General features: G+C 58.8%; 57 protein-coding genes, 1 tRNA gene and 1 pseudogene (1 of these 59 cut by a window edge). 42 read left to right on the top strand and 17 right to left on the bottom strand.

Translation table 11 applies throughout. The features are described from left to right. Window positions 1–174: the final stretch of an enoyl-CoA hydratase-related protein gene (locus AACY36_RS05515; protein ID WP_339417240.1), read on the top strand. The gene continues 576 nt to the left of window position 1, outside the view; the window shows 174 of its 750 coding nt (coding positions 577–750); its start codon lies off the left edge, out of view; its stop codon occupies window positions 172–174. Between the two features lie 99 nt (window positions 175–273). Here AACY36_RS05515 and pyk read toward each other — a convergent pair whose 3' ends face one another. Next, entirely contained in the window at window positions 274–1,725 is a 1,452-nt protein-coding gene (pyk, locus tag AACY36_RS05510; RefSeq protein ID WP_339417239.1) for a pyruvate kinase, read from the bottom strand. Between the two features lie 173 nt (window positions 1,726–1,898). Here pyk and AACY36_RS05505 point away from each other — a divergent pair, with 173 nt between their 5' ends. Further along, a complete protein-coding gene (locus AACY36_RS05505) occupies window positions 1,899–2,273 on the top strand; it encodes a tetratricopeptide repeat protein (protein ID WP_339417237.1) in 375 nt (124 codons plus the stop codon). A 223-nt stretch (window positions 2,274–2,496) separates the two neighbouring features. Then, a complete protein-coding gene (locus AACY36_RS05500; RefSeq protein ID WP_339417236.1) occupies window positions 2,497–2,856 on the top strand; it encodes a PilZ domain-containing protein in 360 nt (119 codons plus the stop codon). Window positions 2,857–2,916: 60 nt separating this feature from the next. Here AACY36_RS05500 and AACY36_RS05495 read toward each other — a convergent pair whose 3' ends face one another. The 6 genes from AACY36_RS05495 to AACY36_RS05470 are packed head-to-tail and all read right to left on the bottom strand — an operon-like array spanning window position 2,917 to window position 9,599. Continuing rightward, a complete protein-coding gene (locus AACY36_RS05495; protein WP_339417235.1) occupies window positions 2,917–4,248 on the bottom strand; it encodes a DUF58 domain-containing protein in 1,332 nt (443 codons plus the stop codon). Between the two features lie 7 nt (window positions 4,249–4,255). Then, window positions 4,256–5,251, bottom strand: a complete 996-nt coding sequence (locus tag AACY36_RS05490; RefSeq protein WP_339417233.1) for an AAA family ATPase — start codon at window positions 5,249–5,251, stop codon at window positions 4,256–4,258. Beyond that, complete coding sequence (locus AACY36_RS05485; protein ID WP_339417232.1) at window positions 5,248–6,417, bottom strand: DUF4350 domain-containing protein; 1,170 nt, start codon at window positions 6,415–6,417, stop codon at window positions 5,248–5,250. Before AACY36_RS05485 ends, AACY36_RS05490 begins: the two co-directional genes overlap by 4 nt. Further along, window positions 6,414–7,943, bottom strand: a complete 1,530-nt coding sequence (locus tag AACY36_RS05480) for a DUF4129 domain-containing protein (protein WP_339417231.1) — start codon at window positions 7,941–7,943, stop codon at window positions 6,414–6,416. The genes AACY36_RS05485 and AACY36_RS05480 overlap by 4 nt, the downstream gene beginning before the upstream one ends. Further along, window positions 7,930–8,910: a stage II sporulation protein M gene (locus AACY36_RS05475; RefSeq protein ID WP_339417230.1), complete on the bottom strand. Its 981-nt coding sequence runs from the start codon at window positions 8,908–8,910 to the stop codon at window positions 7,930–7,932. The genes AACY36_RS05480 and AACY36_RS05475 overlap by 14 nt, the downstream gene beginning before the upstream one ends. Next, window positions 8,907–9,599: an RDD family protein gene (locus tag AACY36_RS05470; protein ID WP_339417229.1), complete on the bottom strand. Its 693-nt coding sequence runs from the start codon at window positions 9,597–9,599 to the stop codon at window positions 8,907–8,909. The genes AACY36_RS05475 and AACY36_RS05470 overlap by 4 nt, the downstream gene beginning before the upstream one ends. Window positions 9,600–9,766: 167 nt before the next feature. Between AACY36_RS05470 and sbcB the strand changes: the two genes are divergently transcribed. Beyond that, window positions 9,767–11,194: an exodeoxyribonuclease I gene (sbcB, locus tag AACY36_RS05465; RefSeq protein ID WP_339417228.1), complete on the top strand. Its 1,428-nt coding sequence runs from the start codon at window positions 9,767–9,769 to the stop codon at window positions 11,192–11,194. A gap of 89 nt (window positions 11,195–11,283) precedes the next feature. On the opposite strand, the gene mvaT is transcribed toward sbcB, so the two are convergent. Beyond that, the gene (mvaT, locus tag AACY36_RS05460) at window positions 11,284–11,658 is read right to left on the bottom strand and encodes a histone-like nucleoid-structuring protein MvaT (RefSeq protein WP_005790963.1); all 375 of its coding nucleotides are present in this window, start codon (window positions 11,656–11,658) and stop codon (window positions 11,284–11,286) included. A 350-nt stretch (window positions 11,659–12,008) separates the two neighbouring features. Between mvaT and purU the strand changes: the two genes are divergently transcribed. Both purU and AACY36_RS05450 read left to right on the top strand, forming a co-directional pair. Further along, window positions 12,009–12,857, top strand: coding sequence for a formyltetrahydrofolate deformylase (gene purU / locus AACY36_RS05455; RefSeq protein WP_339417226.1), 849 nt, complete (start codon window positions 12,009–12,011; stop codon window positions 12,855–12,857). Between the two features lie 88 nt (window positions 12,858–12,945). Continuing rightward, the gene (locus tag AACY36_RS05450; RefSeq protein WP_339417225.1) at window positions 12,946–13,116 is read left to right on the top strand and encodes a hypothetical protein; all 171 of its coding nucleotides are present in this window, start codon (window positions 12,946–12,948) and stop codon (window positions 13,114–13,116) included. Window positions 13,117–13,129: 13 nt separating this feature from the next. Here the strand turns inward: AACY36_RS05450 and AACY36_RS28185 are convergent, their stop codons facing one another. Together AACY36_RS28185 and AACY36_RS28180 are read right to left on the bottom strand one after the other, a co-directional pair. Beyond that, on the bottom strand, window positions 13,130–13,894 hold the full coding sequence (locus AACY36_RS28185; protein ID WP_370467841.1) for a methyl-accepting chemotaxis protein: 765 nt from the start codon (window positions 13,892–13,894) through the stop codon (window positions 13,130–13,132). A gap of 93 nt (window positions 13,895–13,987) precedes the next feature. Further along, window positions 13,988–15,019, bottom strand: a pseudogene (locus tag AACY36_RS28180) (HAMP domain-containing protein); the annotation flags it as partial. Window positions 15,020–15,223: 204 nt separating this feature from the next. On the opposite strand from AACY36_RS28180, the gene AACY36_RS05440 reads away from it, so the two are divergent. Continuing rightward, window positions 15,224–16,702: a helicase HerA-like domain-containing protein gene (locus tag AACY36_RS05440; RefSeq protein ID WP_339496813.1), complete on the top strand. Its 1,479-nt coding sequence runs from the start codon at window positions 15,224–15,226 to the stop codon at window positions 16,700–16,702. A gap of 4 nt (window positions 16,703–16,706) precedes the next feature. Here AACY36_RS05440 and AACY36_RS05435 read toward each other — a convergent pair whose 3' ends face one another. Further along, complete coding sequence (locus AACY36_RS05435) at window positions 16,707–17,162, bottom strand: DUF721 domain-containing protein (RefSeq protein WP_339417222.1); 456 nt, start codon at window positions 17,160–17,162, stop codon at window positions 16,707–16,709. Window positions 17,163–17,466: 304 nt separating this feature from the next. On the opposite strand from AACY36_RS05435, the gene secA reads away from it, so the two are divergent. The 3 genes from secA to AACY36_RS05420 all read left to right on the top strand — a co-directional run bounded on the left by secA (window position 17,467) and on the right by AACY36_RS05420 (window position 22,510). Beyond that, a complete protein-coding gene (secA, locus tag AACY36_RS05430; protein ID WP_339417221.1) occupies window positions 17,467–20,202 on the top strand; it encodes a preprotein translocase subunit SecA in 2,736 nt (911 codons plus the stop codon). A gap of 123 nt (window positions 20,203–20,325) precedes the next feature. Beyond that, window positions 20,326–21,543 carry a bifunctional glutamate N-acetyltransferase/amino-acid acetyltransferase ArgJ gene (gene argJ, locus AACY36_RS05425; RefSeq protein ID WP_065889944.1) on the top strand — a complete coding sequence of 406 codons (1,218 nt, stop codon included), beginning with the start codon at window positions 20,326–20,328 and terminating at the stop codon, window positions 21,541–21,543. 22 nt (window positions 21,544–21,565) lie between these two features. Then, window positions 21,566–22,510 (top strand): Nudix family hydrolase, encoded by a 945-nt coding sequence (locus AACY36_RS05420; RefSeq protein ID WP_339427474.1) that lies wholly within the window; start codon window positions 21,566–21,568, stop codon window positions 22,508–22,510. A gap of 56 nt (window positions 22,511–22,566) precedes the next feature. Here AACY36_RS05420 and AACY36_RS05415 read toward each other — a convergent pair whose 3' ends face one another. From AACY36_RS05415 to AACY36_RS05405, 3 genes are read right to left on the bottom strand one after another with little or no spacing between them, the layout of a single operon-like run. Beyond that, the gene (locus AACY36_RS05415) at window positions 22,567–23,145 is read right to left on the bottom strand and encodes a cob(I)yrinic acid a,c-diamide adenosyltransferase (protein ID WP_339417218.1); all 579 of its coding nucleotides are present in this window, start codon (window positions 23,143–23,145) and stop codon (window positions 22,567–22,569) included. Window positions 23,146–23,164: 19 nt separating this feature from the next. Further along, window positions 23,165–25,183 carry a sensor histidine kinase gene (locus AACY36_RS05410; protein ID WP_339496811.1) on the bottom strand — a complete coding sequence of 673 codons (2,019 nt, stop codon included), beginning with the start codon at window positions 25,181–25,183 and terminating at the stop codon, window positions 23,165–23,167. Window positions 25,184–25,229: 46 nt separating this feature from the next. Beyond that, entirely contained in the window at window positions 25,230–26,147 is a 918-nt protein-coding gene (locus AACY36_RS05405; protein ID WP_339417215.1) for a putative 2-dehydropantoate 2-reductase, read from the bottom strand. Between the two features lie 123 nt (window positions 26,148–26,270). Between AACY36_RS05405 and AACY36_RS05400 the strand changes: the two genes are divergently transcribed. Together AACY36_RS05400 and AACY36_RS05395 are read left to right on the top strand one after the other, a co-directional pair. Beyond that, a complete protein-coding gene (locus AACY36_RS05400) occupies window positions 26,271–26,756 on the top strand; it encodes a YajQ family cyclic di-GMP-binding protein (RefSeq protein WP_159955504.1) in 486 nt (161 codons plus the stop codon). 136 nt (window positions 26,757–26,892) lie between these two features. Continuing rightward, complete coding sequence (locus tag AACY36_RS05395) at window positions 26,893–27,735, top strand: mechanosensitive ion channel family protein (RefSeq protein ID WP_339417212.1); 843 nt, start codon at window positions 26,893–26,895, stop codon at window positions 27,733–27,735. Between the two features lie 176 nt (window positions 27,736–27,911). On the opposite strand, the gene AACY36_RS05390 is transcribed toward AACY36_RS05395, so the two are convergent. Continuing rightward, window positions 27,912–29,234 carry an OprD family porin gene (locus tag AACY36_RS05390; RefSeq protein WP_339417210.1) on the bottom strand — a complete coding sequence of 441 codons (1,323 nt, stop codon included), beginning with the start codon at window positions 29,232–29,234 and terminating at the stop codon, window positions 27,912–27,914. Between the two features lie 879 nt (window positions 29,235–30,113). Between AACY36_RS05390 and AACY36_RS05385 the strand changes: the two genes are divergently transcribed. Beyond that, window positions 30,114–30,539: an HIT domain-containing protein gene (locus AACY36_RS05385; RefSeq protein WP_339417207.1), complete on the top strand. Its 426-nt coding sequence runs from the start codon at window positions 30,114–30,116 to the stop codon at window positions 30,537–30,539. A 3-nt stretch (window positions 30,540–30,542) separates the two neighbouring features. Then, complete coding sequence (locus AACY36_RS05380) at window positions 30,543–30,749, top strand: SlyX family protein (protein WP_015885618.1); 207 nt, start codon at window positions 30,543–30,545, stop codon at window positions 30,747–30,749. A gap of 69 nt (window positions 30,750–30,818) precedes the next feature. Here the strand turns inward: AACY36_RS05380 and AACY36_RS05375 are convergent, their stop codons facing one another. Continuing rightward, entirely contained in the window at window positions 30,819–31,421 is a 603-nt protein-coding gene (locus AACY36_RS05375) for a cold-shock protein (protein ID WP_339417205.1), read from the bottom strand. A 413-nt stretch (window positions 31,422–31,834) separates the two neighbouring features. On the opposite strand from AACY36_RS05375, the gene AACY36_RS05370 reads away from it, so the two are divergent. The 28 genes from AACY36_RS05370 (at window position 31,835) to nadA (ending at window position 55,879) form a co-directional block, all read left to right on the top strand. Further along, the gene (locus AACY36_RS05370; protein WP_003193874.1) at window positions 31,835–32,308 is read left to right on the top strand and encodes a Dps family protein; all 474 of its coding nucleotides are present in this window, start codon (window positions 31,835–31,837) and stop codon (window positions 32,306–32,308) included. Between the two features lie 181 nt (window positions 32,309–32,489). After that, the gene (locus AACY36_RS05365) at window positions 32,490–32,834 is read left to right on the top strand and encodes a ribbon-helix-helix domain-containing protein (protein WP_065889943.1); all 345 of its coding nucleotides are present in this window, start codon (window positions 32,490–32,492) and stop codon (window positions 32,832–32,834) included. 171 nt (window positions 32,835–33,005) lie between these two features. After that, window positions 33,006–33,227 (top strand): FmdB family zinc ribbon protein, encoded by a 222-nt coding sequence (locus tag AACY36_RS05360; RefSeq protein WP_339417204.1) that lies wholly within the window; start codon window positions 33,006–33,008, stop codon window positions 33,225–33,227. Between the two features lie 107 nt (window positions 33,228–33,334). Then, on the top strand, window positions 33,335–35,110 hold the full coding sequence (aspS, locus tag AACY36_RS05355; RefSeq protein WP_339417202.1) for an aspartate--tRNA ligase: 1,776 nt from the start codon (window positions 33,335–33,337) through the stop codon (window positions 35,108–35,110). Between the two features lie 150 nt (window positions 35,111–35,260). After that, on the top strand, window positions 35,261–36,007 hold the full coding sequence (locus AACY36_RS05350) for a YebC/PmpR family DNA-binding transcriptional regulator (RefSeq protein WP_339417200.1): 747 nt from the start codon (window positions 35,261–35,263) through the stop codon (window positions 36,005–36,007). Window positions 36,008–36,102: 95 nt separating this feature from the next. Then, window positions 36,103–36,627, top strand: a complete 525-nt coding sequence (gene ruvC / locus AACY36_RS05345; RefSeq protein ID WP_339417198.1) for a crossover junction endodeoxyribonuclease RuvC — start codon at window positions 36,103–36,105, stop codon at window positions 36,625–36,627. 66 nt (window positions 36,628–36,693) lie between these two features. Further along, window positions 36,694–37,305 (top strand): Holliday junction branch migration protein RuvA, encoded by a 612-nt coding sequence (gene ruvA / locus AACY36_RS05340; RefSeq protein ID WP_003175802.1) that lies wholly within the window; start codon window positions 36,694–36,696, stop codon window positions 37,303–37,305. Then, window positions 37,306–38,364, top strand: a complete 1,059-nt coding sequence (gene ruvB / locus AACY36_RS05335) for a Holliday junction branch migration DNA helicase RuvB (protein ID WP_339417196.1) — start codon at window positions 37,306–37,308, stop codon at window positions 38,362–38,364. Between the two features lie 139 nt (window positions 38,365–38,503). Continuing rightward, entirely contained in the window at window positions 38,504–38,959 is a 456-nt protein-coding gene (gene ybgC, locus AACY36_RS05330; protein WP_071484353.1) for a tol-pal system-associated acyl-CoA thioesterase, read from the top strand. Window position 38,960: 1 nt separating this feature from the next. Then, entirely contained in the window at window positions 38,961–39,656 is a 696-nt protein-coding gene (gene tolQ, locus AACY36_RS05325; protein WP_339417195.1) for a protein TolQ, read from the top strand. Window positions 39,657–39,679: 23 nt separating this feature from the next. Beyond that, complete coding sequence (gene tolR, locus AACY36_RS05320; protein ID WP_161793227.1) at window positions 39,680–40,132, top strand: protein TolR; 453 nt, start codon at window positions 39,680–39,682, stop codon at window positions 40,130–40,132. Beyond that, the gene (gene tolA, locus AACY36_RS05315) at window positions 40,132–41,205 is read left to right on the top strand and encodes a cell envelope integrity protein TolA (RefSeq protein ID WP_339417194.1); all 1,074 of its coding nucleotides are present in this window, start codon (window positions 40,132–40,134) and stop codon (window positions 41,203–41,205) included. The genes tolR and tolA overlap by 1 nt, the downstream gene beginning before the upstream one ends. A 17-nt stretch (window positions 41,206–41,222) precedes the next feature. Beyond that, window positions 41,223–42,503, top strand: coding sequence for a Tol-Pal system beta propeller repeat protein TolB (gene tolB / locus AACY36_RS05310; RefSeq protein WP_339417192.1), 1,281 nt, complete (start codon window positions 41,223–41,225; stop codon window positions 42,501–42,503). 55 nt (window positions 42,504–42,558) lie between these two features. Beyond that, entirely contained in the window at window positions 42,559–43,059 is a 501-nt protein-coding gene (gene pal / locus AACY36_RS05305; RefSeq protein ID WP_003193861.1) for a peptidoglycan-associated lipoprotein Pal, read from the top strand. 6 nt (window positions 43,060–43,065) lie between these two features. After that, the gene (ybgF, locus tag AACY36_RS05300; protein ID WP_339417190.1) at window positions 43,066–43,893 is read left to right on the top strand and encodes a tol-pal system protein YbgF; all 828 of its coding nucleotides are present in this window, start codon (window positions 43,066–43,068) and stop codon (window positions 43,891–43,893) included. A gap of 203 nt (window positions 43,894–44,096) precedes the next feature. Next, window positions 44,097–45,608, top strand: coding sequence for a DUF6538 domain-containing protein (locus AACY36_RS05295; protein WP_339496809.1), 1,512 nt, complete (start codon window positions 44,097–44,099; stop codon window positions 45,606–45,608). A gap of 624 nt (window positions 45,609–46,232) precedes the next feature. Further along, window positions 46,233–46,805, top strand: coding sequence for a recombinase family protein (locus AACY36_RS05290; protein WP_339496807.1), 573 nt, complete (start codon window positions 46,233–46,235; stop codon window positions 46,803–46,805). A gap of 550 nt (window positions 46,806–47,355) precedes the next feature. Next, the gene (locus tag AACY36_RS05285) at window positions 47,356–47,799 is read left to right on the top strand and encodes a hypothetical protein (RefSeq protein WP_339496805.1); all 444 of its coding nucleotides are present in this window, start codon (window positions 47,356–47,358) and stop codon (window positions 47,797–47,799) included. A gap of 155 nt (window positions 47,800–47,954) precedes the next feature. Continuing rightward, a complete protein-coding gene (locus tag AACY36_RS05280; protein ID WP_339496804.1) occupies window positions 47,955–48,674 on the top strand; it encodes a hypothetical protein in 720 nt (239 codons plus the stop codon). 457 nt (window positions 48,675–49,131) lie between these two features. After that, a complete protein-coding gene (locus AACY36_RS05275; RefSeq protein WP_339496802.1) occupies window positions 49,132–49,452 on the top strand; it encodes a hypothetical protein in 321 nt (106 codons plus the stop codon). Next, window positions 49,449–49,787, top strand: coding sequence for a hypothetical protein (locus AACY36_RS05270; RefSeq protein WP_339496800.1), 339 nt, complete (start codon window positions 49,449–49,451; stop codon window positions 49,785–49,787). The genes AACY36_RS05275 and AACY36_RS05270 overlap by 4 nt, the downstream gene beginning before the upstream one ends. Further along, entirely contained in the window at window positions 49,784–50,008 is a 225-nt protein-coding gene (locus tag AACY36_RS05265) for a hypothetical protein (RefSeq protein WP_339496798.1), read from the top strand. Before AACY36_RS05270 ends, AACY36_RS05265 begins: the two co-directional genes overlap by 4 nt. 43 nt (window positions 50,009–50,051) lie before the next feature. Further along, complete coding sequence (locus AACY36_RS05260; RefSeq protein ID WP_339496797.1) at window positions 50,052–51,026, top strand: hypothetical protein; 975 nt, start codon at window positions 50,052–50,054, stop codon at window positions 51,024–51,026. A gap of 275 nt (window positions 51,027–51,301) precedes the next feature. Continuing rightward, complete coding sequence (gene queE, locus AACY36_RS05255) at window positions 51,302–51,949, top strand: 7-carboxy-7-deazaguanine synthase QueE (RefSeq protein WP_339417189.1); 648 nt, start codon at window positions 51,302–51,304, stop codon at window positions 51,947–51,949. Window positions 51,950–51,965: 16 nt separating this feature from the next. Continuing rightward, the gene (gene queC / locus AACY36_RS05250; protein ID WP_339417332.1) at window positions 51,966–52,640 is read left to right on the top strand and encodes a 7-cyano-7-deazaguanine synthase QueC; all 675 of its coding nucleotides are present in this window, start codon (window positions 51,966–51,968) and stop codon (window positions 52,638–52,640) included. Window positions 52,641–52,703: 63 nt separating this feature from the next. Continuing rightward, window positions 52,704–52,779, top strand: a tRNA-Lys gene (locus AACY36_RS05245). Between the two features lie 228 nt (window positions 52,780–53,007). Further along, complete coding sequence (locus tag AACY36_RS05240) at window positions 53,008–54,585, top strand: lactate dehydrogenase (protein ID WP_339417188.1); 1,578 nt, start codon at window positions 53,008–53,010, stop codon at window positions 54,583–54,585. 235 nt (window positions 54,586–54,820) lie between these two features. Beyond that, window positions 54,821–55,879 carry a quinolinate synthase NadA gene (gene nadA, locus AACY36_RS05235; RefSeq protein ID WP_339417187.1) on the top strand — a complete coding sequence of 353 codons (1,059 nt, stop codon included), beginning with the start codon at window positions 54,821–54,823 and terminating at the stop codon, window positions 55,877–55,879. A 72-nt stretch (window positions 55,880–55,951) separates the two neighbouring features. Here nadA and AACY36_RS05230 read toward each other — a convergent pair whose 3' ends face one another. Then, a complete protein-coding gene (locus tag AACY36_RS05230; protein WP_339417186.1) occupies window positions 55,952–56,440 on the bottom strand; it encodes an RDD family protein in 489 nt (162 codons plus the stop codon). Between the last annotated feature and the right edge of the window lie 34 nt (window positions 56,441–56,474).

The following is a 56,474-nucleotide window of genomic DNA, read 5'->3' as shown; positions in this document are numbered from 1 at the left end:
GAGCGCTTTGAGACATTGGCGCCGGGAGCGGTGCAGGTGACCAAGCAACTCATGAAGAGTGTGGATCGCGAGCAATTGCGGCAGGTGATTGAGGAGGAGGGCGCGTTGTTTACCCAGCGGTTGAGGTCGCCGGAGGCGATTGCTGCGTTGTCGGCTTTCATTTCTCGGCGCTGATGATGTATGGCTAGGCCATTGAAGCCAATACAAAAACCAATCTGAAAAACAAAAGCCCCGCCATTCACATGGCGGGGCTTTTGTTTTTCAGCGCGTCACTCAGACCATTGGGTCGCCAACGTGCAGAATCTTCATGCCGTTGGTGCCACCGATGGTGTGGTAGCTGTCGCCCTTGGTCAGGATGACCCAGTCGCCTTTCTCCACGACGCCGCGCTTGATCAGCTCGTCGATGGCCGCCTGGCTGACTTCATGCGGTGGCAACGAAGCCGGGTCGAACGGGACGGTGTACACGCCACGGAACATGGCCGCGCGGGCCTGGGTTTCGCGGTGCGGGGAGAACGCATAGATCGGTACCGAGGAACGGATGCGCGACATGATCAGCGGCGTATAGCCACTTTCGGTCAAGGCGATGATCGCCTTCACTCCCGGGAAGTGGTTGGCGGTGTACATGGCCGCCAGGGCGATACTCTGGTCGCAGCTTTCGAACTCTTTGCCAATGCGGTGGCTGGAGGTCTTGCTGGTCGGGTGCTTTTCGGCGCCCAGGCAGATACGCGCCATGGCTTGCACCGCTTCCAGCGGATACGGGCCAGCGGCACTTTCAGCTGAGAGCATCACCGCATCGGTGTAGTCGAGCACGGCGTTGGCTACGTCGGACACTTCGGCGCGGGTCGGCATCGGGTTCTGGATCATCGACTCCATCATCTGGGTCGCTACGATCACCGCTTTGTTGTGGCGGCGCGCGTGCAGGATGATCTTCTTCTGGATACCGATCAGCTCAGCGTCACCGATTTCCACGCCCAGGTCGCCACGCGCAACCATCACCGCGTCGGAAGCCTTGATCAGGCCGTCGAGGGTTTCGTCGTTGGCCACGGCTTCGGCGCGTTCGATCTTCGCCACCAGCCAGGCAGTACCGCCGGCTTCGTCGCGCAGTTTACGGGCGTATTCCATGTCGGCGGCGTCGCGCGGGAAGGACACCGCGAGGTAGTCCACTTCCATTTCGGCGGCGAGCTTGATGTCGGCCTTGTCTTTTTCCGTCAGGGCCGGCGCCGTCAGGCCACCACCGCGACGGTTGATGCCTTTGTGGTCAGACAGCGGACCACCGATCAACACGACGCAATGCAGCTCAGTCGGGGTCGCGGTTTCGACGCGCATCACCACACGACCGTCGTCCAGCAGCAGTTCGTCACCGACGCCGCAGTCCTTGACCAGGTCCGGGTAGTCGATACCCACGACTTGCTGGTTGCCTTCGGTCAGCGGATGGCTGGTGGAGAATGTGAAGTTGTCACCGATCTTCAGCTCGATCCGCTTGTTGGCGAATTTGGCGATACGGATTTTCGGGCCTTGCAGGTCACCCAGCAGTGCCACGAAGCGGCCGTGCTTGGCGGCCAGGTCACGCACCAGCTTGGCGCGAGCCTTGTGCTCGTCTGGGGTGCCGTGGGAAAAGTTCAGACGGGCAACGTCCAAGCCAGCCAGAATCAGCTGTTCGAGGACTTCCGGCGAGTTGCTGGCCGGGCCAAGGGTGGCGACGATTTTGGTGCGACGGACGGACATGCACAGACTCCTGAGTTCAAGCGCTGAGGAAGGCTACTATGCTCTTTCGTTGTAGTCATTGTTCGTTTGCACTACTTATCGACGATTGACTTGTTTTCGTTGCGGCTGAATACGAACATCCTTGAAGATTTTCGACGATGGGTCGATACACTGCACAAGACAGGAGAACCCTCATGCGAATTTTGCTCATTGCTGCCCTGGCCGTCAGTGTTGTCGGCTGCACCCGTTGGTCGATGGACCACCATTTGAACAATGCCTACCGCGCCTACAAGGTCGGTGATTGTGAGCGTGTCACCCTGGAATTGTCCCAGGTCGACCGTGAAAGTCGTACCCGGCGTTATGTACAGCCGGAGGTCTCGATGTTGCGCGGCCAATGCCTGGAACGGCAAAAGCTGTTTGTCGACGCGGCACAGACTTATCAATTCATCATTAATCAGTACCCGTCGAGTGAGTACGCCTACCGTGCTCGCGCGAGGCTCGACACCTTGCAACAACTTGGGCATTACCCCGGAGCCCGCGTCGCTCAGCCGCGTCCAGCCTCCCTTTGATGATATTCGTCATTTCATAACTGGCCTGCTGCAAGTCTTGAGCTATTCTTTGAATGTTCGTTTGTACAAGTTTCCATTCGAACGAATCAAGGGCCCGGACTCGGCGGCCGTCCATCGGCAACTATTGCCTGTTGTCGCACCGAGATCCAGGGAGAGCGAGCGGTTTTCTCGTACCGAATCACTGGCACGGCCGCAGTCATGGCCATTGGATGGCGATCTCACCATGTTTACCTACCGACGGATTGAGCGGCATCAGCTACCTTACTTTCTGCAAGTGTTTAACCGTCTCACCGATAAGCCCATCGGCTTCTTGGGCAATGTCTCGGAAGATGGGCTGATGTTAATCAGCCAATTGCCCATGATGGTCGACGTGGACTTCGAGCTGCGCTTGAAGATTCCCAGTGCTGACGGCACCTTCCATCCAATCGATCTGACGGCAACCTGCCTGTGGAGCCACGAGGATATCAACCCGCAGCAGTACGATTCAGGTTTCAGCGTGCGCCACGCTCCCGAGGAATATGGGCAGCTGATCAACGTGTTGCTGCACTACTTCAGTTTTGATCCCTTGCAGGCTTCGGCCTAGACACAGTGCATTTTCTAGCCGGTTTTTTTGGGGGGGGCTTGCCGTGTGCGCGTGCTCTTTTCAGAGCGCACCCGCTTTCTTCCAGCCCAGGTAACGTGTCACCAGGGCCGGCCCCAGTTCACATGGCAAGGTGTCCAATAAGGATAGGCCTTGGGCGGCGAGGCGGTCATGCAATTCGTCGCGGGTATTCAGGTAGTCGATGGTGCCGCTGTAGGCCAAGGCTTCAGGCAAGGTTTGCACGGGCGCCTGGCGCAGTTGATCGAGTACTTCCTCGCGCAAACTGGCGACCAGCACCCTGTGCTGACGGCTGATACGCTTGACTGCAGTCAGCAGTGCCTCATCGTCCTCATCGCGCAGGTTGGTCACCACGATCACCAACGCGCGCCGCTTTTGTCGAGTCAGCAAATCACTTGCCGCGGTTTGGTAATCGGCAGTCCGTCGGGTGGTCTCGAGGTCGTACACGGCGTTGAGCAACAGGTTCAGCTGGCCGCTGCCCTTGACCGGTGCCAGGTAGCGTGGTGGGTCACCGGCAAAGGTGCACAGGCCCACCGCATCACCCTGGCGCAAGGCAACGTAGCTGAGCAACAGACAGGCATTGAGGGCGTGGTCAAAATGCGACAGCTCGCCATCCTGGCTACGCATGCGTCGTCCACAATCAAGCATGAACACGATCTGTTGGTCGCGCTCATCCTGGTATTCACGGGCGATGGGCGTGCGCTGTCGGGCGGTGGCCTTCCAATCGATCTGCCTTAGGCTGTCACCGTCGCGAAACTCGCGCAGTTGATGAAACGCCTGCCCCAATCCACGTCGTTGACGTTGACGCACACCCAGTTGGCTCAGCCAGTTGTCCACCCCCAGCAATTGCGCGCCGTACAGTCGGGCGAAATCCGGGTAGACACGTGTGGCATCGCTCACTTCGATAAGTCGCCGCGCCGACCACAGGCCCATGGGGCTGGGCAGGTGAATTTCACAGCAACTGAAACTGAAATGCCCGCGCCGCAAAGGGCGAAGGCGGTAACCCAGCTCACTGCTTTCACCCGGGCGCAGCGCTATGGACTGGGGCAGGTTCTCGACACTCAATCCATCGGGGACATGATCGAATACCTGCACCGTCAGCGGCTGTGGGAAGTCATGCTCCAAGGCCAGCCGTACTTCGCCCCACCGTCCCAGCGCCAGGCTGCCGGGCATCTGTCGTTGCACACGGGGGGATGGACGCCGACGCAGACGTATCGCATCCAGCGTAGCCAGCAGCAACAGTGCGAGGAGCAACCCCCATGCGATTGAGTGCAAGGTGTCGGGCACCTTGAGCTGCAATGCTGTTGCGGTGCCCAGCAATATGCCCAAGCCCAGCAATACGCCGAGCCAGTTCAGCAGCAGACGGGTCGGTTTCATGGGCGAGTCATTGCCGAGGCGCCGGAATCTGATCGAGCATTTGCTTGAGCACCTGGTCGACCTCCAGCCCATCAATGTCCAATTCTGGCGCTATACGCACCCGATGGCGCAGTACGGCCAAGGCGCATCCCTTGATGTCGTCCGGGGTGACGAATTCACCACCGCGCAACAGGGCGCGAGCACGCGCACAACGCACCAGGGCGATGGAGGCCCGCGGCCCGGCGCCGATGGTCAGCCCCGGCCAACTACGAGTGGTGCGCGCCAGGCGCACTGCATAGTCGAGCACCTGTTCATCCAGGGCCAATTCACTGGCAAATCGCTGCAGTTGCAGCACGTCCTCGGCCTGCAACACGGTGCGCAATGGGTGTATATCCAGCATGTCGGCCCGGGACGAGCGCGTTACTTCGCGCACCATATCCAGCTCCTGCTGCGCGTCGGGATAATCCATGCGCACCTTGAGCATAAAACGATCCAGTTCCGCTTCCGGTAGGGGGTAGGTGCCTTCCTGTTCGATGGGGTTCTGGGTCGCCAGTACCATGAACGGTTGGCCGATAGGCAGCGCCTCGCCTTCAAGGGTGACTTGCCGTTCCTGCATGGCCTCAAGCAACGCCGCCTGGGTCTTGGCCGGGGCGCGGTTGATTTCGTCGGCCAGCAACAAGTGGGTGAACACCGGGCCTTTGCGCAATTTGAATTGCTCGGTGTGCAGGTCATACACGGCGTGGCCGGTGACATCGCTTGGCATCAGGTCCGGGGTGAACTGGATACGCGCGAAATCGCCATCAAAGCAACGTGCGAGGGCGCGTACCAGCAGGGTTTTGCCCAGCCCAGGCACCCCTTCGAGCAGCACGTGGCCACCGGCGATCAGTGCGGTCAGGACATCGTCGATCACCTGGTCCTGGCCAATCACCGCCTTGCGCAATTCAGTGCGCAGAGCCTGGGCTTGCCCGCTGGCACGTTGCAAGGTTTCGCTGGTCAGGGCAGTGGCGCTTGGAATTTCGCTCATAGGGCATTCCTGAGGGTTTGCAGGCACGCCACCTGCCGGCTGAAATCGGCGCTGGAAAGCCGTTTTGCCGGAAGTGAGCCAAGGGCCTGGCTGATGACGTGAAAGGGTTGGTGTGTCAGGTGTTCAAGTACCCGCCACTGTTCTGCATTGTCGAGGTGTTCAAAACCGGTGTGACGACGCCTGGCGGCACGCAAGACATCGCGCTGCAGAGCACGCAGCAGCGTGCCCTGGCCGCTGCGGCGCAGCAGGAAGTCGGCGCTGGCTTTCAGGTGTTCCTGCCACTGGCGGCGTGCATTGGGTGGGGCAGGCTGGATCGGGCCCTGACGCATTCCGGCCCGCCACAGTGCCAGGGCGACCAAAGCAATGAATGCGACCAGAGCCTGGGGGAAGTACCGCAACAGCAGGGTAAACAAGTCGTAGAAGTCGCTGTTGAACAGCAGGGTCACGGCTGTGCCCTGGGTCAGATACCACAGCAGCCAGGCATTGTCGTGCCTACCAATACTCGGGGTTTTCCACAGGTCACTGTCGGTGATCACCGTGACGCGGCCTCTGCCAAGGTCGAGTTGCATCAGGTGGCTCGACGTTGCGCTGTTGGCAGAAAACTGGGCCAGGTGCTTGGGGTCGGTAAGGTTGAAGTCCGTGTCGAAACTGACATAAGCCGGTGCGGTTTCATTGTCGACGTAGAGTTTGGTCAGGTCCGGGGCTTTCTTTTTGAGAGGCGTCTTCTCTGTAGGTGCAAGCTCTTCAGGTTCATCACTCAAGGTCTGGTGGATATCCAGGCGATCGAGCAGCAGGTCGCCGCTTTTGCCAGTCTCTTCATCCCATAGCGCCTCGGCCACCAATAACAGATGGCCGCCGGATTTGACCCAAGCCAACAGTTGCTCTACCTGGCGTGGTGACATGTTGCTGCGCTCGCCAAGCAATAACAGGCTGTGGCCCTTGGCTGGCAGCGTCGTCAGCCGTTCCGCGCTGTTGGCATGGTCCACGGACAGGCCTTGTTGGCTTAGAAAGTGTTCCGCCGCCAGGTAGGGGTTTGCCAGGGCTTCTGGAGAAGGGCCGCGATCCACCACTTCGTCGTAGGGGATCGCCTTGCTCCACACGAAGTAACCACCCGCGCCAAGCAGGCACGCCAGCAATAGTCCCACCCATATTAGAGGCCGGTTCATGGGTTGTTCCCAGCGCTGAACAGGGTGCGCCAATCAGTGCAGAGTTTTTGCTGGGCTGAAAGGGGTGGAAGGTGATGGCCGTAGGCAAGGTTTTGCCAATGGCGGGTCAATTCGTCACTGAAGGCCAGCAACTGCGGTTGTTGCAGTTGGTGCACGCGCGCCAGGACCTGGCCTTCCGTGTCAGCGCTTTTAAGCGGCAGATTGAAATCATGCAGCAGTCGGCTTAACAGGCCGCGGTACAGCAGGCCGAGGGCTTCCCTTGGTTGGGTGGCCCATAGGTCCTCGGCGGCGCTGGCAACATCGTCGGGCAAGGTCTCGGTGCCCAGTTCGAGACCGAATAATTGTGTCGGCACGGGGTTCATGACGTTTGGCTTGCGCGGCCCGCGCCGGCTGACAAACGTGCTCAACCATTCGCGATAACGCCATGCCAGCATGATCAAGACGCCGATCAGCAGGCCCCACAACAGCACCTCCAAGCCTTGGGCGATGTGCTTGAAGGTATTGCTGTTGAGGTTGTTCAGCAGCGCCTTCAACCAGCCCGGGAGTTTACCGTCGCTGTGAGCCTTGTTTTTAACAGGGGTCTTGTCTTCGCCAAAGCGATAGCGGGTAACGGTTTCCGGATTTTTGAAGGGAGGCTTATCCAGCAGCGACTTGATGGATTGGCTCGCGTCCTGGGTGTTCAGTGGCTTGGCGGGGCTGGAAGCATCGGCCATGGCGGGTGGGCTGAATGGCAGCAGCGTCAGCCCTATTATCAGTAACAATAGCGGCGCTACGCTGCTCAGGCGCTGACGAAGGCGTCGGAACGCCAGTTCCAGGTCCCAGGCCTCGAGTACGGTGCGGCGGTTAAGGTAAAGGCTGAAACCGCAGGCGACATAGATGGGCTCCCAAAACACCAGGATCAAGGCATAGAACGCGTTACTCAGGTGTTCCAGCCACAAATTGTCCGAGCTTGTCGCCAGTGCCAGACGTTGCCAGTCCCACTCCATCTCGACGTTCTGGGGAATGAACAGATAGAGCAGTGCCATGCAACCAAACCACAGGCCGATTTCCAGGTGCACTCCGATGGTTGTCAACCAACGTGCGGCTCCTGCTTTACGTTGCTGCAGCACGCCCAGTCGTTTTTGGCGTGCCGGACCATCCAGGCCTTCGAGTTGACTCACTGGCATCAAAAAGCTGCGGCTCAGGCTGAGCCGTCGCCAGGTCAGGCTGGCCAGCAGCTGGCCTTTCAGCAGTTTCGGCCACTGGCGCACGGCCAGCTTGATGCTGGGTGTTTCGCCAAATAAGGCCTTGGACAGGATGTAAAGCGGCAAGCGGTCAAAGGCCGGTTTGAGCCACCAGAACACGAATAGTGCAGTAGACGGGTACTGCCACAGCAGTGCAGTGAGTAAGACGAACACTGGCAGGCTCACCAGCGCCCAACTGCCCATCAGTAGCAGGCGATATTCGCGGGCCATCAATACGCCAAGGTCCATGGCTTCCCAGGCAGTACGTGGGCGGATTACCACGCTTGCATCACTCAGGCGCATGGCGAGTCCTTCCGGCAAGGCCCAGGTAAGCCGCCACCAGCAGCCACAGAGCAGCGCCCACCAAGTATTTGACCCAAGGGGTGATGGCGGTGGTGGACGACCAATAGGCTTCGATAAAGGCTGCGATCAGCAGGAACATCATGACGCCGCACAACATCTGCACGCTCTTGCGTGCCGCGCGCCGCAGTGATTCGCCACGGGTCAATTGCCCTGGAGCAATCAGCGCCCAGCCCAGTTGCAAGCCTGCGGCGCCGGCGAGCGCGATCGCTGTCAGCTCGAATGCACCATGGCCGATGACGAATGACCAGAAGGTCTGCCCGTAGCCGATTTCAGTCAGGTGCCCGGAGACTGCACCGATGACCAGGCCGTTGAAAATCAGAAAGAACACGCTGCCCAGCCCGAACAGTAAACCGGCGGCAAACGTCTGGAACGCTATGCCGGTGTTGTGCATCACGTAGTAGCCGAACATCATCCAGTCTTCGCTTGACGCACGCTCGGCGGCGCGGCCCAGGCGGCTGGCGTCGGGGTCATACATGCCCTGCATCTCGGCCACTTGCTGCGGGCTGACGATGCTGTAGACCAGGTCGGGGAACAGGTAGACCAACAGCGCGATACCCACCAGGCTGCCAAAGAACAGCAGGCTGGCGATCAGCACGAAACGCCATTGCTCGCGCACCAACCGAGGAAAATCAGCGAGTACGAACCCGAGCACATTTGCCGCCAATTGGCTGCGATGACGGTAGAGCTGTTGGTGGCCGCGCAGGGCCAGTTGTTGCAACGGGTCTATCAGATAGCTGCTGTAGCCCCGCGCCTGGGCTAAGGCCAGGTGTTGGCACAATCGTCGGTATTGATGGGGGAAGTCGGCCACGTCACTGGCTTTGGCCTTGCCCTGCTCCAACTGTTTCAGGTGTTCGGCAAAGGCTTGCCATTGAGGCTGGTGGCGGCTTTCGAAAAGGCTCTGTTTCATGTCGGCCCCAATAGTCCACGGGCCACACCATTGAGTTGCTCCACGGCGCGGGCCGGGGATACCTGCAAGGGAGCGGCGAGAATAGAGGCCAACTCATGAACGCGTTCGGTGGACAGTTCACCCTGACGTTCCGCGAAGCCAAGGATGGCCCGCTGTTCATTCAAATACAGGGTGAAGGGCAGGCGCAAGGCCGCCGCTTGCGGGATTTGAGGGCGCACCAACGGCTGTTCCCGGTAGATCACCAGTGTGCCGGCGGCCAAGTCACCTAGGCGCTTGAAGTGAGGGTGTTGCAGGCAACTGATCGCGCCGAGAAAGTAGCCGAATGGCAGCATGTCGACAAACCGCAGCAGGTTACGGATCAGTGATGCGGACCAGCCAACCGGAGTGCCATCATCTTGGACGACACGCAGCCCCATGACCTGTTTGCCGGGTGAGCAGCCCTGGTTGAGTACCTCGAACAACACCATGTACCACCAACTGATCAGGAACAGCAGCAGCGAACCCAGGCCGATGCCGACGTTGCCGAGCAAGGCCAATGGCACCAGCAGAATGCCCATGACGATCCCGCGCAAACCAAGGTCGAAGGCAAAGGCCAGCACGCGTGGCACCAGGCCGGCCGGGCGCAGGGGCAGGTCGATGCCCTCAGGGGTTTCGATCTGGTAGCGGGTGTCCAATGGGGCTGACGGCATCGCGATCCTTGGCAGTGCGCAGAGGCTGGGAGACACGGATGCTAGCAGTGTCGGCGCTGGAAGCAACCATTCAAGGTTTTGCTGGATGTTTGTACAGTACATTTGGTGCTGGTCGCGGACGCCGTTGAGCGCCTAGACTTTGTCGATCTTCAGTACAGGAATAGCCCGTGACCTCCATTTTCTGGTACGACTATGAAACCACCGGTATCAACCCACGTAGCGATCGTCCACTCCAGGTAGCCGGCATCCGGACGGACTTTGAGCTCAATGAGATTGGCGCGCCGGTCAATCTTTACTGCCAGCCCAGCGACGATATCCTGCCGCATCCCGTCGCCTGCGCGATTACCGGTATCACGCCCGCAATACTCGCGGAAAAAGGCTTGGCCGAGGCCGACTTCATGACGCGAGTGCATGCTGAACTGGCCGCGCCGGGTACGTGCGGCGCCGGCTACAACACCTTGCGATTTGACGATGAAATGACGCGCTACAGCCTGTACCGCAATTTTTTCGACCCTTACGCGCGGGAGTGGCAGGGCGGTAACAGTCGCTGGGATTTAATCGACGTGGTCCGCACGGCCTATGCCTTGCGCCCTGAAGGTATTGAATGGCCGCAACAGGATGGGCGTGTCACGCTCAAGCTGGAGCGCCTGACCGAAGCCAACGGTATCGACCATGGCCAGGCTCATGATGCGTTGTCCGATGTACGCGCCACGATTGCGTTGGCTCGACGGGTTCGTGAGAAACAGCCCAAGCTGTATGAATGGTTGTTTCAACTGCGCAGCAAGCAACGTGTGATGGACCAGGTGCGCCTGCTGCAACCGATGGTGCATATCTCCGGGCGTTTTTCCGCCGAGCGCCATTACCTGGGTGTGGTGCTGCCGCTGGCGTGGCACCCGCGCAACCGTAATGCATTGATCGTCTGCGATCTTGGGCTTGATCCGCAAGGGTTGCTGGACCTAGATGCGGATGCCTTGCGCCAGCGCCTTTACACCCGTCGTGACGATCTTGGCGAGGGTGAGCTGCCGGTACCGCTCAAGTTGGTACATATCAATCGCTGCCCGGTGGTTGCCCCGTTGAATGTGCTGCGGGCTGAAGACCGTGAACGCTTGCACTTGGATATGAACATCTATCAGGAACGAGCGCTGCGGCTAACTGACGCACAGGAACTTTGGCGCGATAAGTTGGCGGCCATTTACGCCGAGGAAGATTTCGTACCGAGTTCAGACCCGGAGCAACAGCTTTATGATGGTTTTATCGGAGATCGTGATCGGCGCTTATGCGAACAAGTCCGGATGGCCGAGCCTGCGCAATTAGCTCGCCAGCAATGGCCTTTTGATGATCAGCGTTTGCCTGAATTATTGTTTCGCTACCGCGCGCGTAACTTCCCCGATACCTTGAACAATGAGGAGCAACAACGCTGGGCACTTTTCTGTCAGCAACGTTTGTCTGACCCGCAGTGGGGCGCGCCGAACACCCTCAGGGCATTTAAGCAGGCTCGGCAAGAGTTTGCCGTTAGTGCAACGCCGTTGCAGGCTGAGGTACTGGAGCAGTGGCAGGAGTATGCGGACTCTCTGGCCGCCAAGGTAAACCTGTAGTCGACTTTGACAAAATAGGCAGGCAATAAAAAACGCCAGCAGGCTGGCGTTTTTAAAGTGTTGCGTATCAGGCGCAGGCCTGGCGAGCCTTAGCCCAGCAGGGTAGCCCAGCCTTCAACCACGTCACCGCCCCACTTGGCTTTCCACTCTTTCAGGGTTTTGTGGTTGCCACCTTTGGTTTCAATCACTTCACCGTTGTGCGGGTTTTTGTATTGCTTGACCTTGCGAGCGCGCTTGGTGCCAGTAGTTTTTACCGCGCCGCGCGGTGCTTTAACTTTCGACTCTGGATCCAGCAGCGCGATGATGTCACGCAGGGATTTGGAGTATTCACCCATCAGGGTGCGCAATTTGCCTTCGAATTCCAGCTCGGTTTGCAGTTTGTCGTCTTGGGACAGATTCTTCAAACGGGCTTGCAGCTCTTTGATAGCTTCTTCGGTGGCACGGTATTCGTTGATCAGAGACATGTGGACTACCTTATGTAGAGCGCTGATTGACAGGGACAGTGGCCCAATAATAGTCAGGCGGTTTGCCCAAGTAAACATTTAAGGTCGTATTTATGTGAATTACTTTGAATGTTTGTAGCCTTGCTATGCATTCGAGTTAATTACTAGGGCGTCAACCTAAAGATAACCTGCTTGACATGCGAGGAACACCCATCGGGTAACGCGGTAGATTCATATAAAGGTGGTAAAGCCATAGGCTATTAAGGGTCATGGTACGGGCCTGCGATCAGAATAAGCTTCAACGAATACTGCAGTTTTCTCGCGCAATCGCTAGAATGGCGGCCTTTGCGAAGTTCTGGAGTTTTCCCCTAATGCGCACTTTTCGGCTGGTGATTGCTTGCCCGGACCGGGTCGGCATCGTTGCCAAAGTCAGTAACTTTCTGGCCTCCCACAATGGTTGGATCACCGAAGCGAGTCATCACTCGGACAATCTCAGCGGTTGGTTCTTCATGCGTCACGAGATTCGTGCCGACTCGCTGCCTTTTGGTCTTGATGCCTTCCGCGAGGCGTTTGCGCCGATCGCCGAAGAGTTTTCGATGACCTGGCACGTCACCGACACCGAGCAGAAAAAACGCGTGGTGTTGATGGCCAGTCGCGAATCCCACTGCCTGGCTGATTTGCTGCACCGCTGGCACAGCGATGAGCTGGACTGCGAGATCGCTTGCGTGATTTCCAACCATGACGACCTGCGCAGCATGGTTGAATGGCATGGCATCCCGTATTGCCACGTGCCGGTCAACCCGCAGGACAAGGAGCCGGCGTTCGCCGAAGTCTCGCGCCTTGTCAAGCAACATGAAGCCGACGTTGTGGTGCTGGCGCGCTACATGCAGATCCTGCCGCCGGAGCTATGCCGCGAATATGCTGGCAAGGTGATCAACATCCACCACAGCTTCCTGCCATCGTTCGTAGGGGCCAAGCCGTACCACCAGGCTTCTCTGCGCGGCGTGAAGTTGATCGGTGCGACCTGCCACTACGTCACCGAAGAACTGGACGCTGGTCCGATCATCGAGCAAGACGTGGTGCGTGTCAGCCACAGCGACAGCATTGAAGACATGGTGCGTTTCGGCCGTGACGTCGAAAAGATGGTCCTGGCCCGTGGCCTGCGTTACCACTTGGAAGACCGCGTGCTGGTGCACGGCAACAAGACGGTCGTGTTCTGACCGACGTGTTGTGATTGAAGAATGAAGGGCCTGGGCGTTAAATCGCTCCAGGCCCTTTTTTTCTTTGTGCGCTGTTGAGGATTGAGTCATGAGTGACCCGCTGGAAAAAGCCACGTCAAAAGCCCCGGCGACCCTGGGGGAAGGGTGCTTGAGCCGATATGACCCGGATGACCTCGACAGTGAGGACGGCACCGAATTTCCCGGTGCCGTCGAGTTGTGGGAGCAGGAGCAGGGTAAGGCCGATCCCGAGGACGCGTAATCGCTCGCCTGGATCAGATGCGGAAACTGCCCACCAATTGCTTCAGTCGTGACGCTTGCCGCTCAAGGTCGCCACAGGCGCGCAGCGTGGATTGCAGGTTTTCCACGCCTTCCTGATTGAGGGTGTTGATCTCGGTAATGTCCATGTTGATCGACTCCACCACCGAGGTTTGTTCTTCAGTGGCAGTGGCGACCGACTGGTTCATGCCATCGATCTCACCGATACGCTGAGTCACGCTGTTCAGGCGTTCGCCGGCCAGGTTGGCGATGTCCACACTGTCGAGGCTGTGACGCTGGCTTTCACTCATGGTGCTGACCGAATCCCGGGCGCCGACCTGCAGTTCCTCGATCATCGTTTGTACTTGTTGCGCCGATTCCTGGGTGCGGTGAGCCAGGTTGCGCACTTCGTCCGCGACCACCGCAAACCCACGCCCGGCTTCCCCTGCGCGGGCCGCTTCGATGGCGGCGTTCAGTGCCAGCAGGTTGGTTTGCTGGGAAATACTGGTGATCACCTCAAGAATCTGGCCGATATTCACTGTCTTGCTATTCAGCGCTTCGATGTTGCTGCTGGAAGCGCTGATCATCGCCGACAGTTGGTTCATCGCCTTGATATTTCGCTCCACCACTTGCTGGCCGTCTTCGGCCAAATGCCGCGCGTCGCTGGCCTGGCTCGACGCTTGAGCGGCATTGCGCGCGATTTCCTGGGCGGCGGCGCCCAGTTCGTTGATGGCGGCCGCCACGCTGTTGGTGCGGTTGGCCTGCTCGTCGGAGTTGACCATCGACGAATTGGACGCGCTGACGACCCGCAGTGCCACCTCATTGACCTGTTCGGTGGCGGAGGACACTTCACGGATCGAGGTATGAATACGCTCCACAAACCGGTTGAATGCGTTACCCAGTGTGCCGAATTCATCATTGTTGTGGATGCTCAGGCGACGGGTCAGATCGCCTTCGCCGTCGGCAATGTCCTGCATGGCGCGCGTCATCACATGCAGTGGTTGCAACAGCACGCGGATCAGCATGCCGAGCAGGGCGATGATGATCACCACGGCAATGATCGTAGCGATGACCGCGGAAGTGCGGAACTCGCTGAGCATGGCGAAGGATTTGTCTTTATCTACCGAAATACCGAGGTACCAGTTCACCGAGGGCAGGCCCTTGATCGGTGTAAAGGTCACGATAGCGTCTTTGCCGTTGGCCTCGACTTCGCTGAAGTCTGCACTGATCTTCGGGGTGTTTTTCGGGTACACGTCGGCCAGGGTCTTCATCACCAGGTTTTTGTCTGGGTGTACCAGTACTTTGCCATCGGCACTGACCAGGAAAGCATAGCCCATGCCGCCGAAGTTCAGCACGCCAATGTTATCCACTAGGGTTTGCAGGCTCAGGTCGCCACCGACCACGCCGATGCTCTGGGTACCCTGGGTGCTGGGGGTGGCAACGGAAATGATCAATTTGCCAGTGGCGGCATCGATGTAGGGTTCGGTCAGGGTTGAACCGTTGCTGCTCTGGGCGCCTTTGTACCAGGGGCGCACACGCGGATCGAAGCCGTCCGGCATCTTGGTGTCGGGACGGATGGTGAAGGCGCCCTTGCTGTCGCCGACGTAGGTTGCCATGAACGAAGAGGTCAGTGCTTTCTGTTCCAGCAGGCTGGCAACGGCAGCAGGCTCGGGGTTAATGGCGATGTTTTGCGCGGCATTTTCCACCAGGGCAATGTGCCCGGTCAGCCAGGTTTGAATGTTGCTGGCGGTGACATCGCCCATTTCATGCAGGTAGTTGTTGAGGTCGTCACGAATCGCGTTGCGTTGCAGGTAATCGTTGTAGAGGGTAAACAGCGCGAAAGCGGCGATGACGATAAGGGAGGCTGCAAGCAGGATTTTATGGCTGAAACGCAGATTTTTATTCATGGCTTGTAGGGTCCGCTATGGTCTTGATATCCGAGGCGCGTCCTCGTGGGATGCGCAAAATGGTAGCGTCAAAAAAGGTGTAATAATCCGATTGATAGCTCTGTGGGTCCCTGTAGGAACTATCTGACCTATTTTTAGACTTTATGGGTCTCACATAGCCCTGTATCGACCTGACGACAGTAAAGATTAACCATGGGTGACGAAATGCCTGATTCTACGCAACTCCTTATCGGTGCTGACCTTACTGGCCAGCCTATCGCCCAGGCCATGCGCCTGGCCAACCGTCACGGGTTGATCGCCGGCGCCACCGGCACGGGCAAGACCGTCACGTTGCAACGTCTGGCCGAAGCCTTCAGTGATGCCGGCGTGGCAGTGTTTGCCGCCGACATCAAGGGTGACCTGTGCGGCCTGGGCGCTGCGGCGGCCCCCCAAGGCAAGGTCGCCGAGCGTATCGCCGGCATGCCTTTCCTGAATTACACGGCCAAGGCTTATCCGGTCACGCTGTGGGACATCCACGGGCAGTCTGGCCATCCGTTGCGCACCACTATCAGCGAAATGGGGCCGTTGTTGCTCGGTAGCCTGCTGGAGCTTACCGACAGCCAACAGTCGGCCCTCTACGCAGCCTTCAAGGTGGCGGATCGCGAAGGCCTGTTGCTTCTGGACCTCAAAGACCTCAAGGCACTGCTTAACCATCTGCGCTATCACCCGGAATTGCTGGGCGAAGACGCAGCGCTGATGACCACTGGTTCCAGCCAGGCATTGTTACGACGTCTGGCGGTGTTGGAACAGCAGGGCGCCGAAGCCTTGTTTGGCGAGCCGGCCTTGCAGTTGGAAGATATCCTGCAGCCCACCAGCGACGGGCGCGGGCGCATCCACCTGCTGGACGCCAGCCGCTTGGTGCACGAAGCGCCGAAGGTATACGCGACGTTCCTGCTGTGGCTGTTGGCGGAATTGTTCGAGCAACTGCCCGAGCGCGGTGACGCCGACAAACCGCTGCTCGCACTGTTTTTTGACGAAGCGCATTTGCTGTTCGCCGACACGCCCAAGGCGTTGCAAGAGCGTTTGGAGCAGGTGGTGCGGCTGATTCGTTCGAAAGGCGTTGGCGTGTATTTTGTCACCCAGTCGCCAGGCGACCTGCCGGACAGCGTATTGGCCCAACTCGGCCTGCGCATCCAGCATAGTCTGCGGGCGTTTACCACTAAAGAACAGAAGTCTTTGCGCGCCGTAGCGGACGGCTTCCGGCCAAACCCGGCCTTTGACGCGTTGTCGGTATTGACCGAACTGGGCACGGGTGAGGCTTTGGTGGGCACCTTGCAGGAAAAGGGCACGCCGGAGGTGGTCCAGCGCGTACTGGTCGCACCGCCACAATCACGGATCGGGCCGCTCAGCGAAACCGAGCGCGCTGCCTTGATCGCCAGTTCGCCCTTGCAGCGCCGGTATGACAAACCGATCGATCGGGAATCCGCTTATGAAGTGCTGATGGCACGCAAGGAGCTTGGGCCGACCGAAGAGGCCGCACCGGCCACCGATGAGCCAAGCTTTACCGACAGGGCCGGGGCGTTTCTCGGCACGACGGCGGGCAAAGCGCTGAAATCAGCGATGCAGCAAGCCGCCAATCAGATGGGCCGGCAACTGGTGCGTGGTTTATTGGGGTCGTTATTGGGCGGGAGCAAGCGCAAATAGCGAATCAGGGTTTGGGCTTGGCGTGGGCAGCCAGCCGCTCAAGCGCCGCGCGCAAGCCGGGGTCGCTGATCCCGTCGGCCGTTGCCTGAATGGTTTCGGCCGCATTTGTCGAGAGGTCCAGGGTATGACCCTCCACGCCGGGTAGGGGGGTGGGCGGTTGTACTTTGAATTGGACGCGCGTCAAACCCGCAAACTCATCAAAGGTCATCAATTGACGCTGCAGGCGTTTTTGCTGATAACGCAAACGCGTTGCCCAGTGACCATCTGTGACAATAAGCAGGAGGTTCCCCTCACGCCACGACGCCACGCGGCAGTGTTCGCGCGCGGCGGGTTGCAGCTGGCTTTCGAGAAGGCGTTGCAGATGGCCCAAGCGTTGCGCATGGCCAAAGATAGCTTTCAACGGCTTGGCTTCGCGCAGCAACACGGCAGGCGCGCGGGCTGTTAGGGGGCGAAATGCCATTATTGGACACCTTAAGTAACAGAGCGGCCATCTTAGCAGAAAGCGCTTGTATGCCCCCAGGCCATGCCTTCGTGGGTTTTGTGCGTGAAATCAATCAGTAACTTCTTCGCTCCATGGGTTGAAGTTCCAGCAAAAGCCCTTATTTTAAACGTGCCCTCTCACGGCGCCATGCCAGCCTCGCGGAACAACGCCACTTTCCTCACCCACGAATCCGGGTAGAATGCGCGTTCGCATGCGGCCGTGAGGGCTGCTCGGGCCACTGACGGTGCGCCCTCCATCCCTATGTGTGGAAGAACCTGCCGATATGTTTGCGCCTTTGTTAAAGAAACTTTTTGGAAGCAAGAATGAGCGTGAAGTCAAACGCATGCTCAAGACGGTGCAGCTGGTCAATGCCTTCGAAGAGCAGATGGTTGCCCTTTCGGACGAGCAATTGCGCGCCAAGACCGAAGAGTTCAAGGCCCGCATAGCCAAAGGTGAAACCCTCGACAAGCTGCTTCCCGAAGCCTTTGCGGTCGCCCGCGAAGCCGGCAAGCGTGTCATGGGCATGCGCCACTTCGACGTCCAGTTGATCGGCGGCATGACCTTGCATGAAGGCATGATTGCCGAAATGCGTACCGGTGAAGGCAAGACCCTCGTGGCCACCCTGGGCGTTTACCTCAACGCACTGTCCGGCAAGGGCGTGCACGTTGTAACGGTGAACGACTACCTGGCTCGCCGGGACGCCAACTGGATGCGCCCGCTCTATGAATTCCTCGGCCTGACCGTCGGCGTTGTGACGCCGTTCCAGCCGCCGGAAGAGAAGCGTGCCGCCTACGCTGCCGACATCACCTACGGCACCAACAACGAATTCGGTTTCGACTACTTGCGCGACAACATGGCGTTCAGCATGGATGAGAAATTCCAGCGCGAACTCAACTTTGCCGTGATCGACGAAGTCGACTCCATCCTCATCGACGAAGCCCGTACCCCGCTGATCATCTCCGGCCAGGCCGAAGACAGCTCGCGCCTGTACACCGAGATCAACAAGTTGATCCCGCGTCTGGAGCAGCACATCGAAGAAGTGGAAGGCGTAGTGACCAAAGAAGGTCATTTCACCATCGATGAGAAGACCCGCCAGGTCGAACTCAACGAAGGCGGTCACCAGTTCGTCGAAGAAATGCTCACCCAGATCGGCCTGCTGGCCGAAGGCGAAAGCCTGTACTCGGCGCACAACCTGGGCCTGTTGACCCACGTGTATGCCGGTCTGCGCGCCCACAAGCTGTTCCATCGCAACGTCGAATACATCGTGCAGGACGGCCAAGTCGTTCTGGTTGACGAACACACCGGCCGTACCATGCCGGGGCGTCGTCTGTCCGAGGGCCTGCACCAGGCTATCGAAGCCAAGGAAGTGCTCAACATCCAGGCCGAAAGCCAGACGTTGGCCTCCACCACGTTCCAGAACTACTTCCGTCTGTACAACAAACTCTCCGGCATGACCGGTACGGCCGACACTGAAGCGTTCGAATTCCACCAGATCTACGGTCTGTCGGTGATGGTTATCCCGCCGAACAAGCCGCTGGCGCGTAAGGACTACAACGACCTGGTGTTCCTGACTGCCGACGAGAAATATGCAGCGATCGTCGCCGACATCAAGGAATGCATGACTCACGGCCGTCCAGTGCTGGTGGGTACGGCCACCATCGAAACGTCCGAACACATGTCCAGCCTGCTCAATAAGGAAGGCATCGAGCACAAGGTCCTCAACGCCAAGTTCCACGAAAAAGAAGCCGAGATCATCGCCCAGGCGGGTCGCCCAGGCGCGCTGACCATCGCCACCAACATGGCCGGTCGTGGTACTGACATCCTGTTGGGCGGTAACTGGGAAGTGGAAGTGGCTTCGCTGGAAGACCCGACTCCAGAGCAGATCGCGCAGATCAAGGCGGATTGGCAGAAACGTCACCAGGCCGTTCTGGAATCCGGTGGACTGCAGGTGATCGCTTCCGAGCGTCACGAATCGCGTCGTATCGACAACCAGCTGCGTGGTCGTGCCGGTCGTCAGGGTGACGCCGGTTCCAGCCGCTTCTACCTGTCGCTGGAAGACAGCCTGATGCGCATCTTCGCCTCGGACCGCGTGAAGAATTTCATGAAGGCTTTGGGCATGCAGTCCGGTGAAGCGATCGAGCACCGTATGGTGACCAACGCCATCGAGAAGGCACAGCGCAAGGTTGAAGGGCGTAACTTCGATATTCGTAAGCAACTGCTCGAGTTCGATGACGTCAACAATGAACAACGTAAAGTGATCTATCACATGCGTAACACGTTGCTGGCCGCCGACAACATTGGCGAGACCATTGCTGACTTCCGTCAGGACGTGCTCAATGCCACCGTCAGCGCTCACATCCCGCCACAATCCCTGCCAGAACAGTGGGATGTTGCCGGCCTGGAAGCGGCATTGAAGAGCGACTTCGGTGTCGACTTGCCGGTTCAACAATGGCTGGACGAAGACGATCACCTGTACGAAGAGACGCTGCGCGAGAAACTGATGGCCGAGCTGCTGGCTGCGTACAACGAGAAAGAAGAGCAGGCGAGTGCCGAAGCACTGCGCACGTTCGAGAAGCAAATCGTACTGCGCGTGCTGGACGACCTGTGGAAAGACCACCTGTCGACCATGGACCACCTGCGTCACGGCATCCACCTGCGTGGCTACGCCCAGAAGAACCCAAAGCAGGAGTACAAGCGCGAGTCGTTCACGTTGTTCTCCGAACTGCTGGATTCGATCAAGCGCGATTCGATCCGCGTGCTGTCCCACGTTCAGGTGCGTCGCGAAGACCCGATCGAGGAAGAGGCCCGCCTGCGCGAGGAGGCCGAGGCACTGGCGGCACGCATGCAGTTCCAGCATGACGAGGCGCCAGGTCTGGAAGCCCCTGAAGTACTGGCCGAAGAGACTGATGTGGCCCTGGCTCAAACCCCGGTTCGCAACGACCAGAAGCTGGGTCGCAACGAGCTGTGCTATTGCGGTTCGGGCAAGAAGTTCAAACACTGCCACGGCCAGATCGAATAAGATTTCTGCCTGACGCTGCAACACCCTGCGCCGCGACCGGCCTCTGCCGTCGCGGCGTTTTGCCATTAATTTCGCCGTCGATCATGACGGTACAGACATCACCCATTTTTAAGGAGCGCATTCATGGCTGTTGGTCTTGGTCCTTTGCCCACATTGCACCCGGTTGCCGGTTTTGAACTGGGTATCGCTTCGGCCGGCATCAAGCGCCCGGGTCGCAAGGATGTGGTGGTGATGCGTTGCGCCGAAGGCTCGACCGTCGCCGGGGTGTTCACCCTCAATGCGTTCTGTGCCGCGCCGGTGATCCTGGCCAAGCAACGCGTGGCTGGCACCATCCGTTACTTACTGACCAACACCGGCAATGCCAACGCCGGGACCGGCGAGCCTGGCCTGGTTGCTGCTGCTCGCACCTGCGCCAAGCTGGCCCAGTTGACCGGCGTCGACGCCAGCCAAGTGCTGCCGTACTCCACTGGCGTAATCGGTGAGCCGCTGCCCGTGGAAAAAATCGAAGGCGCACTGCAAGCCGCACTCGATGACCTGTCTGTGGATAACTGGGCGGCAGCGGCTACCGGCATCATGACCACCGACACCTTGCCAAAAGGCGCGAGCCGCCAGTTCGTGCACGACGGCGTGACCGTCACCGTGACGGGCATCAGCAAGGGCGCAGGCATGATCCGCCCGAACATGGCCACCATGCTCGGTTACATCGCCACCGACGCCAAAGTCTCTCGCGACGTGCTGCACAGCTTGATCCTGGACGGCGCCAACAAGTCGTTCAACCGCATCACCATCGATGGCGATACCTCGACCAACGACTGCTGCATGCTGATCGCCACCGGCCAGGCCAACCTGCCGGAAATCACCGAGGCCAGCGGCCCGTTGTTCGCGGCCTTGAAGCAGGCAGTGTTCGAAGTGTGCATGGACGTGGCCCAGGCCATCGTGCGTGACGGCGAGGGCGCGACCAAGTTTGTGACGGTTGAAGTCAACGGCGGCGGCAACCACCAGGAATGCCTGGATGTCGGTTACACCGTGGCTCACTCGCCACTGATCAAGACCGCATTGTTCGCCTCTGACCCTAACTGGGGCCGTATCCTGGCAGCAGTCGGCCGTGCCGGCGTGCCAGACCTGGACGTGAGCAAGATCGACGTGTTTCTCGGTGATGTGTGCATTGCCAGCCGTGGCGCCCGCGCCGAGACCTACACCGAAGCCCAAGGCTCGGCGGTGATGCAGCAGGAAGAAATCACCATCCGCATCGAGCTCGGTCGCGGCGAGTGCAGCGAAACCATCTGGACCACCGACCTGTCCCACGAGTACGTGAAGATCAACGCGGAATACCGTACCTGATAGCAAAAAAAGGAAAAGCGCGGTGAAACGAGTGCATGTAGCAGCAGCGGTGATCCGCGGTGTCGACGGCAGGATCCTGCTGGCGCGCCGCGCCGATACCCAGCATCAGGGCGGCCTCTGGGAGTTTCCTGGAGGCAAGGTGGAGGCCGATGAGTCGGTCGCCAGTGCACTGTCCCGCGAATTGCAGGAAGAACTGGGCATCCAGGTCACCACGGCGCGGCCGCTGATCAAGGTGCAACATGATTACCCGGACAAGCAGGTGTTGCTGGATGTCTGGGAAGTCTCGGCCTTTACCGGCGAACCCCACGGCGCCGAAGGGCAGCCGCTGGAATGGGTTGCCCCTCGGGACCTGCTCAACTATGAGTTCCCGGCAGCCAATGCGCCGATTGTGGCGGCTGCGCGTTTGCCGGCTGAATACCTGATCACCCCTGGCGAGTTGGAAACCCCGACACTGTTGCGCGGTATCCAGCAAGCCATCGCCGGCGGCATCAAGCTGGTTCAGCTGCGCGCACCCAACGGCTACGACCCCAAATACCGCGATCTTGCGGTGGATGCGGTGGGTTTGTGTGCGGGCAAGGCTCAGTTGATGCTCAAGGGGCCATTTGAGTGGTTGGGGGATTTTCCTTCGGCGGGCTGGCACATGACTTCGGCGCAACTGCGTAAATATGCGAGCAAAGGCCGGCCGCTGCCTAAAGATCGCTGGTTGGCGGCGTCTTGCCACAATGCCGAGGAGTTGGCGCTGGCGGAAATGATGGACGTGGATTTTGTCACGCTGTCGCCAGTGCAGCCGACGCAGACTCATCCTGATGCACAGCCGTTGGGTTGGGAGCAGGCGGCTGAGTTGATCAGCGGGTTCAGCAAACCGGTGTTTCTGTTGGGTGGGGTTGGGCCTGCTGAGCGGGAAAAGGCTTGGGAGGCTGGGGCTCAAGGTGTCGCTGGGATCAGGGCGTTCTGGCCCGAGGCATGAAACTCCACCGTAGCAGCTGCCTCGCTTGAGCTCGACAGCTGCTACGCGAGGGTTTGTCAGTGAGGCTTGGCCGCTGCCTGCCACAACACCTCAGCAACACCCTGACGCCTGGCAATCACGCGCGCCGCCACAAACAATAAATCCGACAGTCGATTGATATACGCCAACCCGACCCCTTCCAACGGCTCCACCGCATTCAAGTGCTGACACCGCCGCTCCGCAGTGCGTGCCAGGCTGCGGCATACATGGGCCTGGGCGATCAACGCCGAGCCACCGGGCAGGATGAAGTTCTCCAGCGGGCCCACTTCCTCATTCCAGCGATCAATTGCCGCTTCCAGCCGATCCACTTCTGCCGCATTCAATGCCTTGTACACCGGCATCGCCAACTCACCGCCCAAGTCGAACAGTCGATGCTGGCAAGGCGTGAGTACTTCAACCACATCCATCAACTCAGGGTGCTTGCCGCTTTGCTCTTCAAGATTGGCCAGCAGCAACCCCAGCTGGCTGTTCAGCGTATCCACTTCACCAATGGCTTCCACCCGTGGGTGGTCCTTGGGCACGCGGCGGCCGTCGCCCAGGCCGGTTTCGCCTGTGTCGCCAGTGCGGGTGTAGATCTTCGACAGGCGAAAGCCCATGGTCAGTGCTCCAGTTGGTTCAATTCGTAGGGGGCAGTTGGCTGCCGGCCAAGGGTAGGCGCAGGGTGAAGCAGGTGCCTTGGCCGAGGGTGGAGTGCACCTCCATCTGGCCTTTGTGGTTGTTGGTGATGATGAAATAGGACACCGACAGCCCAAGCCCGGTGCCCTGGCCGATTTCCTTGGTGGTAAAGAACGGTTCGAAGGTGCGCTTACGCACGTTCTCGCTCATGCCGATGCCGTTGTCTTCCACTTGGATCTCCGCCCACGGCGGGTTGAGACGGGTACGCAGGATAATGCGCCCCGGCTCACTGCCGTCTGCACGCAGGTGGATGGCCTGGGCGGCATTTTTCAGCAGGTTGAGCAGCACCTGTTCCAACTCGTTGGCAGTGCCCGGAACCGGGCCCAGTTGGGGGTCGAACTGGCGGGTGATCGCCTGACCCTTGAAGTCAAAGCCGATGGCAAGGTCGAAGTCGTTACCGGCGATTTCCACGGCTTGGTCGATCAGCGCCGGCAAATCGCAAGGCGCCATTTGCCGGTTGCTACGGCGGCTGAAACTGAGCATATGGGTGACGATCTTCGCCGCCCGGGCTCCGGCCTGCTGAATACCATCGAGCAGTTGTGGCACGTCGCGGCCCTCGAGGTAACGGTTGACCGTGTCCAGTTCGATGCCAGCCTGTTCAGCGTGCTCCAGGTTCTTGGGTAGGTCGGGAGACAACCGGCGGCGGATGTTCTGCACGTTATGCAGGATCGCCCCCAGCGGATTGTTGATCTCATGGGCCATACCAGCGGCCAGGCCACCCACAGAGAGCATTTTTTCCGACTGCACCATCATTTCTTCCAGGGACAGGCGCTGGGTGATGTCATCGATCCGGATCACCACGCCACGCCCAGCGCCCCCCATCAGCGGGTAGAAGGTCAGGGCATAGTGCTTGGGTTCATCGTCTTTGAACCACGTGACGCGCTCGATGCGTTCCACGGTGTGCTGTTCGACGGTTGCCCTGATCTGCGGCAGGTACGGTTTGAGCGGCTGGAACGCCAGGTAAATCGGCTGGTTCAGGGCTTCATCCAGGCGCGTGCCGGAGAGGGCGCTGGCCTCCTGGTTCCATTGGGTGACGTAGAGCTGTTCATCCAGGGCGATCAGCGCCGAGGGCATCGAGTCGATGATACTGTTCAGATAGTTCTGAAACCCAGTGAGCTTTTTCTCGATCTTGCTGCGAACCTGGACTTCGAGTTCGAGCTTGCGATTGGTGTGGCGCGTTTCTTCGGCCAGGCCTTGGGCCTGGTCATAGGCGGCCTGGGAGTCGTCACGCGCACGCTTGAGTTGCTGCTCGCGCGCTTCGATACGCGACAGCATGGTGTTGAAGGCTTCGGCCAGGCTGCCGATTTCATCGTGATTGCCGCGGCCGGCGCGCAGGGCGTAGTTCTCTTCGCGGGTGACTTGGCGCGAGAGTTCTTCCAGTTCGTGGATCGGACGGGTGATCAGGCGTTTGATCTGGCGGGCAATGACCAGCCACAGCAGCACGCTGAAAATCAGGATGCCCAGGCTGGCCGTGAGCGTGCCGGTATAGAACGCCACCGGCAATTCACTGCTGGCCACCAGCAACAGATGCCCGGACGGCTGGCCCGCACGGGGCAGGGTGATGATCTGATTGCTGCGAAACTCGGTGACACGCCAGGCTTCGATATGCCGGTAGTGGTCCGGCAGGTGCAGGCGGTCGCCGTGTTGCATCTGCGCCAAAAGGTTGCCAGCACCGTCGTACAGGGCGGCTGCACGCAGGGGGGAATAGCTGGTTAGCTCATTGAGCAGGGCATCAGCTATCGCGGGCGACTCAAGGGCCTCGGCGGCGAGCGCGGGGTTGGACACCAGGCGGCCAATAGCCTGCAACGCCTGGGGCGCCATGCTTTCCTGGGAGATCCAGTAGGCGGCGCTGATAAAAGTCAGGTTGGCCACCAGCAAGACGGTGGTCAGCAGCACCAGCAGGGCGGCCAGCAGTTTCTGCCCGACCGGTAAGTTTTCAAGACGCTGGCGCAACGGCATCAGGGTTTTCCCAGGCAATAGACAGACGAGCAGGGTAGCGCGTGGCTCAGTCGCGGGGCAATCCGCGCGCGAGTAACTGCTCGACCAAGCGTACTTGCAGCTGTTGCAAATGCGGCAGGTTCAACTGATGACGGCTGGCTGCCTGGCAAGCATAGCCCAATAGATAGCTGATTTCGGTGCGTCGGCCGGCGGCCACGTCCTGGAACATGGAGGAGTAGTTGGCGGCCGTGGCGTGGATTACCCGTTCCACTTCTTGCTGCAGGTCCTGCGCGGCTGCGGGTTGGCCGCAGCATTCCAGCAGTTCACCGAGTTCGGCGCAGAGGGTGGCGACTTCGCAGTGATGGGCTTGCAGTTCTCCATTGCGGCACTGGTACAGCACCGTCAGTGGGTTGATCGCGCAATTGAGGGCCAATTTACGCCACAGCCGCGTGAGGATATCGGTGCTCCAATCGTGGGGGATGCTGGCGGCGTTCAAATCATCGAGCCAAAGTGGCGGGGTAGGGTGGCTGGCGTCTCCCAGCCAGGTATAGCCATGGCCGGCGAACACCACGCGCCATTCGCCATCGCGAAATGCGCCTTCGGTGCTGGAGGCAAAGATGCAGCGAACCTGGGGCAGTTGCGCGGCCACTGCGTCTTGGCTGCCCAGACCGTTCTGCAACAGGATCAGCTCGGCATCGGGTGTCAGTCGATGTTGCAACTGTGCGACAGCGTCTTGGGCGTCGTAGGCTTTGCACGCCACCAGCAGGCGATGAATCGGTTCGGGGCTGTCGGGCGTTTCGCCGATGACCGGGTAAGTGTGTTCGACGCCTTGTTCTATCAGGGTCAGCCCTTTGGCGGCCTGATAACTGGCCAGGCGTGCCTCATCGCGCAGGATCAACCTTACGGGCACGCCCGCACGTGCCAGGCGAGTGGCCCAGAGTGTGCCCAGGCTGCCAGCGCCGAGAATATGCCAGGTGGTCGACATCAGTTTGTGCTCCGTAGGGTCGCTCACAGTGAACGCGGCGAAAGAACCGCTATAATGCTCCGGCATTTTAGCTCGGGCGCGCTCCATCTCTACTGAGCCCGCCCCTTATATTGGAGAAATGACATGCCTTCGTTCGACGTGGTATCCGAACTGGACAAACACGAAGTCACCAACGCCGTCGAGAACGCCGTCAAGGAGCTGGATCGCCGCTATGACTTGAAAGGCAAGGGCAGCTTCGAATTCAAGGAAAAGGACCTGACCGTCAACCTGACCGCTGAAGCCGATTTCCAGCTGGAAGCGATGATCGAGATCCTCAAGCTGTCGCTGGTCAAGCGCAAGATCGATGCGCAGTGCCTTGAAATCAAGGATGCCTACGCCTCCGGCAAGCTGATGAAGCAGGAAGCCGTGCTCAAGGAAGGCATCGATAAGGAGCTGGCGAAGAAGATCGTTGCCCACGTCAAGGACGCCAAGCTGAAAGTCCAGGCCGCCATCCAGGGTGAGCAGGTGCGTATCACTGGCAAGAAGCGTGACGACCTCCAAGAGGCCATCGCGGCCTTGCGTGCCAAGACGTTCGATATGCCGCTGCAGTTCAATAACTTCCGCGACTGATGGCACATTGTGGAACCAGCGGGCGTTTTTGACGTCCCACGCCCTAGACACCTGCGCCCACTCTTGAGCCCTACGGGGCTCAATTGCATTTGTGGCCCGTGAATACGCCGAACATCCGGTAACCAGGAGAATGTTGATGGATTTGAACGCTGAAATGGATCACTTGATCAAGACCTCACAGTCGTGGATCCCGATGATCATGGAATACGGCAGCCGGGTATTGCTCGCTGTAATCACCCTGGCCATTGGTTGGTGGCTGATCAACGTATTTACCCACCGAGTAGGGCGCTTGCTGGCCACCCGTAACGCCGATCTGGCACTGCAGCACTTCGTCACCAGCCTGGCGAACATCGCGCTCAAAGTCATGCTGATTGTCAGCGTGGCCTCAATGATCGGCGTAGCGACCACCTCGTTCGTTGCTGCGATCGGTGCCGCTACCCTGGCCATTGGCCTGGCATTGCAAGGCAGCCTGGCCAACTTCGCCGGCGGCGTATTGATTCTGTTGTTCCGCCCGTTCCGTATTGGTGACTGGATCGAGGCCCAGGGCACCTCGGGTACCGTCGACAGCATCCAGATCTTCCACACTGTGCTGCGTACCGGCGACAACAAGACGGTGATCTTACCTAACGGCATCCTGTCCAACGGCATCATCACCAATACCAATCGTCAGCCGACTCGCAAGGTCGTGTTTGACGTGGGTGTGGACTATGACGCTGACCTGCAGAAAGCTCGCGAAGTGCTGCTGGAGTTGGCGAAAGATCCGCGCGTGCTGGCGGACCCGATGGCTGTGGCCGTGGTTTCAACCTTGGGCGACAGCTCGATCACCGTGTCCCTGCGCTGCTGGACCAAGACGTCGGATTACTGGGATTTGGTGTTCTTGTTCAATGAGCTGGCACGTGACCGTTTGAAAGCGGTGGGAATTGATATTCCGTTTCCGCAGCGGGTTATTCGGGTGGTGCAGGAAACCTCCGAGAAGTAATAAATAACGATTGTTGCAAGGCAACGTGGGCGAAAAGTCGGACTCAGTGATGGTTAGTTTGCTAGCTATGTAATTTGAAGCCCTGACAGTAATAAACTAGACATAAAAAAACCGCGTACCCGAACAGGTATGCGGTTTTTTTATTGCGTTTAAACGGTAATCGAACTACCGGTTAATTACAAAATGCTCAACGGGTATTCGACAATCAGACGAGTGTCATTGTTGTCAGCGGAATAACCACTGTAGGCACCGTTAGAGCGATACATGGCGAAGCGCAGGCGGAACGACAGGTCTTTGGCCGGTCCGCTTTGCATAACGTACTTGGACTCGGCATCCCACTCGTTCTCCTTGCCTTCACCCAAGCCATTGGTCTTGATGTTGTCACCTTTGACGTAGCGGGTCATGAAGCTCAGGCCAGGAACACCATAGCTCGCCATGTTGATGTCGTAACGAGCCTGCCAGGAACGTTCGTCGCGACCCACGAAGTCGGATATCTGGATCGAGTTGGAGACGAAGATCGTACCGTTACCGTCGACGCCATAGTAGTAGCCGTTGTCACCGCTGGAGCGTTGGTGAGCGATCGTGAACTTGTGAGCGCCAATGCTGTAGGCGGCTTGCAAGCTCCACAGGTTGTTGTCTACACCCCGAGTACCGTCGCCGATCATATCGACCTGGTCACCACGCTTGTCACCCCGGGTACGGTACCCGTTGAGATCGAAGTTCAGCGATTGGGTGTCGCTCATCGGAAAGGTGTAGTTCAGATTGACATACTGCTTCTTGAAGTACTGATCAACATCCGACGCTGCGAAAGTGCCGGTAAGGCCTTCGGTAAATGCGTAGGTTGCGCCGAAGATATTGGCTGCGGTCAGACCTTTGCCATTGTCGAAGCCGTCGGAAACACCGCTGATGCTGTCGCGGCCCATGCCGGTTTGCTTGCTCAGGGCGGTGAAGCGACCTGCACTCAGCTCCAGGCCTTTGATTTCAGTGGAGGTGATCATAGTGCCCGTAGCGATTTCAGGCAGCAGGCGGCTGTCATCAGTCGAGAACACAGGGCTGGCGACGGTTTGTTGACCGTATTTCAAAACAGTATCGGAAATACGGAACTTGATGGCCGCGCCGCCCTTGGACTGAGTCCGTTCAGGGTTGCCATCACTGTCATTGGCGAACAGGCCGTTACCGCGACGGCCCGAACCGCCATCCAGCTTGGCCGAGCCCATCACGAATGCGTCAAGGCCAACACCAACGGTACCTTGCGTGAAGCCGGACTTGTATTGGAGCAGCTCACTGATACCGGTATCTTGACGATAGCCGCTTGTGCCCGAAGAAGGGTTACTCGCGCCATTCTTGTAATCACGGTTCATGTATTCCATGCGAGACTTGGCCGTGAGGCTTTGATCTTCGAGGAAACCCTTGGATTCGTCTTGAGAAGACGCCATTGCGAACTGCGTAGTGCCTGCTGAAACAGCCAGGGCGATCATGCTCCACTTCATCACGCGCATCGTGATTTGCTCCTTTGGTTTTAGGAAGAGTACTGCCGTCCCACCTGTATTTTTGTCTGGGCGGCTCTTTCTTTTTGTGTCGGCGCAAAGTTATATCACGCTGACAATGTTGGCGATACTTGCCCCACTTTCCTTTCAGCTTCTTTACGAGCGACGAGCGGGTCGTAAATTGCTAGATCCATGTCGCAATTTCACAGCCTCACTGTAACGAGACTGACAACTTCAATGCTGTGTCCATACCGTTAAAAGCGCGTAGAAAACGTGATTTTAAAGTTTGAAATCTTCCCTGGTGCACACTGAACCGCTGTTGTTTTCATCGCGAAACACCTGGATCCCTTCAGGTGCCGTTGCCGACGATAGGGGGATGAATGCAACAAGCGCGCCCAAACCGAAAATTGAATGTCATTTTTTCGTGAAAAACGTTACAGCTTCGTGAAAACCGCACAAACACGGGGTTTTTACGCCGATTGGTTAGGCCGTGATGCCCATGCTCTTTGGCTGTTCGCGAGTGCATAAATCCTTAACCTTGCAAAAACGTTACCCGTTCACCCCATTCGGTGGGTAGACGGAGGCTCGCTTTGAGGCATGAGTGGGTCATTTTGGTGCAATAACCCTCATGGCTCGGTTTGCAGTGATGGCTCAATGCCTTTGCGTGTTGAGGCCTCTGTACCGAGGGTCTCGTCGCAATGGTTCGACCAGCATCTGGCCAATCGCTGAAGTAGTGGTCATTGAGCGTAGTCGAAATATTCGACTGTCTCGAAATGGTGCGCCTCTTTTTTACCATGCGTTGCAAATGCGCATATGGCGCGGCGTGAAGCAGTACCGATTCGCAGGTATGCTATCGGCCTTGAACCTGTCCTGCCGAACGGAGTGCCTGCGGTGTTCGCTTTAGATCAACGCCTTCAACAAGACACGCTGGTCATTGGGGATTTCCCCCTCTGTCGCCTGCTGCTGTCCAATGACTCGAACTACCCTTGGTTCATCCTGGTGCCGCGTATCAACGGTATCAGCGAAATGTTTCAACTGGATGTCACCGACCAGCAGCGCTTATGGCAAGAAACCACCGCCTTGGCGCAATTGCTGAATGAAGGCCTTGCGGCTGACAAGATGAATATCGGCGCACTGGGCAACGTAGTCAGTCAGTTGCACGTGCACGTGATCGTGCGCAAACGCGACGACGCCGCTTGGCCGGCGCCGGTGTGGGGCAGGCATCCGGCCCAGCCTTACACCGATGACCAAGTGACAGCCATCCGCGCTCGTCTGCGTGAGCTGCTGCCTGCCGATTTCATCTTTACCCAGGGCTGAATTATGGATTTGCAAGACCGCGTTACCGACCTGGAAAGCCGGCTGGCCTTCCAGGATGACACGATCGAGACCCTTAACGACATTCTGGTCACGCAGCAGCGTGCGGTCGAGCGCCTGCAGTTGCAGATGACCGCGCTGCTCAAGCGCCAGGAAGAGATGGGCGGCCAATTCGAGACATCGGAAGAAGAAGCACCGCCGCCTCACTATTAATAGCCGCGCATAAAAAAACCGCGATCCAGCAATGCTGGCTCGCGGTTTTTTTTGCTGCGAAGGCGCGTATCAGCGACGCGGCAGTGCAGCGATCACGTCTTCGGCTTGCAGGCCTTTGTCGCGATTCATGACGGAGAATTCCACGCGCTGGCCTTCCACCAGGACGCGATGGCCTTCGCCGCGAATGGCCCGGAAGTGGACGAAGATATCGTCGCCCGAATCGCGGGAAATAAAGCCGAAGCCTTTGGACGTGTTGAACCACTTGACGGTACCGGTATCTCGATTGGTCATGTCGTAGGTTGGCGACGAGGCCGCAGGAGACGAACGGTAGAAGCTGATGGCCAAGTGAAGAACGATGGCGACCACAGCAATCACCAGGCTGAGCAGGATGGCCGGGTGGCCGCCGACTTCTGGCATGGGGGCCAGGAGGGTGAGGGTTTGTACGACAACGGTCAGCACCAGCAGCGCGCTGACCAGGTTTTGCAGTTGATGACGTGTGCCTTTGTTCCAGTAAGGGATCACGGGTGCCAGCGTCAGGTTAAGAAGGCCGAACAAGGCCAGGTACAGAGCGTCGTGTTGTTCCAGGTAGGGAGGGCTTCCCTGTTGCAAGCTCGGTATAAAGGACAGCAGCAAAGCTGCAACGCCCGTTAGCAGGTGGACGATTTTCAACATTTTGATTAACTCACGTTAAGACGGATCACGAGGAAGAGCTGACTGGCACGGTTCGCTTCTGAACAATGGGAGGCGTTGGGCACGTGCGCGGGTATCAGCCTATGTCGCTGCCGCAGAAAGTAACGGCGACGACACGCCGTCTATTTAACAGCAAAGGCTGTGGCTACTCAAATCAAGCATTTCGGGGTGTTGCAAGGAGGACGGCATTTCTGCGTCAAACGCTTGTCCTAGACACGTACAGGCCCTTCACACGGCTGGTAGAGATATTTCCCACATGGCTCGACGGCTGCGGCTGCGCCGTTTGGCAGGTTACACCGGGGCGAATTGCCGCTCCGGGCTGCGCATCACCGGCACTCTTGCTAGAGTGGTCCTGCACCTGATCAATAAATGCTTGTCAATTGAAGGGGATAAACATGGCAATCGATATCGGTATCAGTGAAGAAGATCGTAAATCCATCGTCGATGGGCTTTCACGACTGCTTTCCGATACCTACGTACTGTATCTGAAGACCCACAACTTCCATTGGAACGTCACGGGCCCCATGTTCCGTACGTTGCACCTGATGTTTGAAGAGCAGTACAACGAGTTGGCCCTGGCGGTGGACTCCATTGCCGAGCGTATCCGCGCCCTGGGTTTCCCGGCGCCGGGTGCGTATTCGATCTATGCCCGTCTTTCTTCTATCAAGGAAGAAGAGGGCGTACCCAGTGCCGAAGAGATGATCAAGCAACTGGTGGCCGGTCAGGAAGCCGTCACTCGCACAGCGCGCGGCATCTTCCCATTGCTCGACAAGGTCAGCGATGAGCCCACGGCCGACCTGTTGACCCAGCGTATGCAGGTTCACGAGAAAACCGCGTGGATGCTGCGTTCGCTGCTCGAAAATCAGTAAACGCCGACCCTGAGTGGCGCCGTCCTGGCGCCGCTCGCTTGTTTCCGCGCATTTCCTGGCGTTGTCCTACGCCGATCAACTCCCACGTCTTCTGGCTGCCCGCTGCTCGCTGCTGTTTTATAGGGCCATTGCCCAAGGGGATATCCCGTGGGCTGCTGTTTGGCAATGGAGTGTCAGGTGTATGTCACGTGGAGTCGGTAATGGAGTGATGGAAACCGGTGGTTTTCATAAGATACAGGTCGACCCTTTTGCAAAAGGGTTCGATATGGGGCTGGCCAAGCCATTGTCCCGGTCGGTGAGGCTCAACGGGTTTTCCACTTGTCTGCGGCTGGAGCAGATCTATTGGAATATCCTCACGGAAATAGCCAGGATCAACGCCTGTTCAGTCAGTGCGTTGCTGTCTTACGTCGATCGGGAAGTGCACTTGCGTTATGGCGGTGTGAAGAACTTCAGTGGGTTGGTCAGGGTGGTGTGCGTGGTTCACGTCTTGAAAGGGCGTATTGAACCTTCATACTCACCGGGGTAGTCACCGGGCACCGGGGTCGGCCCATGTATGAGCTGAGGTGGGTAAGGCTCAGGACAGAAAGCCGGCTGCGCTGCCTCGATTTACCAGATATAATCACGCGCTTTGCTACGCATGCTGCGAACCCGCAGGGCAGGCGTGGCGCAGTAACGATCTGATCGCCGAGACATCTCCATGCCCATGTACGACTATCAATGCGCTTCCTGTGGTCATCAGTTGGAAGCCATTCAGAAGATAAGCGCCGCGCCGTTGGTCGATTGCCCTGCCTGCCAGGCTCCGGAGCTCAGGAAGATGTTGTCCATGCCGGGCTTCCGCTTGAGCGGCAGCGGCTGGTACGAGACCGACTTCAAGACCGGCTCGAAGAAGAACCTGGCCGGCGGCGACAAAGCAGACTGAGTTGAACTCTACGCGCAGGCTCCTGCATTATCCGTCCCTTGCTTTAATGTACGGTGACGAGGCGGGCCTCCACCGAATTTCGAATTACGAGAAGTGAAACCACTACCATGATGCGCAGCCACTATTGCGGCCAACTGAACGAGACCCTGGAAGGTCAGGAAATCACCCTTTGCGGATGGGTTCACCGTCGCCGCGACCACGGCGGGGTCATCTTCCTCGATATCCGTGATCGTGATGGTCTGGCCCAAGTGGTGTTCGACCCGGATCGCGCCGAGAGCTTCGCCGCCGCCGACCGCGTGCGCAGCGAATACGTTGTGAAGATCACCGGCAAGGTTCGCCTGCGTCCCGCTGGCGCTGTGAACAAGAACATGGCGTCCGGCGGCATCGAAGTGCTGGGCTACGAGCTGGAAGTGCTGAACGAGTCGGAAACCCCGCCGTTCCCACTCAACGAGTACTCCGACGTGGGCGAAGAAACCCGCCTGCGCTACCGCTTCCTGGACCTGCGTCGTCCGGAAATGGCCGAGAAGCTGCGCCTGCGTTCGCGCATGACCACCAGCATCCGCCGCTTCCTCGACGAAAACGGCTTCCTGGACGTTGAAACGCCGATCCTGACCCGGGCCACCCCGGAAGGCGCGCGTGACTACCTGGTGCCTAGCCGTACCCACGCCGGCAGCTTCTTCGCCTTGCCGCAATCGCCGCAGCTGTTCAAGCAACTGCTGATGGTGGCCGGCTTCGACCGTTACTACCAGATCGCCAAGTGCTTCCGTGACGAAGACCTGCGCGCCGACCGCCAGCCGGAATTCACCCAGATCGACATCGAGACCAGTTTCCTCGATGAAAAAGAGATCATGGACCTCACCGAGCAAATGATCCGCAACCTGTTCAAGGAAGTGCTGGACTTGGAGTTCGGCGAATTCCCGCACATGACCTTCGAAGAAGCCATGCGCCGCTACGGTTCCGATAAGCCAGACCTGCGTAACCCGCTGGAACTGGTGGACGTGGCCGACCAGCTCAAGGAGGTCGACTTCAAGGTGTTCAGCGGCCCGGCCAACGATCCTAAATGCCGCATCGCCGCCCTGCGCGTGCCTGGCGGCGCGAGCATGCCGCGCAAGCAGATCGACGATTACACCAAGTTCGTCGGCATCTACGGTGCCAAGGGCCTGGCATACATCAAGGTCAACGAGCGCGCCAATGGCGTTGAGGGTCTGCAATCGCCGATCGTCAAGAACATCCCGCTGGACAACCTGAACGCGATCCTCGATCGCGTCGGTGCGGTCGATGGCGACATCGTGTTCTTCGGCGCCGACAAATCCAAGATCGTCAGCGAAGCGCTGGGCGCACTGCGCATCAAGCTGGGCAACGACCTCGACCTGCTGACCTGTAAGTGGGCACCGATGTGGGTTGTTGACTTCCCGATGTTCGAAGAGAACGACGACGGCAGCTTCAGCGCCTTGCACCACCCGTTCACCGCGCCGAAGTGCACGCCGGCAGAGCTGGAAGCCAATCCGGCTGGCGCTCTGTCCCGTGCCTACGACATGGTGTTGAACGGTACTGAGCTGGGTGGCGGCTCCATCCGTATCCACCGCAAAGAGATGCAACAGTCGGTCTTCCGTCTGCTGGGTATCAATGAAGCGGAACAGGAAGAGAAATTCGGCTTCCTGCTCGACGCCCTGAAATACGGTGCACCGCCCCACGGTGGCCTGGCCTTCGGCCTGGACCGCCTGGTGATGCTGATGACCGGCGCCCAGTCGATCCGTGAAGTGATCGCCTTCCCGAAAACCCAGAGTGCTGCGGACGTCATGACCCAGGCTCCAGGTGTGGTGGATGCCAAGGCATTGCGCGAACTGCACATTCGTCTGCGTGAGACGCCGAAAGCTGAGTAAGGCCGCAGCGTGAAAGCGCACTGAGGTTTACGCAGTCTAAAAAGGCGCATCTTCGGATGCGCCTTTGCGTTACAAGGGCTGTGCTTTAAAGAGGGAAGTCCCACCTGGGGTGGGATTGTTAAGGTTTCTACAGAATTTCGGAGTTGTGTTATGGCTGGCCATTCCAAGTGGGCGAACATCAAGCACCGCAAAGAGCGTCAAGATGCCAAGAAAGGCAAGATCTTCACCAAGTGGATCCGCGAGCTGACCGTCGCTGCCCGCCAAGGCGGTGGTGACCCTGGCTCCAACCCGCGTCTGCGCCTGGCGCTGGACAAGGCCCTGGGTGCGAACATGAGCCGCGATATCATCGACCGCGCCGTGGCCCGTGGCGCCGGTGCCGCCGATACCGACGACATGGTCGAGCTGAGCTACGAAGGCTATGGCCCGGGCGGGGTGGCGGTGATGGTCGAGTGTATGACCGACAACCGCAACCGCACCGCAGCGGCTGTGCGCCATGCGTTCAGCAAGTGCGGCGGCAACCTCGGTACTGACGGTTCGGTGGCCTACTTGTTCGAGCGCAAGGGGCAGATTTCCTTTGCACCGGGTGTGGATGAAGATGCACTGATCGAAGCCGCGATGGAGGCGGATGCCGACGACGTGGTGACCAACGACGATGGCTCCATCGACGTGTTCACCTCGTTTGCCGGGTTCTATGCCGTGCGCAATGCGTTGGAAGCCGCTGGTTTCAAAGGCACTGACGCGGAAATCGTGATGCTGCCGACCACCAGCGCCGAGCTGGATCTGGACGGTGCGCAGAAAGTGCTGAAGATGCTGGACATGCTCGAAGACCTGGATGATGTGCAGAATGTGTATTCGAACGCCGATATCCCGGAAGAAGTTGCCGCACAGCTAGGCTGATGGGTGACGTAGATCAAAATGTGGGAGCGAGCAAGCCCGCTCCCACATTGGATCTCCTCTGTATCGAAAATTGTTTTACCCAGCCTGCAGGCGCTATGACTTTAATCCTAGGTATCGACCCCGGTTCGCGCATCACCGGTTTTGGCGTGGTGCAACACACCCCGCGCGGCTGCATCTATGTCGCCTCGGGTTGCATCCGTACCGGCGCGGGCGAGTTGGCCGAGCGCCTGCAGATTGTCTATCGCGGCGTGCGTGAGGTGATCCAGACGTACGGGCCGGTGACCATGGGCATCGAGAAGGTGTTCATGGCAAAGAACGCCGACTCAGCCCTTAAGCTTGGCCAGGCCCGTGGCGCGGCCATCGTGGCCGGCGCGGAGGAGGGCATGGAGATTGCCGAGTACACCGCGACGCAGGTCAAGCAGGCCGTGGTCGGCACCGGTGGGGCCAACAAGGAACAGGTGCAGATGATGGTCATGCACATGCTCAAACTCACCGCCAAGCCGCAGATTGACGCCTCCGACGCCCTGGCCATCGCCATTTGCCATGCGCACACCCGATCCAGTCTCCTACCGCACGGCCTCGGTACGGCACGCAGTCGTGGCGGGCGCCTGCGTCTCTGATAGCATCAGCGCAATCGTTATTTCCGGTCAGGCCTTGATCTGACCCCAAGCTTTAAGGAACGAACCGTGATTGGACGCTTGCGCGGCACCCTGGCTGAGAAACAGCCGCCGCACCTGATTCTGGATGTAAATGGGTTGGGGTATGAGCTGGAAGTGCCCATGACCACCTTGTATCGCCTGCCGTCGGTCGGTGAGCCGATAACACTGCACACTCATTTGGTGGTGCGCGAAGACGCACAACTGCTCTATGGTTTCATTGGCAAGCGCGACCGTGACTTCTTCCGCGAGCTGATCCGCCTCAATGGTGTGGGGCCGAAACTGGCCCTGGCCTTGATGTCGAGCCTGGAAGTGGATGAACTGGTGCGAGCTGTTTCGGCCCAGGATACCTCTGCGTTGACCAAGGTGCCCGGCGTCGGCAAAAAGACCGCCGAGCGCCTGCTGGTGGAACTCAAGGACCGCTTCAAGGCCTGGGAAGTCGTGCCGAGCATGTTTGCGCTGGTGCCGAACCAGCCGGATATGCCGGCGGGGCAGGTCGCCAGCGCCGAAAGTGATGCGGTCAGTGCGCTGATCTCCCTGGGCTACAAGCCGCAGGAAGCCAGCAAGGCCGTATCGGCCATCAAGGACAAGAACCTGAGCAGTGAAGACATGATCCGCCGTGCCCTGAAGGGAATGATTTAAGTGATTGAAGCTGATCGTCTGATCGCGGGCACCGGCCCGCGCGACCGTGAAGAAATCCAGGACCGCGCCATCCGTCCACTGAGCCTGGCGGACTATATTGGCCAGCCTACCGTGCGCGAGCAGATGGAATTGTTTATCCAGGCCGCGCGCGGACGCAGTGAATCCCTGGATCACACGCTGATCTTCGGCCCGCCGGGTCTGGGCAAGACCACCCTGGCCAACATCATTGCCCAGGAAATGGGCGTGTCGATCAAGTCGACCTCCGGCCCGGTGCTGGAGCGTCCGGGCGACCTGGCAGCATTGCTGACCAACCTTGAGCCGCACGATGTGCTGTTTATCGACGAGATCCACCGACTCTCGCCGATTGTCGAGGAAGTGCTGTATCCCGCGATGGAAGACTTCCAGCTCGATATCATGATCGGCGAAGGCCCTGCGGCGCGCTCGATCAAGCTCGACCTGCCACCTTTCACGCTGGTCGGCGCCACCACCCGCGCCGGCATGTTGACCAACCCGCTGCGAGACCGTTTTGGCATTGTTCAACGTCTAGAGTTCTATAGCACCGCAGACTTGGCGACCATCGTCAGCCGTTCGGCAGGCATTCTTGGCTTGCCGCTTGACCCGGAAGGCGCGTTTGAAATCGCCCGTCGCGCCCGTGGTACGCCACGGATTGCCAACCGCTTGCTGCGTCGCGTGAGGGATTTTGCCGAAGTGCGGGCCAAGGGCCATATCACCAAGCCCGTGGCCGACCTGGCCTTGAACCTGCTGGATGTGGATGAACACGGCTTTGATCACCAGGATCGACGTCTACTCTTGACCATGATCGAGAAGTTCGACGGGGGGCCGGTGGGCGTCGACAGCCTGGCGGCGGCGATCAGCGAGGAGCGCCATACCATTGAGGATGTGCTGGAGCCGTACCTGATCCAACAGGGTTATATCATGCGCACTCCGAGGGGGCGCGTCGTGACGCGCCATGCCTACCTGCACTTCGGATTAAACATTCCGTCACGATTGGGTGAGATGCCCGTGGTAGACGAATTCCTCGATGCAGTGGACGATTAAAAGCTTCACGAAAGTCGATTTATTCGATGTTTGTGCTGTCCTAGTGGCTGGCGTCGTCTTTCAGTCACTGGATATGTTTCAGAGAATGAAAAAACAGTTGCCTGGCCGGATTGGCAACCTGAGGAGTAAGCACTAGAGTATGCGCGCGCAAAACGGGGATCAGTCGTTCGCTCATCGCTGTCGCGTTTATTACGAGGACACCGATGCGGGCGGCATCGTGTATTACGTCAATTACCTCAAGTTCATGGAGCGGGCTCGAACCGAGCGGCTACGGGAGCTGGGCTTTGCCCAATCCCAGCTGGCAGGGGAGGACCTGTTATTCGTCGTGCATTCCAGCGAGGCGCGCTATCACGCGCCGGCGCGGCTGGACGATGAATTGCTGGTAAGCGCTGAAGTAATCGAATTGAACCGTGTCAGCCTGCGTTTCAAACAGCAGGTCAGGCGGGCAACGGATGCAACGCTGCTCTGTGAGGGGCAGTTCCTGGTGGCCTGTGTGCGCACCAATAGTTTGAAACCCCGGGCCATTCCCGAAGCTCTACGTGCGGCCTTTGCCGGCGTAAGCGGCGCGGGTAAACAATCAAAGCAGGAGATTTAGCGTGGAACCTACCGTCGTCGACCATTCCTCCATGTGGAGCCTGGTCAGTAATGCCAGTGTTGTGGTTCAACTGGTGATGCTGACCCTGGTAGCCGCATCGGTTACCTCTTGGGTCATGATTTTTCAGCGCAGCAACCTGCTGCGTGCCGGTCGACGTGCCCTGGAGAGCTTTGAAGAGCGCTTCTGGTCGGGTATCGATCTGTCCAAGCTGTACCGCCAGGCCGGTAGCAACCCGGACCCGGATTCGGGCGTCGAGCAGATCTTCCGCGCGGGCTTCAAGGAATTTTCCCGTCTGCGCCAGCAGCCAGGCGTGGACCCGGAAGCGGTCATGGAGGGTGTGGCCCGCGCCATGCGCGTCGCCATTTCCCGTGAAGAAGAGAAGCTTGAGCAGAGCTTGCCGTTCCTCGCCACCGTCGGTTCCGTGAGCCCATACATCGGCCTGTTCGGTACCGTGTGGGGGATCATGAACTCCTTCCGCGGCCTGGCCCAGGCCCAGCAAGCGACCCTGGCCACCGTTGCCCCGGGTATCGCTGAAGCCCTGGTCGCCACCGCGATCGGCCTGTTCGCTGCGATCCCGGCAGTAATCGCCTACAACCGTTTCGCCGCTACCAGCGAAACGTTGATTGGCCGTTACTACACCTTCGCCGATGAGTTCCAGGCGATCCTGCACCGTAAAGTGCACACCAGCGAAGAATAAGCAGGTAATTCCCAATGGCTTTAATCGCTCGAGCTCGCAAAAAGCGCAAGCCGGTCGCCGAGATGAACGTAGTGCCTTACATCGACGTGATGCTGGTGCTGCTGGTTATCTTCATGGTGACCGCGCCGATGCTCAACCAGGGCGTGAAGGTTGATCTGCCCAAGGTTTCCAGTGAAGCCTTGCCGCAAGACAACAACACTCAGGTCCTGACCATTTCGATCAAGGCTGACAAGACCTATTACTGGAACCTTGGCAGCGAAGTCGACACCCAGAAGCAGCAGGACAAGGCCCTCACCTTGCCAGCGATGACTGACGCTGTGACCAAGATCATTCGCTCCGGCAACGAAGGCGGCAAGCACACCCAGGTCTTCATTCGCGGTGACAAGTCGGTCGACTACGGCTCCGTCATGGGCGCCATGGGCGGGCTGCAGAAGGCCGGCGTCGGTAACGTTGGCTTGATTACCGAGGCGCCCTGATGCAGCAACAGCGAGAGCCGTCCGCCTCGGAAAGCTTCTTCTGGCCTAGCGTCTGGGCAATTGCCCTGCACGTCCTGGTGTTTGGCATGCTGTTCGTCAGCTTTGCCATGACCCCGGACCTGCCGCCAGCCAAGCCTATCGTGCAGGCGACCCTGTATCAGCTGAAATCGAAAAGTCAGGCCACCACCCAGACCAATCAGAAGATTGCGGGTGAGGCCCAGAAGTCGGCTGCGCGCCAGACTGAAGTCGAACAGATGGAGCAGAAGAAGGTCGAGCAGGAAGCGGTGAAGGCTGCTGCGGAACAAAAGAAAGAAGAGGCGGCTCAAAAGGCCGAGGAATCGAAAAAGGCTGACGAAGCCAAGAAAGCTGACGAGGCGAAAAAGGCGGATGAAGCCAAGAAGTCCGAGAAAGCTGCCGAAGCTAAAAAGGCTGAAGAGAAACAATTGGCTGATATAGCCAAGAAGAAATCTGAAGAAGAAGCCAAGAAAGCTGCTGAAGAAGAGGCCAAGAAAAAGGCCGCTGAAGACGCCAAGAAGAAAATAGTCGAAGACGCGAAGAAAAAAGCCGCCGAAGACGCCAAGAAAAAAGCTGAAGCAGACCAGGCGAAGAAGAAAATCGCCGACGACGCGAAGAAGAAAGCTGCCGCCGACGCCACCAAGAAAAAGGCCCAGGAAGCAGCGCGTAAATCCGCCGAAGAGAAAAAGGCCCAGGCCTTGGCTGATTTGCTTTCCGACACGCCTCAGCGTCAGCAAGCCTTGGCCGATGAGCAAGGCGATGATGTCGCGGGCAGTTTCGACGACCTGATTCGGGCGCGGGCAGCAGAAGGCTGGACACGTCCACCTTCGGCGCGTAAAGGCATGACAGTAGTGCTGCAGATCGGCATGTTGCCGGACGGTACGGTGACTTCGGTCAGCGTGGCCAAGTCCAGTGGTGACGGTTCGTTCGACAGTTCGGCGGTTGCCGCGGTCAAGAATATTGGCCGGTTGACCGAGATGCAGGGAATGAAACCAAGCGACTTCGCTCCCTATCGATCATTCAAGATGACATTCACACCTGAGGATCTAGCCTTGTGAGAAACCTTCTTCGAGGAATGCTTGTCGTTATTTGCTGTATGGCAGGGATAGCGGCGGCGGATGAAAAGAACATCCTGGTCACCAGCGGTAGCGATCGGGCCACCCCGATCGCGGTAGTACCGTTCGGCTGGCAGGGCGGCAGCGTGCTGCCGGACGACATGGCCCAGATCGTCGGTGACGACCTGCGCAACTCCGGCTACTACGCACCGATTCCAAAGGGCAACATGATCAGCCAGCCGAACCAGGCCAGCGAAGTTGTGTTCCGAGACTGGAAGGCTGTTGGCGCCCAATACCTGATGGTCGGCAACATCACGCCGGCCGGCGGTCGCCTGCAAATCACCTACACTTTGTTCAACGTGGCGACCGAGCAGCAGGTCTTGACCGGCAGCGTTTCGGGCACCACCGAACAACTGCGGGACATGGCCCACTACATCTCGGACCAGTCGTTTGAAAAACTCACCGGCATCAAGGGTGCGTTCTCGACGCGTCTGCTTTATGTAACGGCTGAACGTTTTTCCGTGGATAACACGCGCTACACGCTGCAGCGCTCGGACTACGACGGTGCACGCGCAGTGACCCTGCTGCAATCGCGTGAGCCAATCCTGTCGCCGCGCTTTGCGCCGGACGGCAAGCGTATTGCCTATGTGTCTTTTGAGCAGCGCCGCCCACGGATTTTCGTGCAGCACATTGATACTGGCCGTCGTGAGCAGATCACTAACTTTGAAGGCCTCAACGGTGCACCCGCGTGGTCGCCGGATGGTTCGCGCCTGGCGTTCGTGCTGTCCAAAGATGGCAACCCGGATATCTACGTGATGAACATGGCTTCGCGCCAGCTCAGCCGCGTAACCAATGGCCCTGGCATCAATACCGAGCCGTTCTGGGGTAAGGATGGTTCGACCATTTACTTCACCTCTGATCGTGGCGGTAAGCCACAGGTCTACAAGGCAAACGTGAATGGCGGCGGTGCGGAACGTGTGACCTTTATTGGTAACTACAACGCCAACCCTAAGCTTTCGGCCGATGAAAAGACGCTGGTGATGATTCACCGTCAGGATGGTTTCACTAATTTCCGGGTTGCGGCCCAGGATTTGCAGCGCGGAACCGTAAAAATCCTCACAGATACCAACCTTGATGAGTCAGCCACTGTTGCGCCCAACGGCACCATGGTAATCTACGCCACCCGCCAGCAGGGCCGGGGAGTCTTGATGCTCGTGTCCATTAATGGACGCGTAAGGCTCCCGCTTCCTACCGCACAAGGCGAAGTCAGAGAACCATCCTGGTCCCCTTACCTGAACTGACGCGGCGCTACAAAAAGAAGTACTTAACACACTGGGGTTCATTAGGAGTTTCACGATGGAAATGCTGAAGTTTGGTAAGTTTGCTGCTCTGGCTCTGGCTCTGTCCGTAGCTGTTGGTTGCTCGTCTAAAGGCGGTGACAATGCCGGTGAAGGCGCAGCTGTTGATCCAAACGCTGGTTACGGCGCTAACACTGGTGCAGTTGACGGCTCCCTGAGCGAAGAAGCTGCTCTGCGCGCGATCACCACTTTCTACTTCGAATACGACAGTTCGGACCTGAAACCAGAGGCCATGCGCGCTCTGGACGTTCACGCGAAGGACCTGAAAGCTAACGGCGCTCGCGTTGTTCTGGAAGGTAACACTGACGCCCGTGGTACTCGTGAGTACAACATGGCACTGGGCGAGCGTCGTGCGAAAGCCGTTCAGCGCTACCTGGTACTGCAAGGTGTTGCTCCAGGCCAACTGGAACTGGTTTCCTACGGTAAAGAGCGTCCAGTTGCCACCGGTAACGATGAGCAGTCCTGGGCTCAAAACCGTCGCGTCGAACTGCGTAAGTAATTCGTCATGCGAACGTGCCGTCGTGCTCTAACTGTATTGGCTCTCAGCCTCGCACCGCTTGCGGTGTGGGCTGCGGTTCCTGTGGAAGATAGCAACTCAGGCTATAACAATAGCGGGAGCAGCTATCCACCAGCGGGTTATGGTACGAACGGCGCCTATGCGGGGGGAGCGGTTACGTCCGCTCCCTCGGCACAGGGCGAACTGTTCAACCAGCTGCAACGCATGCAGGATCAATTGGCGCAGCAACAAGGCACCATTGAAGTACTGCAGAATCAAGTGAACCAGCTGAAGCAAGAAGGCCTGGAGCGTTACCAGGATCTTGATCGACGTATTGGAACCGGTGTTTCACCTGCCGCCACTCCTGATAATTCTTCTGCCGGTGGCGCGCCTAGCGCTGCTGCCGGTGGTGCCGCAGCGGGGGCTGCAAGCCAAGCCCCTGTCAGCAGCGAACCGGTTGATCCAGCGAAGGAAAAGCTGTACTACGATGCAGCCTTCGACCTGATCAAGGCCAAAGATTTCGATAAGGCCAGCCAGGCTTTTACCGCTTTCCTGCGCAAATACCCGAACAGCCAGTACGCGGGCAACGCCCAATACTGGTTGGGCGAAGTCAACCTGGCCAAAGGTGATGTGCAGGGTGCAGGCCAGGCATTTGCGAAGGTCAGCCAGCTGTACCCCAAGCACGCCAAGGTGCCGGATTCGCTGTACAAACTCGCTGACGTAGAACGCCGCCTGGGTCATACCGACAAGGTCAAAGGTATTCTGCAGCAGGTCGTCGCCCAATATCCGGGTACTTCAGCTGCCCAGTTGGCCCAGCGGGACCTGCAACGCCTGTAAGCAATGCCGCCCGTTTAGAAGAAACCCGCGCCTGGCGCGGGTTTTTTCGTTAGACGGATGGGGCACAAACCGCTTGCGCGAGATGGTCTTGGTGCCCATTCTACGGGCCTTTCAGCCCTGGTCGCACCGGGGCACACACGCCGATTATGCGGCTGATTGCCGGTGCAGATGACCGGGGCACGTGCCCCCCCCCTGGAGTCAGCATGTCCGACCACCTCATGAAGCGCGATGGCCGATTCATATACCGCCGTCGATTCCCCGTCGATGTTGCTTTGATCGTGGGGCGCAAGGAGTTCCGCAAATCACTAGGCACGAGTGACCGCCGGGAGGCTTTGTTACTGGCTCGCCAGGTATCAGTGGAGTTCGATAGGGCTGTAGCTGATGCGCTGGCTGAGACGGCGCAGGATGCTGCGGTAGCGGCCTCCCAGGGCATTGTTGGGCAGTCGTCAAAGGTCACCGCAGACACCATTCTAGAGCGCTTGCGGGCTGTTATCGACGCTGGTACGAGGTCGGCAATTGAGGCTCTGGACAGGGGGCAGCGCTTGACGCCCACCTGGGCTGCCGAGATGGCTTGGCGCAAGGAGGCGTTGTTAGCGATTGCTGATGGTAAACACCCTGGCGCGGCTAATTATTCCCCTGTCGAAGCGATGGCCGTATACCGCAATATAGAGGTCCTGGAGCGCGGTGAGTTGCCTGCCTTGGCGAGTGCTGCCGTGCTGCCGCCAGAGCCCGCAGACGAGCCTGTAACCCAGCCTGCGCCAGTTGTGGTCGAGGCTCGCCCACGAGCGGGACAGGTGACTGGTGCAGAGTTCGCCAAGGTGCTGACCCTGTATTGCGAACATGCGTCTCGTCGCCGTGCCCAGCAAGTACAGACACTTTGTCGTGAAGCGCTGCGCTGGCCTGCCACACCTGCCGAGCAGGTGCAAAATATCCTGGCCTATGGCAAGCGACGATTGGGCGCTGGCGTACAGGCTTCCTCCTTAAATACCAGCACGAACGCCTTGCTTGCGGTACTCCGCTGCATGGCTGGCTGGGAGGGGATTAAGTTGCCACGGCTCGACGCGACGGCGAAGACAATACGTTCAGGTGCCGGTGCCCGGAAGGAAGCCCGACAGCCTATCCCGCTTGGAATCCTGCGCGATTGTATTGCCGATATGCAAAAGACCGCCCCGAAGGTGGATGCTGCCGCGTTGGTGTTGCTCGCCCGTTACGGCATGCGTCCATCGGAACTGCTGCGCGAAAGCTCCACGTCCTTGGTGGTGCGTGAGGACATCATGGGCGGCAAGGCATTGGTGTTTCTGGCTGGGCTGTCGGGTAGGAAGACCGAGGCGAGCCGACGCGATCTGCCTGTACATGATGACGATGCTGAGTTATTCCGCATGGTGCTGGCTGAGCGGGGGGCGCCTGCTGATCCTGAGAAACGAACTGAGCAGCGGGTGCGCAGGCTGCACGATTTGATGGGGCGTCGTTTGCCAGCCGGGTACACGCTTTACGGTGTCCGGCATACCGCCACTGACCTGATGCGCCACGCTGGCGCTACTGATGACGAGGCGGGCGCGATCCTTGGGCACACGTCACGGCAGAGCATCACGGCTATTTATGGTGGCAAGTCTCCCCTGACTGCGCAGCGCGAATTGCTGGATAAGGTGCGTGAACTGTTGATAGGTCCGCCTGAATCTATAGCGTCGAGTGCGATGGCGAGTAGCCATGACTGAGCTTTGACGTTCTGCTACCATCTCGAAATCTATTGATTTGGTAAGGAAGCTAAATGTGCATCTTCGGCTGGATATTGACGATTCTTGGTTGTGTATGGGCATTCTCTGGAGTTACCCGGATTATCGCAGCCGCCATGGGCGCAGTCCCTGGGCCAGAGAAGCACTTTGTCGCGGGCGCTATTACGCTGGCGTTGTCTGCTCTTGCCATATGGGGCGGAGGTAAGTTGCGGGCAAAGGCGGCGCGAGCAAAAGCGCTTAATACTTCTGCTTGATCCTTCTCGGCTTACATCTGTTTGCGAGTGCATACGCAGCCTAAAATTTGCCATATCCATGCGTGTGGGTCTCTCCGATACCATCACGTCCCTTTCCCCCGTAGGCCCTCTGTAGCACGCCAGTGGCACCAATCGCCAGGGGGGATTGCCGTCTTACAGTGGCGCGCACCATGCGCATCCCGCGTAGAGAATGAGGAAGGCGAACCGGCAGGCTATCTAGGCAGGGCTCATCAATCGACCGTATGATGATACCGTTCGTCGCCTACGGTATGAGGTGTCAACTAATGCGTTTGACGACTTGATGATACCAAATCATCATGACACCACCTTTGATGACACCTGAGTCCTGACCATGAATCGCATCTTCCTTTACGCCCGAGTGTCCACCACTGACCAGACTACCGATAACCAAGTGCTGGAAGTCCAAGCTAATGGCTTCGCTGTGGAGCCGAAGCGTGTGATTACTGAGACTGTATCGGGTAGCACCTGCGCTAAAGATCGCAAGGGCTTCGCCAAGCTGCTGGAGCGGATGGAAGACGGGGATGTGCTGATCGTCACTAAGCTGGACCGCCTGGGCCGTAATGCTATGGACGTGCGCAGCACCGTGGACTACCTAGCAGCGCAGGGTATCCGTGTGCATTGCTTAGCCCTCGGCGGGGTAGACCTGACCAGTCCAGCGGGCAAGATGACCATGCAGGTACTGGCGGCAGTGGCAGAGTTTGAGCGGGACCTACTGATCGAACGCACCCAAGCGGGCCTGGAGCGCGCTAAGGCAGAAGGCAAAGTCTTAGGCCGTCCGGTTGCTACTGGCACCACGGCAAGCGTACAGGCGGTCAAGGCGAAGGGATTGACTCAGTCGGCAGTAGCTGCGGACCTGGGCATCAGCTTGGCTACCGTCAAGCGTCACTGGAACATCGCAGCATAATCAAGCCCGGTGGGGAGGTGCAATGCCTCCCGCGCTATGTTGGAGGCGAACGGATTCAAGAGCGTAGCCACCCACACGGGACTGTCTTGCCTTCAAGCTTCCTGACGCAGCTCCACCATCGTGACCAAGTCACCCAAGCTTTGCCGTCTTACGCAGTCCACCAGTCACAACAACAGACGCGAATCTTCTAGCACGATTGCACTCGCAGCCGCAAATGATATTGCGGTATTACTTTTTAATTGTCACATACGTAGGAGAGATGGGATTAAGGTACGTCTCCACGGCGTATCCACTGGCACCTGACATTCATCAGGGCAACCCGCAATTGATCCCGCTTCACTGTGCCGCCTAGCTTTCTGCTGAATGTGTGCACCCGCCGCATATTCCACCCTTCTGCTACACCCGCCAGCACCCACGCTGTGCATCCCTGTGGCGCTCTTTTGAGCGTTCTGAAAGCAAGCCAGACCCACCCCATTCATCCCTGAAAGCCTCGGCCTGTATGTGTTTTGGCATTCAGCCACATTACCCTCCAAAATAGCTTTGGTGATCTATGCGCCTTGCATTCCCAAGCCCGATCCAGCCTGTCCAGGCGGACGGCAGTCGGTACGTCCGACAGTACAAACCAGTCCGTTACCACGCATTAAAGGGCAGATTTCCGCGCACTAAGGCGCTGGTCGTCCTGGCGTTACAACAGCTCAATCATCGACACCAAGGACCAGTAACCATCGGTGCGATCCTCAAACACAACACCACGTTGAACCGTACCAGCGTCCACCGGGCATTGGTTGACCTGCACTATGAAGCGCACCTCGTGTGGCTGCCTGTGCCGAACGCTGAGCACATCACCAGTTATCTGTTGGGCACCAACCGCTCAATGGTCGGCTTGCCTCCCCTGGGGCCTGCTGAGCAGCGAGAGGCTGTAGCCGCTGAGCGCACCCTCAAGCTGATGCTGGATGACCACATCGAGAAGGCCCTGCGCAAGCGTTCCCGCTGAGTCGTTGCACTCGCAAACCGAAACAGCCAATCAAACGCATGGGCCAGTCCCTATATATATGCGCGGCAATTGGCCCAACCCAATGAATACGGGCACTTCGCCAACCTGCTGGCCCAAGGTGGCCCGGTACTGGCACGCCCATAAGTGAGTAAATAATGACCAACGCGACGACCGCCCAGGCGACGACCGCTCCCACCCTACCTGCGCATATCCAGGCTTTGGTGAACCAGTTACACGACCTCATCGCAGTTCACGGCTTGCTGGCACTGCACAGCCAACGGCAGATCGCCACCCAGCTTGGCCTATCCCGTCGCCGGGTAAACGACCTGAGCAAGATGCGACCACCAACCACGCTCGACATGAGCGCCACTACAAGTGAGTTCGACCTGACCGAATTCAACACGGAGCCGACCATGACCCGAGTACAAGCCGTGGATGCAATCCTAGCGCTTGCCATCCGCCCCTTGGGCGTCAAGTACCACGAGTACAAAGAGACCTTGGGCGCAGCGTTCGGTCTCACTTGCGTAGATGGGGAGTTCAATTTGAACATGGATGAGAAACAACACCGCCAACTTCGCGCCGATGTACGACGCAAGGCCAAAGCCGCTGGTGATGTAGCACTGTTCATTCCTGGCTGGATGGATGCAAGCGATCCCGTTGCAAGTAACCGCGCAATGCTCGCCGCTGCCCAGGCTGTATATGAAGCTGTGGAAGATGCCACAGCCGCATACCGTGACCAGTTCCCGGACATGCCGTACTTGTCTGTCGTCAACGAAATTAAAGCAATCGCTATCCCAGGTTATAGCAGCGACCCAGTGGTTGCTCGCTGCGAGCGGAACAGCAACACCGTCGACTTGCTACTGAGCCGAACCTAATAAAACCCTTCGCAACTTGCCATGCAGGGCGGCTTCGCGCTGCCCGGAGAAACCTCCCATGAACCTGACACTCAACGAACTACTGGACGCCTGCGAGCTGCCACCATCCGAGCAACACAGCACCGATGACCACGAACCACGCCGCGCCCTAGATGCTGAGCCTGGAGCCCTGTACCGGGCTGCCGTCGCCCTTGCTAATGGAGGTGATGGTGGTGCCGCAGGTCAGAGGCTCGCCCTACGCGATAACGGGCGTTATAGGGAAGCCACCACCCTAGGCCTGCGCCGAGCACACAGCGGGGCCGAGAGAGCCATACAGAGCCTTGACGGACGAAAGGCACGGGGCCGTCTGCGCGCTGGTTGACGCTGCACTCCCGGCCTAAATTAGCGCCACTTATCCGAATGAACTTTGACCTTCCTGCACTCGCGGGAGAGCCAACCCTGCACGAAGGAATCATCCGTGAAGCACTACTCACGTAACGAAAAACATATCGGTCTGTTTAAGCAACGAGGACGGCCACCACTTCACCGCATCCGCTGCATGCACGTTATCCAGTCGATGTTAGCGGCTGGGGACCCCGTCACTGTCGGCAGTGTGCATAAGCGCATCCGCGTTGGGGCGCCAGCTCAGACCTACACGGTAATGAATTATTTCCTGACTGCCGGGCTCACCGCCGCACCGTTGATTGGGGCGCCGCATATCAACCGCTTCGAGGTTGCATGCCCTGCTACCTGGGCAGCGACGATCCGCGAACTTACTGAAATTGAGAAATTGTTATGACTGAACAAAATACCGAGACAACCCGCCGTCGCCGTAAACGTAAGCCCCTGGATGTCCACGCTGAGGGGCTGGCGCTGCTAGCTGAGACACTGGCCGCGTCCCGCAAGAAGCTGGAGTGGTGTGCCGAGAATGACGTGCCGGTCGATGCCGCCCAGGTATCCGCCAACGTCTCATTGCTGAAACTGCTGGAGACAATGCGCCACGTCGATGACGACGACAAAGACAGAGAGACTGCCGAACTGGTCGCTGGCTTTCATGCCAAGACCGCTGAGCGTGCCGCTCGCCCCAAGCCTGCCCCGACCAAAGAAGACCTGTTGGCGGAGTACGGCTTGTGATCGACGACCGCAGCACCTCACAGCTCAACGTCGACCGCATCTATGCCGACATGCAGGCGAAGGCAGCGAAGGCCACTGACGACGCACGGCTGGGTCGACTGGCCGCTCTAGCTACAAGTGCCTCAATGCAGTCCCTAGACAGCACACCGGCTTCCGGCTTCCTCAGCTTCCGCACTGATACGGACGTGGTCCCCACTTCCAGCGGCATCAAAGTCCCTTAGCCAACCGGCCCCAACAATCCCTTCTTATATAGAGAGAAATTCCATGACTCGTAAATTCGCTGTTGCCCGCAAATCCGCTAACGCCATCGCATTGTTCGATGCGCTAAAGGCTGCCGTCCCCTTTAATCTGGTCGAAGTCCCGACCACTAAATACCCGACTGCCCCGGCCAACCTGCAAGAGCTGCGCAAGGGCATCACCACGATGACGGAGCTGTTCACATCTGATGAACGTGCTGACGCCAAGAAGACCAGCCGCGATGATGTCGAGCATGAGTTCGTGTCTGTGCTGACCACCATGAGCAACCGTGGCTTTGCATTCGCGGACCTGCCAACCCTCTTCGCCTTTGAGCAAGATCGTAACCAGCACCTCGACACCGTGACGCGCTACACCCGCGCCGCCAACGCGAACACCGAGGCACTGTCGGCCAAGGTCTCGGAATGGTTCTCTGACATCACCTCCGTCCTGAGTGTGGCAAAGGTGGTTGGCGCTGACGTGATGGCCGAGGCTGCCACTGCTCCGAACAAGACCATGGCGGCGCTGGGTATCGACCTGCACGTTCGCGAGAAGCTGAACGCATCGGCTCAAGCTGGCGTGCCCGTTATGGCTGCTGGCCGTGGTCTGATGGTTCTCAAAGCTGCCAAGATCGACGCCTTGTCTCTGGACCTGGGCGACGTTGAGCTGGCTGCCGCCATGGCTTTATACAGCTACTTCCCGGACGCTATCGAAGGCGCGTCCATGCAGGAAGCTGGGCTGCGCTTCGGCTCCGTCGTCCTGGGTGCCAATGCTGATGGCGTCGTGGTCTACCGCGAGGCGGTCCAATCGAACGCATCGGGCCTGCTGCCGCACACTGCCCTTGTGGCTGCTGATGGCAAAGCCCTGGCCGCACTGCAATCGAAGATCGACGTTCGCCTGGGTGCCGTAGACCACGCCTTCACCGGCACCGTGGAGAACGGCGGTATGACTGTTGCGGAGCGCCGTCTACGTGACTTCGGCAAGTCCGCTGTTACCACGTACTAAAACCAAGCCGCTGCCCTTTATGGGCGGTGGCTTTTTTTGCTATCCGACGAGCTGCAAAATGGGGGGCACAGGCCCGGGGCACCTGCCGTGTAGCGATGGGCCGACGAACGGCTCAAGCCCAGTAAAATCAAGGCTTGTAGACACGTTGTCCGCTTCTTCGTTAGAATCCACGCCCTTTTATGAAACACGCTTCCTGGGGTCTACGCGTTGGCGGGGTCTCTTGAGGTGCCTGACGGAGGCGGACAGCCTGTTTAGCTGTTACGCCCGTGGCGACTATGCAAGACACATTACGAATTACCGAAGTTTTTTACTCATTGCAGGGTGAAACGCGAACGGCCGGCCTGCCCACAGTATTCGTGCGGCTGACCGGTTGCCCTTTGCGTTGCCAATACTGCGACAGCGCCTACGCCTTCAGTGGCGGAACGGTGCGCACCCTCAATGACATCCTGGAGCAGGTTGCCGGTTATAAACCGCGCTACGTCTGCGTGACCGGCGGTGAGCCGCTGGCCCAGCCCAATGCCATCCCTTTGCTCAAGCAGCTGTGTGATGCCGGCTATGAAGTGTCGCTGGAGACCAGTGGCGCTCTGGACATCTCTGCGGTTGACCCCCGTGTAAGTCGCGTGGTCGACCTCAAGACTCCAGGCTCCAAGGAAGCACATCGCAACCGCTACGAGAACATCGACCTGCTGACGGCGAACGACCAGGTCAAGTTCGTTATCTGTTCCCGCGACGATTACGACTGGGCAAACTCCAAGCTGATTCAATATGGCCTGGACCGTCGCGCGGGTGAGGTGCTGTTCTCGCCAAGCCACCATGATCTGAACGCGCGTGACCTTGCCGATTGGGTCGTGGCGGACAATCTACCGGTCCGCCTGCAATTGCAGTTGCATAAATACCTTTGGAACGACGAGCCAGGACGCTGATATGACAGAACAAACAATGGATCAAAAGCGCGCGGTAATCCTGCTTTCCGGTGGCCTTGATTCCGCCACAGTGGTTGCCATGGCACAAGCGCAAGGCTACAGCTGCTACACCATGAGCTTCGACTACGGCCAGCGCCACCGTGCCGAGCTGAACGCCGCCGCCCGCGTCGCTCGTGAGATGGGCGTGGTAGAGCACAAGGTGATCGGCCTCAATCTCAACGGCATCGGCGGCTCCGCGCTGACCGACAGCAGCATCGATGTACCGGAAGCGCCCAGCGAAGGTATCCCGGTGACTTATGTGCCTGCACGTAACACCGTGTTCCTGTCCCTGGCCCTCGGCTGGGCAGAAGTGCTCAGCGCCCGTGACATCTTTATCGGCGTCAATGCGGTGGATTACTCCGGCTACCCGGACTGCCGCCCAGCGTTCGTTGAGTCGTTCGAGCGCATGGCCAACCTGGCAACAAAGGCCGGTGTAGAGGGGCAGGGCTTCCGCATCCTCGCGCCGCTGCAAAACCTGAGCAAGGCCGATATCGTCAAGGCTGGCGTAGGGCTTGGCGTTGATTATTCGCTGACTGTTTCCTGCTATCAGGCAGACGATGACGGCCGTGCTTGTGGGAAATGCGATAGCTGCCGACTGCGTGCAGAAGGCTTCCAAGCGGCCGGAATTGCTGACCCAACGCGTTATTTCTGATTTATTTCAAATAAGGTGTTGAATAATCCTTAGAAATCAGTATTATACGCGCCACCACACAGCGGGTCGTTAGCTCAGTTGGTAGAGCAGTTGGCTTTTAACCAATTGGTCGTAGGTTCGAATCCCACACGACCCACCATATTTGGCGGTTTAGAAAATCCGGAAGGCCCACGCAAGTGAGGATTTCCGGGTTTTTTTTTGCCTGTTTGAACATACCCAAAGCCCCAGGCGGACAAGAAGCCTGGGGCATTTTTGTATCTGTTCGACGGCAAGCGTCACAGGGGCAAGGCTTTTTCTCCCCGTTTGTTGTCAAACGATCCGAACCGCGAGTAGATTGAGTGCTATACAGCTCAGGACAAGGACCGTCATGACCATGCTTTCGCCTATCACCTCCGCCACTACGCTTGTTCCCCGTCCGGCAGAAGCGCCGAGCGCCACTCTGGCGCAAAGCACGGACGTCAGCGTAAAGCGACCGTCCCTGGTCGTCAGCCTGGGCAATGTTGTCTCCGATACGCTTGCTGACACGTATTCCCGCCGGGGGCAATTACCGGGTCAAGAGACCGTGCGTGCCTGGGAGAGCGAAAGCCAGGATGCGCTCAGCAAAACCCTAAATACCAACTTCAACTCGTTGTCCACAGCCAGCCGCTTCAGTGGCCTCGGCACCGGCCTGGTTGCGCAATTCGTCAAGGGGGGCGGGGTGGGGGTTTCCCAGTCTGTTTTGTACGCGAGTGCGGATCGGGCGCAAAACGCTGGCGAACTCAAGATCGATCAGAGTCTGCTGCACACCAAGGCCGATAATCTGCTGAGCCTCAGCATCCAGACCGCCAGCGGCAAGACCGTGACCTTCAGCCTCTCCAGCCAGGCCGATGGCCTGGGTGTGCAGGCCACGGTGGATGGCGGCACCTTGAGCGATGACGAGCTCGAGGCGGTCGGCAAATTGGGCAGCGCCTTCCAGGCCGCCGTAGACGGGGTGACTGCGACGCCGCCGAAGCTCGACCTCAGCCAACTGACGCAGTTTGATTCCAAGCTGCTGGCCTCGGTGAACCTCAACGCCACGCTAAAGGGCCTGGACGGTCAGGACCTGAGCCTGGCCTTCCACGCCGACAGTCAAAGCCGTACTACACGCATGAGTGGCCCGCTGGGCGAACTTAACGTGGCAGTTGACCTGAAAAACAGCGCGATCCTGGGCGATGCCAAGCAGCAGGCCAATGCGCTGAAAAGCTACCTCACCCAGTTTGATCGTGCGCAGGAACGCGGCAGCGCCAAGCCGGAGTTGATGGCGATGTTCAAGGACGCGTTCCGCGCCATGAACAGCCATTATCCACAGGCCATTTCCCTGCCGGAAGCGCTGATCCGCAACCCGACCGACCAGGGACTGCTGACCGGCCTTGCTGATTTCAAGGCGTCGATCAAGCAGGCCGCTGACTCACCCAACCCGATGCGCCCGTCCGAGGTGGACGGCTTTGCCTATCAAGTGTCGCAAAAGACCCGCGTCGGCGGCGGCAGCGCATTGGACCGCAACGTCAGCCAGGACCAGCAGTCGAGCCTCTCCGCGAGTTTCCATAAAGGCCTTAAGGGTGGAAAGGCACCGGCCCTGGATGGCAGCCTGGAGTCGCAGAACTATCTTTATGTGCAAGTGCAGGACAAGGCCAGCAGTTCGGCCAATCTCTCCTACAAGGACGGCCTGCTGGTCAACGCATCCGTCGAGCAGAGTGCCAGCCAGAACACTCGTACGCAGAAGTATGTGATGGGCAAGCTGACGGAGGACACCACTGTGCCGAAAGACGCCTCAGTCAAGCGCGATTACCTCGTCCTTCTCGAATACGCGGCCAAGGAAAGCAAGAAGTCCAAAGATGCACTGCAGGCGTCCACATTGAAAGATGCCCTGGCCGACGTGCATGCCTCGGTGATGTTGCAGGAAGACCCATCTGCACTGGTGCGCTGACACCGCTTGCGAGAACGGGCAGCCCCGCCCTGGGGTTTCCCGTTTTTTGCCCTACAGACGCGCCCGCAGATGCCAGATTAGGCTTTTGAATCCATTCGATATTCTGTAGCCTTGCCGAGCTTCACCTTTACCCGTGCTTGATGAACACAATCACTTCGTCCGGCGGCGCCCGAAGGGCTCCAGAGCCGGTGGTACACTCGACTTTCGCGCTACTGCGCCTGCAGGTCTTGCGAACATGACGCAAATTTCTGAACGCCTTCTGGTCCAAGCCCATCTCGACGCCAAGCAGCCCAAGGCCCTGAGCGCCGATGAAGAGGCGAGCCTGCGCACCGCCATCGCTGCTGAGCTCAAAGCTCAAGACGCCGTCCTGGTTGCCCACTTCTATTGTGACCCGGTGATCCAGGCCCTGGCCGAAGAAACCGGTGGCTGTGTCTCCGACTCCCTGGAAATGGCCCGCTTCGGCGCCGCGCATCCGGCCAAGACCGTGCTGGTCGCCGGTGTGCGCTTCATGGGCGAGACCGCCAAAATCCTTACGCCCGAAAAACGCATTCTCATGCCGACGCTGGAAGCCACGTGTTCCCTGGACCTGGGTTGCCCGGTGGAGGAGTTTTCGGCGTTCTGTGATCAGCATCCCGAGCGCACCGTGGTGGTGTACGCCAACACGTCGGCGGCGGTCAAAGCCCGAGCGGATTGGGTGGTGACCTCCAGCTGTGCGCTGGAAATTGTCGAAAGCCTGATGGACAACGGCGAGACGATCATCTGGGGCCCGGACAAGCACCTGGGTACTTACATCCAGCGCCAGACCGGTGCCGATATGCTGTTGTGGGACGGTGCCTGCATCGTCCACGAAGAGTTCAAGTCCAAGCAGTTGGAAGACATGAAGGCGCTGTACCCGGATGCAGCCATTCTGGTGCACCCGGAGTCGCCGACGGCGGTGATTGAACTGGCGGACGCCGTGGGTTCAACCAGCCAACTGATCGCGGCTGCCCAACGCTTGCCGAACAAGACCTTTATCGTCGCCACCGACCGCGGCATCTTCTACAAGATGCAGCAGCTGTGCCCGGACAAAGTCTTTATCGAAGCGCCTACCGCCGGCAACGGCGCCGCGTGCCGCAGTTGCGCACACTGCCCGTGGATGGCGATGAACACGCTGGAGCGCACGCTGCAGTGCCTGCGTGAGGGTAGCAACGAGATCTTCGTCGAGCCGTCGGTGATCCCGCATGCGGTGCGCCCGCTCAAGCGCATGCTGGACTTCACCCAGGCTGCGCGCCTGAAGCTGGCCGGCAACGCCTGACCCCGTTGTGAAGACTGTCAAACTGTGGGAGCTGGCAAACCAGCTCCCACAGTTGATGTGTGTCGTCTGCAATTACTTCTTCTGCTTCGGAACCCGCACCAGTTGCGTATCCGAATAGATATCGTGCCAGCTGCGCTTTTGCTTATCGAACAGCGACCAGATAAACCCCAGCCCCACGCACAGCCACGACGCAATCGACACCACAAAGCGCAACAGCGCCTGCCACAGGCTGATCCGCGAGCCGTCGGCGTTCTGCACGCGCACGCCCCACACCTGCATGCCCAGGGTCTGCCCGGAATGGGTCCAGAACTTGGCGAAGAAACCAAACAGCACAAACAACAGAATCGTCGACAGCAGCGGATCGCCATCCAGTGCGCCGGACTCGGTGAGCGTGCGCATCCTGGCTTCGCCCATAAACGCGATCCAGATCAGCTTGTAGAAGAACGCAGTAACGATCAGCAGCGCGGTGCACAACAGGAAGTCGTAGAACATCGCTGCCAAGCGACGGCCCAGGCCAACGGCGGGGAAATCGCCTGTGGGGCTCAGCAGGGGTTTCGACATGGCAGGGCTCTCTAATGGAAAAAGCCATTTTACG

The sequence above is a fragment of the Pseudomonas sp. EA_15y_Pfl1_P101 genome (genome assembly GCF_963970835.1).
Lineage (GTDB): Bacteria > Pseudomonadota > Gammaproteobacteria > Pseudomonadales > Pseudomonadaceae > Aquipseudomonas > Aquipseudomonas tritici.
The sequence above is the reverse complement of the archived record's forward strand: the minus strand, read 5'-3'. Positions and strand labels throughout refer to the sequence as shown.

Coding starts and splice junctions, on each gene's coding strand:
- AACY36_RS05450 (WP_339417225.1), top strand. CDS start 12,946: ATGAGTGACCCGCTGGAAAAAGCCACGTCAAAAGCCCCGGCGACCCTG.
- AACY36_RS05440 (WP_339496813.1), top strand. CDS start 15,224: ATGCCTGATTCTACGCAACTCCTTATCGGTGCTGACCTTACTGGCCAG.
- AACY36_RS05405 (WP_339417215.1), bottom strand. CDS start 26,147: ATGTCGACCACCTGGCATATTCTCGGCGCTGGCAGCCTGGGCACACTC.
- purU (WP_339417226.1), top strand. CDS start 12,009: ATGCGCACTTTTCGGCTGGTGATTGCTTGCCCGGACCGGGTCGGCATC.
- AACY36_RS05360 (WP_339417204.1), top strand. CDS start 33,006: ATGCCCATGTACGACTATCAATGCGCTTCCTGTGGTCATCAGTTGGAA.
- tolA (WP_339417194.1), top strand. CDS start 40,132: ATGCAGCAACAGCGAGAGCCGTCCGCCTCGGAAAGCTTCTTCTGGCCT.
- AACY36_RS05390 (WP_339417210.1), bottom strand. CDS start 29,234: ATGCGCGTGATGAAGTGGAGCATGATCGCCCTGGCTGTTTCAGCAGGC.
- AACY36_RS28185 (WP_370467841.1), bottom strand. CDS start 13,894: ATGGTCAACTCCGACGAGCAGGCCAACCGCACCAACAGCGTGGCGGCC.
- pyk (WP_339417239.1), bottom strand. CDS start 1,725: ATGTCCGTCCGTCGCACCAAAATCGTCGCCACCCTTGGCCCGGCCAGC.
- AACY36_RS05370 (WP_003193874.1), top strand. CDS start 31,835: ATGGCAATCGATATCGGTATCAGTGAAGAAGATCGTAAATCCATCGTC.
- AACY36_RS05505 (WP_339417237.1), top strand. CDS start 1,899: ATGCGAATTTTGCTCATTGCTGCCCTGGCCGTCAGTGTTGTCGGCTGC.
- tolB (WP_339417192.1), top strand. CDS start 41,223: ATGCTTGTCGTTATTTGCTGTATGGCAGGGATAGCGGCGGCGGATGAA.
- AACY36_RS05485 (WP_339417232.1), bottom strand. CDS start 6,417: ATGAACCGGCCTCTAATATGGGTGGGACTATTGCTGGCGTGCCTGCTT.
- AACY36_RS05240 (WP_339417188.1), top strand. CDS start 53,008: ATGACCATGCTTTCGCCTATCACCTCCGCCACTACGCTTGTTCCCCGT.
- AACY36_RS05290 (WP_339496807.1), top strand. CDS start 46,233: ATGAATCGCATCTTCCTTTACGCCCGAGTGTCCACCACTGACCAGACT.
- AACY36_RS05415 (WP_339417218.1), bottom strand. CDS start 23,145: ATGGGCTTTCGCCTGTCGAAGATCTACACCCGCACTGGCGACACAGGC.
- AACY36_RS05480 (WP_339417231.1), bottom strand. CDS start 7,943: ATGCGCCTGAGTGATGCAAGCGTGGTAATCCGCCCACGTACTGCCTGG.
- AACY36_RS05410 (WP_339496811.1), bottom strand. CDS start 25,183: ATGCCGTTGCGCCAGCGTCTTGAAAACTTACCGGTCGGGCAGAAACTG.
- argJ (WP_065889944.1), top strand. CDS start 20,326: ATGGCTGTTGGTCTTGGTCCTTTGCCCACATTGCACCCGGTTGCCGGT.
- AACY36_RS05470 (WP_339417229.1), bottom strand. CDS start 9,599: ATGCCGTCAGCCCCATTGGACACCCGCTACCAGATCGAAACCCCTGAG.
- AACY36_RS05270 (WP_339496800.1), top strand. CDS start 49,449: ATGACTGAACAAAATACCGAGACAACCCGCCGTCGCCGTAAACGTAAG.
- AACY36_RS05495 (WP_339417235.1), bottom strand. CDS start 4,248: ATGAAACCGACCCGTCTGCTGCTGAACTGGCTCGGCGTATTGCTGGGC.
- queE (WP_339417189.1), top strand. CDS start 51,302: ATGCAAGACACATTACGAATTACCGAAGTTTTTTACTCATTGCAGGGT.
- AACY36_RS05230 (WP_339417186.1), bottom strand. CDS start 56,440: ATGTCGAAACCCCTGCTGAGCCCCACAGGCGATTTCCCCGCCGTTGGC.
- AACY36_RS05500 (WP_339417236.1), top strand. CDS start 2,497: ATGTTTACCTACCGACGGATTGAGCGGCATCAGCTACCTTACTTTCTG.
- AACY36_RS05395 (WP_339417212.1), top strand. CDS start 26,893: ATGGATTTGAACGCTGAAATGGATCACTTGATCAAGACCTCACAGTCG.
- AACY36_RS05400 (WP_159955504.1), top strand. CDS start 26,271: ATGCCTTCGTTCGACGTGGTATCCGAACTGGACAAACACGAAGTCACC.
- pal (WP_003193861.1), top strand. CDS start 42,559: ATGGAAATGCTGAAGTTTGGTAAGTTTGCTGCTCTGGCTCTGGCTCTG.
- ybgF (WP_339417190.1), top strand. CDS start 43,066: ATGCGAACGTGCCGTCGTGCTCTAACTGTATTGGCTCTCAGCCTCGCA.
- AACY36_RS05490 (WP_339417233.1), bottom strand. CDS start 5,251: ATGAGCGAAATTCCAAGCGCCACTGCCCTGACCAGCGAAACCTTGCAA.
- AACY36_RS05295 (WP_339496809.1), top strand. CDS start 44,097: ATGTCCGACCACCTCATGAAGCGCGATGGCCGATTCATATACCGCCGT.
- AACY36_RS05375 (WP_339417205.1), bottom strand. CDS start 31,421: ATGTTGAAAATCGTCCACCTGCTAACGGGCGTTGCAGCTTTGCTGCTG.
- secA (WP_339417221.1), top strand. CDS start 17,467: ATGTTTGCGCCTTTGTTAAAGAAACTTTTTGGAAGCAAGAATGAGCGT.
- AACY36_RS05285 (WP_339496805.1), top strand. CDS start 47,356: ATGCGCCTTGCATTCCCAAGCCCGATCCAGCCTGTCCAGGCGGACGGC.
- aspS (WP_339417202.1), top strand. CDS start 33,335: ATGATGCGCAGCCACTATTGCGGCCAACTGAACGAGACCCTGGAAGGT.
- AACY36_RS05435 (WP_339417222.1), bottom strand. CDS start 17,162: ATGGCATTTCGCCCCCTAACAGCCCGCGCGCCTGCCGTGTTGCTGCGC.
- AACY36_RS05280 (WP_339496804.1), top strand. CDS start 47,955: ATGACCAACGCGACGACCGCCCAGGCGACGACCGCTCCCACCCTACCT.
- AACY36_RS05475 (WP_339417230.1), bottom strand. CDS start 8,910: ATGAAACAGAGCCTTTTCGAAAGCCGCCACCAGCCTCAATGGCAAGCC.
- mvaT (WP_005790963.1), bottom strand. CDS start 11,658: ATGTCTCTGATCAACGAATACCGTGCCACCGAAGAAGCTATCAAAGAG.
- AACY36_RS05380 (WP_015885618.1), top strand. CDS start 30,543: ATGGATTTGCAAGACCGCGTTACCGACCTGGAAAGCCGGCTGGCCTTC.
- queC (WP_339417332.1), top strand. CDS start 51,966: ATGGATCAAAAGCGCGCGGTAATCCTGCTTTCCGGTGGCCTTGATTCC.
- ybgC (WP_071484353.1), top strand. CDS start 38,504: ATGCGCGCGCAAAACGGGGATCAGTCGTTCGCTCATCGCTGTCGCGTT.
- AACY36_RS05365 (WP_065889943.1), top strand. CDS start 32,490: ATGTCACGTGGAGTCGGTAATGGAGTGATGGAAACCGGTGGTTTTCAT.
- AACY36_RS05350 (WP_339417200.1), top strand. CDS start 35,261: ATGGCTGGCCATTCCAAGTGGGCGAACATCAAGCACCGCAAAGAGCGT.
- nadA (WP_339417187.1), top strand. CDS start 54,821: ATGACGCAAATTTCTGAACGCCTTCTGGTCCAAGCCCATCTCGACGCC.
- ruvC (WP_339417198.1), top strand. CDS start 36,103: ATGACTTTAATCCTAGGTATCGACCCCGGTTCGCGCATCACCGGTTTT.
- AACY36_RS05260 (WP_339496797.1), top strand. CDS start 50,052: ATGACTCGTAAATTCGCTGTTGCCCGCAAATCCGCTAACGCCATCGCA.